Genomic DNA, 57,671 nt, shown 5'->3' with positions numbered 1-57,671 from the left:
GGATGATGCGCACCGTCGGGTCCACTTGCGAAGGATGCAGGAGGCCGCGCAGTACGCTGCCGAGGCCGAGCGTTTCGCCGCCGACGGCGAGTTCGGTGAGGAAGCAGGCGAGGCAGAGCAGGATCAGGCCGCCGAGAAGCAGGACACGCCGGCGCAGCACCCGCCGATAACCGGCTGTCAGTTCCACACTTGTGCTAGCCGCCATGCGCGGGCATCCGTATGCCTAGCAGCACCGGGCTTGGCGGGAGATCGGTGAATTGTGCGATGATCGACGCGTAATCCTGACCGGGATGCAAAGCGGCGAAAGCCTGCGGGTAGATGTATTTGGCCAGATATTCGAGGCCGATGATGTTGAAAACGCTGGAATAGAACGGGTGATACAGGGCGTAGACTTGGCCGTCGGTCGCCGCTTTCAGGGCGGTAAAGCCGGGGCGCTGCGTCAGCGCCCGCAATCGCACGCCGGCAGCGGTTTCATTGGTGTCATAGCCCATTGGCACCAGCGTATTGCTGGGCGCGCGCCCGGTCATCACCAGCACGTTCGGTTGCGCGGCCAGCACGGCTTCCATGGAGACCGGGCCGGCCGGCGTGCGCAGCAGGGCAGAGCCCAGATTGCGTGCCCCTGCCGCTTGCACCAGGAGTCCCCAGCCGAAATCGCCATGGGTGAAGCAGCAGCCGCCGGCATCGTTCTGTCCGGCCAGGACGTTCACGAACACCAGCGGGCGCGGTTGGGGTTGGGCGGCGATTATTTTGTCGAGAGCCGCCCAATGGTCGTCGTAGAAATCGACATAGGCCTTGGCCTCCGCCTCGCGGCCCAGCACCTGGCCCAGCAGGGTCACGCTCCGCGCGGCGTCGGGCACCGGGTGTTCGGAATCATCGACGAACAACACGGGAATGCCGAGCTGCGCCAGGGTGCGCATGACCCCCTGCTGTTCCAGAATCGGGCGGGCGCGCAGCTCAGCCACCAGCAATTGCGGCCGCGCGGCGATCAGTTCCTCAAGGTTTACGGAGCCGTTATCGTCGAACCCCATATCCGGGATTTTCGCAACCGCCGGCCAGTTTTTGACGAGCACGGACCATTGATTCGGCTCGAAGCGTTTGAGCAGATTATTCCATACCACCACCCGGGCGAAGGGCTGGCTGCGGTCCAAAAGAGCGAGGTCGAGGGCGATGCGCCCGTCCTGCAGCGCGATCCGCTGCGGCGGCGCGGCCAGCGTGACCTGGCGGCCGGCCATGTCGGTGACCGTGATCGCGGCGCGGGCCATGTGCGGCAGGACCAGCCCGCAAAACAGCAGCAAGGCGGGCCAGTAGGGGGGCAGGCGAAATCGCATTATCGACATCCAACAAATCGCGGCTGACGGCGGGCGGCAGCCTATAGCGCAAATGCGACGCATTCGCAATTTGGCAAGGGACAGGGCAAGTAAAAACGGCCTGTCACAATCGCTAAGGCCGATGGCGCTGCTCGCGGGCTTTGCTGTCACCTATCCGATGAATTGGTGGCTGGTAGGCAATCATCTGAAACATGGGGATGCTCACCGTGCGGCGGGAGCCGGCCGGGCCGGTCGCTTCCATGCCGCAGGGCATGGCATGGACCATGCGGCGATGTCGGTCGCGGGGGCGCCGCAGCCGCCGGTGGCGGTGATGGCCGCGCTTTCGTTTGTCGCGCTGGGCATGGGCATCGCCGTCGCGCTGGCCGCGAGCCCGGCCTAAAGACCCTCAATTCTCGGCGCTGGCCCGTGGGGGCATTTTCAACTCGAGCTCGTCATAGCGCTTCAGCTTGTATATGGCGATGGAGGCGAGCCAGCTGAGCAGAAAGATGCCGATGACGGAATAACCCAGATAGCCGAAATTGCCGTTCAGCATGTTGACGTCGTTCCAGAACCAGCCGCCGGACATGTTCAACTCCTGCGCGGCCAGGCCCAGCCCTTCGATCCCGCCGATGACCAGAGCGACGATGACGGACACCGAGGTGATCGTGAGGTTATAATAGAGTTTGCGCACCGGCTTCACGAAGGCCCAGCCATAGGCGCCGAGCATCGCGATGCCGTCGGTGGTGTCGATCAGCGACATGCCGGCGGCAAACAGCAAAGGGAATGTCATGATGGACCATAGCGGCATCCCTTTCGTCGCTTCCGTGGCGGCGATGGCAAGCAGGCTGACTTCGGTGACGGTGTCGAACCCGAGGCCGAACAGGAACCCGATGGGCAACATCTGCCAGCCTTTGTTGACGAGGTTGAACAGCGGCCGGAAGATGCGCGAGAAGAAGCCGCGCTTGTTGAGCAGCATGTCGAAATCCTCTTCGACATAGAGGCCCCCTTTGGCGACATGCTTGAAGGTCCGGTACACCGAGAGCGCGATCAGCAGATTCATGATGCCGATCACGAACAGAAAGCCCGTCGAGACCGCGGTGCCGACGATCCCGCTTTCATTATTGAAAGCGTTGAAGCTGTCGCCGTTCACGTTCGACTTTATGTAGTAAATCGCCGCCACGCCGATGATGAGGACCAGCGAGTGGCCGAGCGAGAAAAAGAAGCCGACGGTGACCGGGCGCTTGCCTTGCTGCATCAGCTTGCGCGTGACGTTGTCGATGGCCGCGATATGGTCGGCATCGACCGCATGGCGCAGGCCGTAACCCCAGGCCAGAAGCGCTGTGCCGATGAAAAGCGGGTTGCTGTGAAACGCCGCAAAAGCATAAATCCAGCCCCCGATATTGGCGGCAATCAGGAACACATACATTCCGATGATTTTGCCTTTAACCTGCGCCGAACTGTCGTCGAAAATATTTCTGAACGCCGCGAGCATGGCCATTCCCCACTCCCGGGCGCCCCGCCCGGCAGTTATTGTGAGCGCGACACCGGCAGGTCTCCTGGCTCGCGGGTCAACGCCTCTGGCCCTGTCTTCCCGTGCCCTCGCGGGCTCAGTGACCTGCCTCCCTCAAAACCGGAGTGCGGCAGCCGGGCCAGCGGCTCGCCGCTGACAGTTGCGGGGGCAGCCGCCGACTTGCCCCCGGACCGCTGGTCCAGCCGGGGCGCACGGCGTTCCCTTTTCACCCGCTCGCGCGGGACCGATGACGCGTGATCCTAACGTTGTGACGCCGCGCGTGGCAAGCAGCGGAAAGCAAGGCAAGACAGCGCTACTTTTTGTGAACAAAAAGTAGCAAAAAAACTTTGTTTACTTTGGGCCGTGCTGGTTTCACCGCCATCGGCCCAAAGTCAAAAAAAGTTTTTGCGCCGCTTTTTTCAAAAAGCGGCTGCTTTCTTTTTTCTCCCTCAGCGCCAGCCTAAGGCAGGGGCGACCTGTTTCAGGATCGCCTCGATCACATGCGCGCAATAGGCGACACCGAGCTGGTTGGGGACGGTGAGCAACAGCGTGTCGGCGGCCGCGATGGCCTCGTCTTGCCGCAGTTGCTCGATGAGGCGTGCCGGCTCGGCGGCGTAGCCGCGGCCGAAAATGGCCCGCGTCTTTTCGTCGATGAAGCCGACCTGGTCTTCTTCCTTGCCGCCATGGCCGAAATAAGCGCGGTCGTGGTCGTTTACCAGCGGGAAGATGCTGCGGCTGACCGAGATTCGCGGCGTGCGCGTGTGGCCATGTTCCTTCCAGGCGTCACGGAAGATTTGGATTTGCTTGGCCTGCTGAATGTGGAACGGCTCGCCGGTTTCGTCGTCCTTCAGCGTCGAGCTTTGCAGGTTCATCCCAAGCTTGGCCGCCCAGGCGGCGGTGGCGTTGGAGCCCGCACCCCACCAGATCCGCTCGCGCAGGCCTTCCGAATAAGGCTCCAGGCGCAGCAGGCCCGGCGGGTTGGGGAACATGGGGCGCGGGTTGGGTTGGGCGAAACCCTCGCCGCGCAGCACCTCGAGCAGGCGCTCGACATGGCGCCTTCCCATATCGGCGTCGCTTTGGCCCTCCGCCGGGCGGAAGCCGAAATGGCGCCAGCCGTCGATCACCTGCTCGGGCGAACCGCGGCTGAGGCCGAGCTGCAGGCGGCCGCCGGCGATCAGGTCGGCCGCGCCGGCATCCTCGGCCATGTAAAGCGGATTCTCGTAGCGCATGTCGATCACCGCCGTGCCGATTTCGATGCGGCTGGTCTTCGCGCCCACGGCGGCCAGGAGCGGGAAGGGGGAAGCAAGCTGGCGGGCGAAATGGTGGACGCGAAAATAGGCGCCGTCCGCCCCCAGCGCCTCGGCCGCGACGGCGAGATCGATGGATTGCAGGAGGGCATCGCCGGCCGAGCGGGTCTGCGACTGCGGTGAGGGCGTCCAGTGGCCGAACGAGAGGAAACCGATCTTTTTCACAGCGGCATCTTTGCAATGGTTCGGGCGCAGGTTAGCCAATTGCGCGGCCGGTGCTAGATGCGGCCTGCGCAGGCAGGAAAAGAAAAAGAAGGGTCTTCTTTTTGTGAACCAAAAGAAGCAAAAAACTTTGTTAACTGTGGGGCGTGCTGATTTCACCGCCGCCGGCCGGCCACTTTACTTAACTGCCCGTGCGTACCGTGAAAACTCTTCCATCGAGTCCGCGGGTTATGCTTCGATCATCCGCGGGAGATTGGCAGCACATCTAACGGGAGACGAAATTGCCGGGCGAAACGCCAGGGAGAATAGCGCTGCTGCGCCGGATCAGAGTACCGAAAAGCTTTTGGCGCATCGTCAGTTTCGTGGCGGCGGCCCTGGTCTTGTATCTCTTCGTCAGCCGGTGGAACCGTTGGCAAGGCGATGAACGCTGGCAGACCACAGACGATGCCTATCTGCAGGCCGATCTGACGCCGCTTTCCGCGCAAGTGCCGGGCTATGTGCAGGACGTGCCGGTGCAGGATTATGCCAGCGTCAAGGCCGGCCAAATGATCGTGCAGATCGACGATTCCGATTACCGCGCCCGGGTGGAGCAGGCCCAGGCCGATGTGGCGGCGGCGGAGGCGCAGATCGAGCAGGTGCAGGCGCAATTTCCGTTGCAGGAAGCCAATCTACGCGCCGCCCAGGCCAATGCCGATGCGACGGCGGCCCAGCTTTTGCAAAGCGGGCGGGACGTCGCCCGCGCGCGGCGGCTGCTCACCACCGGCTCGAGCTCGACCGAGGAGGTGGAGAAGGCCGAGACGGCGCGCCAGCAGCTCTCCGCCCAGCTCGCCGCCAACCGCGCCCAGGCGGATGTGGTAAGCCGACAGATCAACCTGCTGCATGCCCAGCTTGACGCCGTGAAGGCGGCGCTGCTGGCCAAGCAGGCGGCGCTGAAATTGGCGCGGATCAATCTTGGCTATACGCGCATCACCGCGCCGGAGGCTGGAATGATCGGGCTGCGGCAGGTTTTTGCCGGGCAGTTCATCGCCGCCGGCACGCAGGTGACGACGCTTTCCAGGCTCCCGCATGTCTATGTGCTGGCGAATTACAAGGAAACTCAGCTCACCCATGTGCGCATCGGGCAAAAAGCAACGGTGACGGTGGATAGTTTTCCGGGGGCGACGCTGCGCGGCCATGTGGTGGCGATCTCGCCGGCCTCCGGCGCGCAGCTCGCCTTACTGCCGCCGGACAACGCCACCGGCAACTTTACCAAGATCGTGCAGCGCATTTCGGTGAAAATCGACATCGACGATCCCGCCGGACTGGCTTCGTTGCTACGGGCGGGCATGTCGGTAGAGCCCAGCATCGACACAAGTTCGGGCCCGCATTCATGAGCGGCACGGCCAGCGTGGCCGCCCCGGCTGCGGCACCGGCGGCACAAGGCATTCCTTGGCTCGGCTTGGCGGGGGTGCTGCTCGGCACCTTCGTCTCCACCCTCACCGGGCGGCTTTCCTCTTTCGGCCTGGCGGATGTGCGCGGCGCCCTGCATGCCGGCTTCGATGAGGGGGCGTGGATCACCACCTCCTTTACTATGGCGCAGATGCTGGTGACCCCTTTCGCCGTTTGGGTTGGTGGGGTGTACGGACCACGGCAGATTCTCATCCTCTCCGCACTGGTCTTCGCCGCCGCCTCCTTCCTGTTGCCCTTCTCGCAAAATCTGGACACCTTCCTCGGGCTGCAATTCATCGCCGGCCTGTCCTCAGGCACGTTCATCCCGCTCACCCTCAGTTTCGTTCTGCGTTCGATGTCGCCCAGGCTCTGGGCCTATGGCGTGGCGGTCTATGCGTTGAATCTGGAATTGTCGCTGAACATCTCCGCCTCGCTGGAAGGGTTCTATGTCGATCACCTCACCTGGCACTGGATTTTCTGGCAGGATGTTCCGTTGGGCTTGGGCATGGCGGCATGTCTGCAATGGGGGGTAAAGCACCAGCCGCCGACCAATGATATTCACTGGGACCCGTTCGGGCTCATCGCCTGCGGGGCGGGCTTTGCGCTGTTGTACGCTGCGTTGGATCAGGGCAACCGGCTGGCCTGGCTGAATTCCGGGCTGATTTCCGGGTTGCTGCTGGCGGGGGGCATCATGCTTGTGGCCTTCGTGATTCATGAGGCGACGGCCCCGTATCCCTGGCTGGACCCGCGTATACCCTTCCGCTGGCCGATGCCGCTTTTGCTGCTGCTTATCTCCATTCTTCGCCTGACGATCCTGAGCACGGCTGCGCTGATCCCTTATTATCTCGGTGGTGTGCGCGGCTTCCGCGCCCTGGAGGTCGGCGACACGCTGATCTGGATCGCGATGCCGCAATTGATTACCTGCCTGATCGCGGCCTGGATGCTGCGCCGCTTCGACCCGCGTCTTGCCGGCGGGCTTGGCATGTGCCTGATCGGCGTGGCCTGCATGACAGTGGCCTGGACGCTCACGCCTGGCTGGGGATCTGACCAGTTCCTGGTTTCGCAGCTTTTGCAGGCGCTGGGGCAAAGCCTGGCGCTGTCCGGTGTGGTGTTCACCGCCGTGCTGAATTTGAAACCGCAGGATGCGCTCTCCTTCGGCGCCTCGTTGCAGATGGCGCGGCTGTTCGGCGGCGAGGTGGGGACCGCGCTGATCACCACGTGGAACCGGGTGCGCGAGCAGCGCGCCTCCAACCTGATCGGGCAGCATGTACAGAAGGGGGCGTTGGATGTGCAACGCCGGCTGGACGCCTATCACCATGTGCTCACGCCACGGGGGCATTCCGCGGCGGCGCCCGCCGTGTTGGGCGATGTGGTGCGGGTGATGGCCACCACCCAGTCCACCATCGATGGTTTCGTGCTCGTGGCGGCGGTGGCGGCGCTGGGGCTCACCATGTTCGTGCTGATCGTGCCGCCGCCGCCGCAAGGCCCGGCCTCGCCAAAACCTTTATTGCGGCGGAAGAACGGGTCGTGAGGCGGCGTGGGCTGTTGTTGCTGCCGGCGCTGCTGGCCGGGTGCGCGCTGGGGCCAGATTATCGCCCGCCTTCCGTACCGGCCAGCGCCGCGGGTGGTTTCGTTTCCACCGGTCCGGCGGTGGTCCAGGCGCCTCTGCCGGATGATTGGTGGGTGCTGTACCAGGACCCGGAGCTGAACCGGCTGGTCGCTCAGGCTTTCGCCGCCAACACCAACCTCAAGGAGGCGGAGGCCAATCTCGCCGCCGCGCGGGCGGTGTTGGAGAACGCCCGCAACGGGCTGTTCCCGCAGACCGACCTGGAGCTCTCCGGCACCTATGGGCGTGACCCCGTCACCGACGAAATCCTCGTCCTCACTGGCCACAAACCGCAGACGACCTGGATTTATGACGCCGTGCTGGATGCCTCCTACGAACTCGATCTGTTCGGCCATGTGCGGCGGACGATCGAGGAAGCGCGGGATAGCGCCGAGGCCCAGATGGCGGCGCGCGACGATCTGCGCGTGACCATCGCCGCCGAGACAGCGCGCGCCTATGGCGAGATCTGCACGTCTGGCGAGCGGATCATGGTGGCGCAGCGCTCCCTGGATCTGGCCACCCGGCAATATCAGATCGTGCAGCAGCGCTTTACCGCCGGAGCCGGCACGCAGTTCGACGTGACGCGCCAGGGAGTCGTGGTGGCGCAGCAGCAGGCGGTGCTTCCGCCGTTGGAGGGTCAGCGTCGGGCGGCCCTGTTCGAACTGGCCGATCTGCTGGGCGAAACGCCGGCGCAGGCGCCGCGGGAAGTGCTGTCCTGCCAGGCCGCGATGAAGCTCTCCGCACCGGTGCCGGTGGGCGACGGCGCTGCTTTGCTGGCGCGCCGGCCGGACATCCGCGAGGCGGATCGCAAATATGCCGCCGCTTTGGCGGGGGTGGGGGTGGCGACGGCGGATCTGTTTCCGCGCGTCACCATCAACGGGTTTTATGGCGGCGTTTCCAGCGAGCTTCGTCTGCTCAGCAGCAATAACGGTCTCGCCTGGGGGATAGGGCCGGCGATCAGCTGGAGTTTTCCGAATCTCTATGGCCAGTACACGCTATTGGCACAGGCCAAGGCGCAGAGCCGGGCGGCTTTGGCGGGCTATGATTCGGTCGTGCTCCGTGCGCTGACCGAGACCGAGCAGGCGCTCACCACCTATGAGTCCCAGCTAGACCAGCATGCGGCTTTGGCGCAGGCGGATGAGCAAGCGAAACTGGCTTTCGCGCAGGCGCAGGACCAGTTGGCGGCCGGCGCCATCAGCGCGCTCGACCTGTTGACGGCGGAACAGACGCTGATTTCCGCCGACGCGGCTTTGGCGGCCTCGGATGCGACTTTGGTGCAGGACCAGATCGGCCTGTTCAAGGCGCTCGGCGGCGGCTGGAAATAACGGAAGGTTAGGAAGGAAGCGCTGCTTTTTGGCCCGTGCCGGTTTCACCGCCAAGGCCCGACGTAACCGAAAGTTTTTGCGCCGCTTTTTTCAAAAAGCGGCTGCTTTCTTACACGCCGCTGACCGGTGCCAGGCTCGCGGCCGTTAGAGCGCGATGACTTTAAGTCGAACCATTCATGGTTCGACTTAAAGTCTGAATCGCCCTCTAACTTATTTATCTAGAGGCGGATTCAGATTTTAGAGCGGATCGCTGCGCGATTCGATCTAAAATCATCCGGCTCTAGCAGCTTGGCGATTTCGCCCGCGACCGCGCTGGCTTGTCCGGCCACTTGAGGCATGCCCATCAGTTCGCCGTATTGTTCGCGCGCCAGCGGGCCGGCGACGTAAAGGCGCGAATGGCTCTCGCCGTCCGTGCCGATCGTGCGGCCGAGCGGGTCGACCGCGATGCCGAGCCCCAACGGATCCGCCCGCAGCACGCCTTGCGTCGCCAGGCTCGCCAGCACGGGCATCTGGCTGGTGATCTTGCCATGGGCCGGGCCGGTGGTGACGATGATGGCATCGACAGCCAATTGCACAGGCTGCGCCGGGTTTGACCAGCGCGGGCGCAGCATGACGTTGATTTTCCCGTCGCGCGGCGCCGCCGCGCGCAACGAGGCGGCGAGGACCGTCAACGAACCATCCGCCAGGCGGTTCTGCACCACGCGCTCCGTCTGCGGTGCGACGCGGTAGCGGTGCGTATCCCAGAAAGCGCGCAAATGCCGCAGGAAGCGCCGCCGCTCGGCCGCATCGAAATTTCGCCAAAGGGTTTGTCCGTTGGCGCGGACATCGTCCATCACGGCTTGCCAAGGGACGCCCTGGGTGGCCGCTGCTGCCACCAGCTCCCGAATTTTGCGGGTTAGTTCCCGCGCCGTGGGCGGTGCAGGGTGGTCGGCAAACCAGGCGAAGGGTGTCGGTGTAAAAGCGTGGCCGCGTGAAAGCTGCCCGCGCCGGGAGACGGCGGTGATGTGGCCCTTATGGCGCTGGCGGGTCAGGGAGGCCACGACATCGGCCATGGTGAGGCCGGTCCCGACGATGAGAATGTCCTGCGCCGGGGCGATGGCGGCCAGGGCGTTCGGCACCCAGGGATTGGCGATGATGGAAGGATGCGGACAGAGCGAGGCGATGATTGGGGGCGGCGCCGGCGCGGGGTGGCTTGTCGCAATGACCAGAAAATCCGCAGCGAGCGCGCCGCCGCGGGCGAGCGCTATGCTGTAACCGGGACATCGGCGTGTGATCCAGATGGCGCTGTCCTGCACATGGGTGATCGTGACACCGGCCCGAGCGGCGCCGCGTTCCGCCACCAGCGCCGAGATATACCGCCCGAAAATTTCGCGCCTTGGATAGGCGTGCCCGTCCTGCCACACGGCTTCAGGGTCTTCCTCGAGCACGCCGTTCCGCCGGATCCAGCCATCGAAATCGGCCGGATTATCCGGGGAAATGGTCATCCGGGCGGCGGGAACGTTGATGCGGTGGGACGGATCGGTTGAGGAGTAGGCGACGCCGGCGCCGAGGACCGGACGCGGTTCCACCACAATGATGGCCACCGGCACCGGAGATTTTTCCGCGAGTTCCGCCGCGCAGAAAGCGCCGCTGAAACCGCCGCCGATCACCACGATCCGGGGGCGTCCATCGAAATCGTTCACCATCCTGTTCCTTCGCGCAAAATCCTGCGGCGGGAGATTGCATCGACCCGGTAGGTTCGCGCAAGACAAAATAACTTTAATTCTATCGGATTTATATTCTTAAATGATGGCCGGATGCCAACGCCGTATCTACCATCCGGCAAGGCAAAGGAAGGAAGCGGTATTTTGTGAGTTTTGGTCCGTGCGGTTTCAACGCCTCAGGCCCGGTTTTTGCGCAGACCCTCGACTTAAAAACCGGCTAGCCGGCGCGCCGTCCTATCGTCTAAGCCGATACTTCCTATCGTAAATAGATCGCCTTGATCCAAGGGTGCCTGCATGCGAGCATAACCAATTGTTTAGCCGTACAAAAGAGCGGCTCAAAACAGGATCGCATCTTCACGACTGGAGACTGAAACCATGAAGACACTCCCCGTCATCGCTGCCGCGGCGGCAGCTTTGCTAACGTCGGCGCTGGCCGCGCCGCAGGCGCTCGCCCAAAGCGCCGCGTCGAATCCGCTGACCGTCAAGGCCGGAACCTATCAAGTCGAGCCGTACCACACCCAGGTCGGTTTCTCCGTTCTGCATTTCGGCTTCAGCTATTATTCAGGCGTGTTTTCCAACGTCTCGGGTACGCTGCAGCTCGACCCGGCGCATCCGGCGAAATCGAAGCTCGATGTCACCATCCCGGTCGACTCCGTGCAGACCACGAGCACGGTGCTCGACGGCGAGCTGAAAGGGGCGCAGTGGTTCGACGCCGCCAAGTATCCGACCGCGACCTTCGTTTCCACCGAAGTGACGCGCACCGGGGCAAACACCGCGCGGGTCGAGGGCAAGCTGACGATCCGCGGCGTGACGGAACCGGAAACGCTGTCGGTCAAGTTCATCGGTGCGGGCGTCAATCCGCTGGATAAGGCCTATACGGTCGGGTTCGAAGCCGTCGGCACGATCAAGCGCAGCGCGTTCGGCGTCAGCCCTTATATTCCCGCGGTTAGCGATGCCGTGCGTCTGCACATCGCCGGGGCTTTCGAACTGCACAACTGAGCTGCGGGAGTAGAGCACAGCAGCCGCTTTTTGAAAAAAGCGGCGCAAAAACTTTTGTTTATGCTGGGCTATAGGCGTTGTCGCCGACACAGCCTATGGCCCAGCATAACAAAGTTTTTTTGCTACTTTTTGTTCACAAAGCGCTTTCCTCACTTTACACGGAGGCAGCCGGACGCTGGTTGTCCTGAACATAAGCGGCGTAGACCGCGTTCGCGACGAGGATATGCGCCCGCGTCAAGTTCGCGGCGCTTTCGCCATCTCCGGTGAAAATGCTGGCAAGTATGGCGGCGTGTTCGTCGTAAGATTGTTTGAGCCGCTGCTCGCTGCGATATTGCGCGCGGCGGAACGGGGCCAGCCGCATGCGCAGCCCCATCGCATGCTCACACAGGAACGTGTTATGCGTTGATTCGTAGAGTTTCGTGTGGAACTCACGGTTGATCGCGTCGTACCGGTCGATGTCTCCGGCGATGGCGGGGGCATGAGATAGATGATGCAGATGGCGCAGTTCGAAGCGCTCACGGGCCGTCATCCGGTAGGTCGCGAAACGTGCACACATCGCCTCGATCTCGGCGGCGACTTCAAACATCTCGCCGATCTTGTCCAGCGTCATCTCGACGACACGCGCGCCGCGCCGTGGCTCGATAATGACCAGGCCCGAGGATGCCAGTTCGCGCAGCGCCTCGCGTACCGGGGTGCGGGAGGCGCCGAAGCGATCCGCGAGCTCCTGCTCGTCGATCTCCGCGCCCGGCGCGAACCGGCCGGAGATGATCGCATCGGCGAGATTCATGCGAATTTGGCTGGCGATCGTTCCAGCCCCTTCACGCGTCGGTTCTTTGACGCCGTGTGTCATTCCGGTATGGGCTTCCCATGCTATGTTGGACATTCATCCTCCCCCTTTTTGACCGGCTTCGGACAAGTATGCTGAAACGCGCCGCCTGCGGCAGTACGTCAGGCTAAATTTGAGTATTTTATACCTTATCCGCCGATTTCTGTCTTATGTTATTCTGTTTCGCATATAAGTGACCTTTATAAATACAATATACGTTGAAATGCGTTTATTTGTATATTAGGCTGGGGACAACGAGGAAAAGATATGCTGTCCGACCATAATACAAAAGAGATCGATCTTGTGCCGCAGGCGCCGATTTTGCGGATGCGCAACGCCCGTGTCTGGTTGGAGCGCCTGTGGTCGTCCATCGCCGAGCGTGGTCGTGGTTTTGCGGCCATTCCCGCGCAGAGCATCGCCCCGCTTGAGCGGGCCCGGATGCTCGCAACGGCGCTGTTGTCGGAACGCGGCGAGGCGTCGGGGGCGGCGGTGGCGCGGGAGCTGTTGACGGTGGTCTCCACTCTGACGCCCGAGCAATGGGGCGAGTTTTACATGTTTCTCGCGGAGGGGTTTCAGCCGGACCAGGCGCGCCTGACGGAAGCCGCCAAGGCTTATATCGCCGCGCCCTCGCCGGAAACGGCGGCCGCATTGGCCGCGTGCGCGGAGCCGCCGCGCCAGGAATTGTTGCGCCGCATGAACATGGCGCCGGGCGGTACGATGGCGCTGGTCGCCATGCGCAAGACGCTGCCGGCCCATATGGCGGAACGGCCCGTGCTTAAATTGCTCGACGGCGATTTGAAGCATCTGTTTTCCTCCTGGTTCAACCGCGGTTTTCTTGAAATCCGCCGGATCGATTGGCAGACGCCGGCGGCGATCCTGGAAAAGCTGATCGCCTATGAAGCGGTGCACGAGATCCAGGGCTGGGACGATCTGCGCCGGCGGCTGGCGGCGGATCGCCGATGCTTTGCGTTTTTCCATCCCGCTCTGCCCGGCGAGCCTTTGATTTTTGTCGAGGTTGCTTTGGTGCGCGGGTTGTCAGGCTCGGTGCGCGCTTTGCTGGAGCGCGATAACGACGAGGCGGCGCAGTTGCGCCGCGCCAACGAGGCGGACACGGCGATCTTCTACTCGATTTCAAATTGCCAGGACGGACTCCGCGGCATCTCCTTCGGCAATTTCCTGATCAAGCAGGTGGTCGAGGAATTGCGCGCGGAACTGCCCGGCGTGACGCAATTTTCCACGCTCTCGCCGGTGCCCGGCTTCCGCCGCTGGCTGGAGGGCAAGGAGCTGCGGAGCTTCCCCCTCTCCGAGGCGGAAGCCAGCGCCTTGTTCACCGCGACGGGCATTCCCTACGAGCCGGAGAACGTCCTGGCCACCCTTCGTTCCGTGCTCAGCAATGAGTCCTGGACGAAGATGGCGGCGACCGCGCAGGCCATCCGCCCGATTCTGTTGCGCCTGTGCGCGGAATATTTGTGCGAGGGCGGCAAAGGAAAAAAACGTGCCGATCCGGTGGCGCGGTTCCATCTCGGCAATGGCGCCAAGCTGGAGCGGATCAATTGGATGGGCAATCCCGGCAAGCGGGGCTTGCAGGAATCCTACGGGATCATGGTCAATTATCTCTATGATCCGGCGACCATAGAGGCGAACCACGAAGCCTTCGTGAAGGATGGAACCGTCATCAGATCCTCGGCGATCGAGGCCCTGCTGGCGCCTGAACCGGTGGAATCGCCGAAACGGTCGCTGATCACGCGGCGCGGCGCTCGCAAATAATTTCTTGCAGGGCATCAACAACTTGCAGAGCCGGGCAAGGTCCGGCTTATTATTTTACAAATAAACAGGAAACGTATGATGAAGACAGTCACCGATGATGCGGGCGCGGGCGCGCTCCGGGCCCCCTTGCGGCCGGTGCGGACCAGGCTCAATGGCGCGCAGATCAAGGGCTTCTGGGGCGCCTGGTTCGGCTGGATGCTCGACGGCATGGACGGGGTCATTTATGCCCTGGTGCTGGCGCCGGCGCTGACCGAATTACTGCCGCGCTCCGGCATTGCCGCCACGCCGGCCTCGGTGGGATTCATCGGCTCCATTCTGTTCGGATTGTTCCTCGTCGGCTGGGGATGCTCCTTCATCTGGGGGCCGATTGCCGACCGTTTCGGCCGGAAAAACACGCTGGCGGCGACGATCCTCATTTACGCGGTGTTCACCGGCGCCGCCGCTCTGTCGCAGAATGTCTGGGAACTCGGTCTTTTCCGCCTGCTCGCGGGAATCGGCATCGGCGGGGAATGGGCCCTGGCCGGCACCTATGTCGCCGAAAGCTGGCCGGAAGACCGCCGCAAGATGGGCGCGGGCTATCTGCAGTCAGGCTATTATGCCGGCTTCTTCGCCGCCGCGGCGCTGAATTTCACGATCGGCGCGCATTTCGGCTGGCGCGCGATGTTCCTGTGCGGGTTGACGCCGGTTCTGGTCGCCATTTTCGTTCTCACCGGCGTGAAGGAAACCGCGAAGTGGGAAAAGAAACACGCCACGGCCGCGACGCATCCGCTCGCCGCGATCTTCAAGGGGCCTTATCGCCGGCAGACATTGGCGATGTCCGCGCTGCTCACGGTCGCCGTGGTGGGGCTGTGGGCCGGGGCCGTTTATGAGCCGACCGCATTGATCCAGCTCTCCCTCAAGGCTGGCATCGCGAAGAAGGAAGCGGTGCGCATCGCCTCCCTCGGCACGGCCATTCTCTCGATCGGCACGATCCTCGGCTGCCTCGCGCTGCCGGCAATGGCCGAACGCATGGGCCGCCGCAAAACGCTCGCGCTGTTTTTCGCGATCATGTTCGTGGCCATTATCGCCACGTTCGGCTGGGCATTTTATCTGCCGGCGCCGACGGCCCTGCCGGTGTTTCTCGTGCTGCTGTTTTTCCTCGGCATCGGCGGGGCGAATTTCGCCATGTTCAGCCTCTGGCTGCCGGAGCTTTTCCCCACCGAGATTCGCGCCACCGCCTTCGCGTTCTGCACCTCGATCGGCCGGTTCGTCGGCGCCGGCGTGAATTTCGCGCTCGCCGCCGCGGTCTCGCATGCCGGCACGCTGGGCATGCCGGTCGCCTTTACTGCCATCGCCTTTGCGCTTGGCCTTGCGATCATCCCCTTCGGCCGCGAGACCGTCGGGCAGGTCCTACCGGAGTAGTTTGAATGACGTCTGATCCATCCGCTCACATCGATGCCGCAAACGCGGGCCCCGCGAACACGGGGCCCCTGGCGGGCATCAAGGTCTTCGACCTCACGCGCGTGCTGGCGGGCCCCACTTGTGTGCAAATGCTGGCCGATCTTGGCGCCGAAATCATCAAGATCGAAAAGCCGGGCAGCGGGGACGATACGCGCGGTTTCGCCCCGCCGGTGATGCCCGGCACGAATGAAAGCGCCTATTTCATGGGCGCCAACCGGAACAAGCATTCGGTCACGCTCGATATCAGCCAGCCCGAGGGCCAGGAGATCGCACGCGGGCTGATCGCGCAATGCGACATATTGGTCGAGAATTTCAAGGTCGGCGCGCTGGCGAAATACGGCCTCGGCTATGAGCAACTGCATAAAGAATTCCCCGGCTTGGTCTATTGCTCGATCACCGGGTTTGGCCAGACCGGCCCCTACGCGGCGCGCCCGGGTTATGACAGCCTGGTGCAGGCGATGGGCGGCATCATGAGCCTGACGGGCGAGCCGGATGGGTTGCCGCAAAAGGTCGGCGTGCCCATCGCCGACCTTTTCGCCGGACTCTACGGGTGCATCGGCGTGCTCGCCGCCCTTCGTCACAAGGAGCGCACGGGCCAGGGGCAGCAGATCGATATCGGCATGCTCGACACCAGCGTGGCCTGGCTCGCCAACCAGGGCATGAATTTCCTCGCGACCGGGGAGAATCCGCCCCGGTTGGGCAACCAGCACCCCAATATCGTGCCCTACCAGGTGTTCGCGACCGCGGATGGTTTCATCGTTCTCTCGGTCGGGAACGACCCGACTTTCGCGCGCTTCTGCACGAATTTCGGTCTGGACGCTTTGCCGACCGATCCGCGCTTTGCCACCAACGCCGCGCGCGTCGCCAACCGCGAGCTCGTGGTGGCGGCGCTCACGCCCGTGATCAAAGCCCATCCCACCAACTGGTGGATCAGCCAGCTCGAAGCCCTGAAGATCGGCTGCGGCCCGATCAACACGTTGAAGGACGTGTTCGCCGATCCGCAGATCATCGCGCGGCAGGCGGTGGTCGAGATGCAGCATGATTCCGGCGTGCCGGTGAAAGTCTTCGCCAACCCGGTCCGCCTGTCCGAGACGCCGGTGTCCTACCGGATCGCCCCGCCGTCGCTGGGGCTGCACACGAACGAAGTCCTTCGGCGCTGGAGCGGGCTGGATGATGAAGCGCTGGCCCGTCTGCGCGAGAAGAATATCATCTGACGACCCGAATGAGACCGTTCGCTTCTGAGTGAATGGTCTCATTCAACCGCAACAAGCTTGCAGCTGGGGAGTTTCCGCCCATCGCGCAACGACGACCCCTCCTCTGGCTTCGCCGTGGCCTCGCCGCCGGAGGGGCGTTGCTGCTGGCCTGCATCGTCCTTTTCCTCCTGCTCAACCGCACCCTGCCGGCGGCCTCGGGCCGCTTCACCCTCCCGGGCCTCTCCGCGCCCGTTACCGTGATTTTCGACCGGCACGGCATCCCGTTCATCCGCGCCGCCTCCGACACCGACGCGGCTGAAGCGCTCGGCTATCTTCACGCCCGCGACCGGCTGTTTGAAATGGACCTCATGCGCCGCGCCGGGTCCGGCACACTTGCCGAAATCCTCGGCCCCGCGGCACTGGGGAATGATGAGGAAATGCGCCGCCTCGGGCTGCGCCAAAGCGCGCAGAACGACATCGCGGACCTCTCGCCCGCGGCGCGCGCCATGCTGCAATCCTACGCCGATGGCGTGAACGCCTACATCGCCGAGCGGGGCCGGCTGGCGGCCCCGGAGTTTCTGCTCCTGGGGCGCCCGGCGCCCTGGACCATCACCGACAGCCTGCTCTGGGGGAAAATCCTCGGTCTGTGGCTCTCCGGCAATTGGCGCCTCGAACTTGAGCGCCTGGCGCTCAGCCGCCGCCAGCCGCTTGATAAGATCATGGGTTTGTGGCCGTCTTCGGTGAACGAAGTGCCCGAAACGGCGGCGTTCGCCACCCCTCCATCCCCGGCGCTTGCCGCCGCCGCCCAAGCCTCCTTGAGCTGGGTTCGGCATTTCCCCGAACCCTTCACGCAGCCGGCTGAGGCCTCCAACGAATGGGCCGTCGCGGGCGATCGCACCGCGTCAGGGCATCCGCTGCTCGCCGGCGATCCGCATCTGGGCTTCGGCTTTCCAAGCCTCTGGTATCTTGCCCGCATCGACACGCCGTCCGGGACGCTCGCCGGCGCCACGGCGCCCGGCATTCCCTTCATGGTCATCGGTCATAACGACCACATCGCCTGGACCTTCACCACCACCGGCGCGGCCGTGCAGGATGTCTTCATCGAGCATCCCACGCCGGACGGGAAAGACTACGAAACGCCGACCGGCCCGCAACCTTTTGCGCGCCGTACCGAGATCATTAAAATCCTCGGCCGGCGCCCGCTGACCCTGACGGTGCTGCAGACGCGCCATGGGCCCGTCATCGGCGCGACCCGGGACGGCAAGAGCCTGCTCGCCGTCGCAATGGCCAATCTCGCCCCGCATGACACGGATGCCGACGGGCTGCTGGCTCTCGACCGCGCCGGCTCGGTCGCGGCCGTCGCGGCAGCGGCCGCGAAAATCACCAGCCCGGTGCAAAACCTCCTGGTCGCCGATGCGGCGCATATCGGTTTCTACACCACGGGCCGCGTGCCCCTCCGCAAGGCAGGCGACGGCACGTTTCCCGTCGACGGCGCCGATGGCGCGCATGACTGGACCAGCCTCGTCACCAGCGCCGCCTTGCCGCGCGCGTTCGATCCGCCTTCCGGCGAGCTGATCAACGCCAACAATCCCACCGTCGGCCCCGATTTCCCCGTGTTCATCGCGCGCGACAATTATGGCGACTGGCGCGCCCGCCGCATCAAATTCCTGCTTGCCGGCGGTACGCCGCAAACCCCGGCAAGCTTCGCGCGCATCCAGCTCGACACGACCAGCCTGTTCGCCCGGGCGATGCTGCCGCGCCTGCTGGCACTGGCCCTGCCGCCCGGCGACCCGGCAGCGCCTGCGTTCACCATGCTGCGGGGCTGGTCCGGTGACATGGGGGCGGACAGCCCGCAGCCGCTGATTTTCAGCGCCTGGACGCGCGCCTTCACCATCGAGATCCTGCGGCGCAACGGCCTGGACCCGGAAACCGCCCCGGTCGTCGATGATTTCCTCCCCTCCTTGCTCGGCCCGAATGCCTCGCCGGCGGCGGTGCGCCTGTGGTGCGCCGGCGATTGCGGCCCGGCGCTGCATGCCTCGCTCGAGACCGCGATGGCCGCGCTCTCGGGCGCCTATGGGCGCGACCCCTCGGCCTGGCGCTGGTCGCAGGCCCATCCCGCCCACTTCGCCCATGCGATCCTGGGGGCTTTGCCGGTCATCGGCCGCTTCGGCAAATTCTCGATCCCCGTCCCGGGCGATGCGATGACCATCGATGTCACCGGCGCCTATCTGGTCGATCCCAGCGAGACGCGTTTCACCGCCGTCAACGGCCCTGAGTTTCGCGCGGTTTTCGACCTGGCAAACCTGGATGCCAGCCTGTTCGTGATCGCGCCGGGGGAATCCGGCAATCTTTTCAGCAGGCACGCCGCGGATTTTCTCCACCGGTGGCGCGATGGCCAGAACACGACCCTGGGCGCCAATCCGGTTGCCGCCGGCGCGATTATGCTCGAGCCGCCCGCGGCGCGCCGCGACTGAGTCAGAACCCGCGGCGTTCCGCCTGTTCCGAGGGGAGCGCCTGTTCGGCGGTCTTCACCGTGATCAGCGGTTCCTCTGCCCGGATGATGAAATAGATTGCGGCCGCCACGACCCCTCCGATCAGGGGCGCGACGATGAACAGCCAGAGCTGGCTGATGGCCCCGCTGCCCGCGAAAAGCGCGGGGCCGATGCTGCGCGCCGGATTGACCGAGGTGTTGTCGACCGGAATCGAAACCAGGTGGATCAGCGTCAGGACCAGGCCGATCGCGATGCCGGCGAAGCCGACCGGTGCCTTGATGTCGGTGGAGCCCAGAACGGTCAGCACCAGGAAGGTGGTCATCACGATTTCCGCGAGGAACGCCGCGCCCAGCGTGAAATGATCCGGCGACCGCACGCCATAGCCGTTGCTGCCGAACCCGCCGATCACGGCGCTGAAATGCGGCTGCCCTTCGGCGATCAGATACAGGATGGCAGCGGCGGCGATCCCGCCGATGATCTGTGCGGCCCAATAACCGGGAACGCGCGTCCCCGGGAATTTGCCGGCGAGAAATAATCCAAGGGTGACCGCAGGATTGATGTGGCAACCGGAAATCGGCCCGATCGTGTAGACCATCGCGAGCAAGGACAGGCCGAAAGCGAACGCGACGCCGACAAACCCGATATGGCTTCCGGCCAGTACGGCGCTTCCGACACCGCCCAGGACCAGAACGAACGTACCCACCAGTTCCGCTATGTAAGGTTTCATAACCGCCTCCAAAATTCGATGTCCACCATGTCGCGTGTGCTGCCGTTATGGTGCCTGCCACGCATCAGCGTGGGCGCACGGTAAGATCATTGATCATTCGGTTTGCTGCGGATGCGTTGCTGTCGCTGGCTACTCCGACACAAGACGGGGATCCGCTGCGGGCCACTTCGATGCCGGCGAAGACTGCGCAAGACAAAACAGTGAAAAATTCCGGCGCACGAACATGCGTGCCGTATGTCGCGATAAGATGGACGTGCTCGCCGTGCTGAGGCGAGATTTGAGGGGTGTTGTTATGCATCAAAAATCACGCGTTGAGAACGTATTTTTGGCCGCCGCATCGGAATCCTCGCAGCGCGACGCCGGTATCGGCGAAAATCACATTATTTTTGCGGTTCTTTGCGCGCGGCATATCGGCGACACATTGTGGAGATCCGATGGCGCCGGTGGCGGGTTTCGACTGTCGCGCGGCGGTATCTGCCGCGCGCCGGCCGCATGACCTGCCGGAGCATCGGTTGGGTCCCATGCGGCAAACGGCGATGACCGCGATGATTTGAATATTGGCTTCACCGAAAGAGTTCCCTAATGTTCAGCGGTCTAAACGAGTTCCTTCAAAAGCGGAGGAAGAGTTTTGCGTCTTGTTCAGAAAATGAACGTCTTCTCTCTGCAATGGGAAAGACCGCCGGTCTGCGCATGATTCCTGAATGGCTTGGGCGGCGTGCCGATCACCGTCTTCAGCCCGCCGGCGCAGGAGCGCGCCGCCGTGTCGCAGCTTTTGCTTGGAATGGTCAGTTTTTGGCTGGCGTCGATCGCATCGGCGGCCGGGTGGGGCATGATCCGCGATGGTCATGCCCAGAGCCGGAGAATGGCTCGCTGATCACAATCGTTGGCGTTTGGCTTCGTCGCTTTAAGGCGGGCGAGGCCCAGATACCGGAGTATTCGTGATGCAAAATACCGCGCTTTCGCTTCTTTTATCGCGGCTGGATTTTGCCTGGATCACCTCCTTGCATATCCTGTATCCGCCGCTGACCATCGGGCTGTCCCTGCTGCTGTTCTATTCGGAATGGCGCTGGGTCCGCACCGATGACGAGCATTGGTACCGGCTGACCCGCTTCTTCGAGAAATTGTTCATCATCAATTTCGGCGCCGGTGTGGCGACCGGCATCACCATGGAGATGGCGTTCGGGATTCTTTATGGTCCGTTCTCGCAGGCGGCCGGCCCCTTCCTCGGGCAGATCCTCGGCTACGAGACCATCACGGCCTTCATGTACGAGGCCGGCTTTGTCGGGCTGATGGTGTTCGGCTGGGGCAAGATCGGCAAGAAGATGCATCTGTTCGCCACCGCGAACGTTGCGATTGCCTCCAGCCTTTCGGCCTGGTGGATTCTGGTGGCGAATTCGTGGATGCAGACGCCCGCCGGCGTGGTGTACAAGAACGGTTTTTTCCAGGTTGTCGACTGGGGGGCGGCCATCCTCAACCCGAATGCGATCTTCGGTGTCCCACATATGGAAGTGGCGGCGATCGAGCTGTCTCTGTGTTTCGCCGCCGCGGTCTCGGCCTGGCAATTGCTGAAGGGTCGCAATGTCGCGCTGTTTCAGCGCGCGCTGAAATATTCCGTGCTGGCGCTGATCGTCGTTGCGCCGCTGCAAATCTGGCTTGGCGATAGTCTCGGACAGGACGTGGCGAAGAACCAGCCGGCGGCGCTGGCGGCGCTGGAAGGCCATTACCACACGCTCAATCCGGACGGCTCGGTCAATACCGGCTGGCATGTCGTGGCCTGGCCGAACGCCAACAATGACGGCACCGCCTGGGCCCTTACCATTCCCCATGTGCTGAGTCTCCTTGAGACGCGTAGCTGGAACGGCAAGGTCCAGGGGCTGGATTCCTTCGCCCCGCAGGATCGGCCGCCGGTGCTGATCCCGTTCTATGCGTTCCGCATCATGGCCGGCGCCGGCGCGGCGATCTTCCTGTTGGCGCTGTGGGGACTCTGGCTCGTCCTGCGCGGAAAGATGGCGGTGGAGCACATCATCGGCCAGAAATGGTTCCTGCGCTTCACCATCTTGTGCGGCTTCCTGCCTTATATCGCGATCTGGACCGGCTGGTGGACGCGCGAGATCGGCCGCCAGCCCTGGGTGGTCTATGGCATGATGACCACCGCGCAGGGTGTCAGCCGCATGAGCGTCGCCGTGGCGGCTTTCTGGCTGGTTGGCTATATGATCTTCGAGCTCACGGTCTGGGGCGGCACCTGGTATTTTTTCGCCAAGGTGATGCGCCGGGGCCCCGACATGGACAGCCCCGTCGTGCAGGAAGGCCACCAGCCGCTCGGCCATGTGGAATCGCCGCTGCACAATCCGCTCGCCGATCGCTCCTTCGTCAAGTAGGTCTAACCGGCCGGCTGCGCAGTGGCTGGCCCCATGACAGGACATGCAATCATGGACAATCTAACCCAGATCCAGAGCATTGTTACCTTCGCATGGTGGATCGCGCTCTCTTTCAGCGTGGTGGTCTACGTTGTTTTGGATGGTGCCGATCTCGGTGCCGGCGTGTTCTCGCTGTTCGTGCGCAATGAGCATGAGCGCGGTGCGATCATGGCGGCGATGGCGGGCACGTGGGACGCTAACGAAACCTGGCTGATCGTCGCCGGCGGCGTGTTGTTCGCGACCTTTCCCTTCGTCTACGGCTCGGCCTTCAGCTATCTGCTGGTGCCGCTGGCCCTGGCGCTGTGGGGCATGATCACCCGCGCCGTGGCGCTGGAGTTCCGGCATCTGGCCGAACCGCGCTGGCAGCGTTTTTCCGATTATGCCTTCGGGGTCTCCAGCCTGACCGTCGCGTTCTTCGGCGGCATGGCACTCGGCGCGGTAATGAAAGGGTTCCCGCTGACGCATGAGGCCGGCACCGTGCCGACCTATGTGGGCGGCGCCTTGCGCTTCATCTCGCCCTTCAGCGTCTGGACCGGCATCGCCTCGGTGGTCGCGGTGACGCTCGGCGGCGTGCTGTTCATCCGCGCCCGCTTCCATCATGGCGAGCCGATCCGCCGTCAGGCGGCGCGATGGAGCAATGTGATCTTCTATCTGGCGCTGGCCACGGCGGTGATCACGGTCATTTACAGCATGGCGATCTTCCCCTGGGCGGCGCGTAAATGGCTGGGGCCGAATTTCTGGATCTGGGCGATCGTCCTGCTCGCGGTGATCGTCGCGGTGGGGAGGATGCGCATGGCCGCTAACCGCGACCGGGATCTGGCGGCGCTGATCTGGTTCATCGTGGCGCTGGGCATCATGGCGGTCTCCTTCATGGTGACGCTTTACCCGTGGCTCATTCCGGGAACCTGGACGATTTATGCGGGGGCCAGCCCGTCAGTGTCGCTGTTCACCTTCACCCTCGCCATGGGCGGCTTCTTCCCGGTGATGATCATGTACAACGCCTACCAGATCTGGGTGTTCCGCGAGCGCATCTCCGCTCTGGCGGGCTATCACTGAGACGCGGATGCCCAGGGGCTTGAAACCGGGCCACCCCCTCCTGGCGCGGCCGTTGGCATCGCGGGTCCCGGCGATGAGGGGGAGGGGCGAGTCGTGCGGATTTCTGGCGGTGAGCCGGCGGACCCCCGACCCGAAATGACGGCGTCCGGGGGGCAGGCCACTTGAGCGGCACAAGACGGACGTGGATTATCTGCACGATCGTTGGCACGCCACCCTTGGAAAATGCCCAATACGTCATATCCTCCTGGAGCATCGTTTTTATGCCGCCTTCGCCGTTATTTCGTCCTCTCGACACTGAAAGGAATAGTCCGTGACAACTGAAGCTAAGTGCCCGTTCTCAGGGAAGGCCTCCCAGCCGATGGCCGGGGAGGGGACCCAGAACCGCGATTGGTGGCCGAACCAGTTGCGTGTCGACCTGCTGAGCCAGCACTCGTCCAAATCCGACCCGCTGGGCCAGGCATTCAATTACCGCGAGGAATTCAAGACGCTCGACTACGAGGCGCTGAAGAATGACCTGCGCAAGCTGATGACCGATTCGCAGGATTGGTGGCCCGCCGATTTCGGCCATTATGGTCCGCAATTCATCCGCATGTCGTGGCATGCCGCCGGGACCTACCGTCTCGCCGACGGCCGGGGAGGCGCTGGTCGCGGCCAGCAGCGTTTTGCGCCGCTCAATAGCTGGCCGGACAACGTCAACATCGACAAATCCCGCCGCCTGCTGTGGCCGATCAAGCAGAAATACGGGCAGAAGATTTCCTGGGCGGACCTGCTGATCCTCACCGGTAACGTGGCGCTGGAGACCATGGGCTTCCGCACCTTCGGCTTTGCCGCCGGCCGCGAAGACACCTGGGAACCCGACGAGGACGTGAACTGGGGTTCCGAGACCACCTGGCTGGCCCACCGGACCCTCGATGCTCTTCCGAAGCCGCTCGGGGCCACGGAAATGGGCCTGATCTACGTGAATCCGGAGGGCCCGGACGCCAACGGCGACCCGCTTTCCGCCGCCGCCTTCATCCGTGAAACCTTCGCGCGCATGGCGATGAACGATGAGGAAACCGTGGCGCTGATCGCCGGCGGCCACACGTTCGGCAAGACCCACGGCGCCGCGCCCGAGTCTCACAAGGGGCCGGCCCCGGAAGGCGCAGATCTGGAAGCCCAGGGCCTCGGCTGGATCAGCAATTACGGCACCGGCAGCGGTGGCGACGCCATCGGCAGCGGCATCGAAGTCACCTGGACGCAGACGCCGGCGCAGTGGAGCAACTTCTTCTTCGAGAACCTGTTCAAGTATGAATGGGTGCAGACCCGCAGCCCGGCCGGCGCCATCCAGTGGGAAGCCAAGGACGCCGATTTCGTCATCCCCGATGCGCACGACCCGTCCAAGAAGCGCAAGCCGACCATGCTCACCACCGACCTGTCGCTGCGCGTCGACCCGATCTACGAGAAGATCTCACGCCGCTTCCTGGAGAACCCGCAGGCCTTCGCCGAGGCCTTCGCCCGCGCCTGGTTCAAGCTGACCCACCGCGATCTCGGCCCGCGCGCCCGCTACATGGGCCCGGAAGTGCCGAAGGAAGAGCTGATCTGGCAGGACGTGGTGCCCGCGGTCACTCATCCGTTGATCGACCAGGCGGACATCACCGCGCTCAAGGCCAAAATTCTGGCATCGGGCCTCACCGTGTCCGAACTGGTTGGCACCGCCTGGGCGTCGGCCTCCACCTTCCGCGGTGGCGACAAGCGCGGCGGTGCCAATGGTGCGCGCCTGCGCCTCGCGCCGCAGAAGGATTGGGAGGTCAACCAGCCTGACCGCCTGGCCAAGGTGCTGGAAGTCCTGACCGGCATCCAGCGCGCGTTCAACGAGGAAGCGCGCGGCGGCAAGAAGCTCTCGCTGGCCGACCTGATCGTTCTGGCGGGCAATGCGGGCGTCGAGCAGGCGGCGAAGGCAGCCGGCCACGACGTGACGGTGCCGTTCACGCCGGGCCGCGCGGACGCCTCGCAGGAGCAGACCGACGCGGCGTCTTTCGCGGGCCTCGAGCCGGCGGCGGACGGCTTCCGCAACTACGAGAAGGCCAACCTCGCGGTGCCCGCCGAGATGGCGCTGATCGACAAGGCGCAATTGCTGACCCTGACCGCGCCCGAGCTGACCGTGCTGGTCGGCGGTCTGCGCGCGATCAACATCAATTTCGACGGGTCCGCGCATGGCGTTCTCACCGAACGGCCGGGCGTGCTGACGAACGATTTCTTCGTCAACCTGCTGGACATGGGCACGCAATGGAAGGCGACTTCCGATGCCAAGACCTTGTTCCAGGGCTATGACCGCAAGACCAATACGGCCAAATGGACCGGGACGCGCGTCGATCTCGTGTTCGGCTCGAACGCGGTGCTGCGCGCGTTGGCCGAGGTCTATGCCAGCACCGACGCCACGGAGAAGTTCGTCAAGGACTTCGTCGCCGCCTGGACCAAGGTGACCAACCTCGACCGCTTCGATCTGCGCGGTTGAGGGCGAATCGGCGGTGAGAGCGCCGAATTCATGAAAAAAACGCTTGAGAGAAAAGCCCCGTAAGGGGCTTTTCTTGTATGCCCAGTTCTTACGGCGTCTTCCGCCAGCAAGGAGGCTGTTCATGGTCAAAGCTTCGGATCTTCTCGTCGCCGCCCTTGAGAACGAGGGCGTCGATCGCATTTTCGGCATTCCGGGGGAGGAAAATCTCGACGTCGTCGAATCCATCCGCCATTCCTCGATCCGCCTCATCATCACAAGGCATGAGCAGGCGGCCGCCTTCATGGCGGCGACCTATGGCAGGCTCACCGGCAAGCCGGGCGTCTGTATCGCCACGCTGGGGCCGGGCGCGCTGAATTTCTCGACCGGTGCGGCCTACGCGCTGCTCGGCGCCATGCCGATGATCATCATCACCGGCCAGAAGGGCATATTGTCGTCGCGGCAGGCGCAGTTCCAGATCGTCGATGTCGTGGCCTCGATGCGGCCGCTGACCAAGCTGTCGCGCCAGATCGTCTCGCCGGCGATGATCCCGACCTTGGTGCGGGATGCGTTCCGTGTGGCGCAGGAAGAGCGGCCCGGGCCGGTGCATCTGGAACTTCCCGAAGATATCGCCGCCGCCACCTGCGAGCCGGTGCCGCTGGTGCCGCCGCATCCTGTTGAGTTGCCCGTGGCGAATGCGGACGCGCTCGACCGGGCGGCCGAGATGATCCTGCAGGCCAAGAAGCCTTTGCTGATGCTCGGCGCCGCGGCATCGCGGCCGCGCTCGACATCGGACCTCGCGCAGTTCGTGCTGCGCACCCGCATCCCCTATTTCACCACGCAGATGGGCAAGGGCACCGTGCCCGGCGGCAGCGAACTTTATATGGGCACCGCCGCGCTCTCCGAGCGCGACTATGTCCATGAGGCGATCGAGCGCGCAGACCTCATCATCACCATCGGTCACGACACGGTCGAGAAGCCGCCTTTCATCATGGGCCGGAACGGGCCGAAAATCGTCCATGTCGGCTACCAGCCGGCGCATGTCGAGCAGGTCTATTTCCCGCAGGCCGAAATCATCGGCGATCTGGGGCCCTCGCTGCGGCTGCTGGCCGACCGCATCGAAGGCAAGATTCCGCATGCCCAGGCGCTGCTGCCGCTCCGCGAAGGCATCTTGAGCCGGATCGCCGCCCGCGCCACCGAGGACCGGCTGACGCCGCAGCGCCTGGTGCACGATGTCCGCGGCGTCATGCCGCCGGACGGCATCCTCGCTTTGGACAACGGCATGTACAAGATCTGGTTCGCACGGAACTATCGCACCCGGGTCGCTAACACGCTGTTGCTGGACAATGCGCTGGCGACGATGGGCGCCGGGCTGCCCTCGGCGATGATGGCGGCATTGCTCTACCCGCAGCGCCGCGTCATGGCCGTGTGCGGCGATGGCGGCTTCATGATGAACAGCCAGGAGCTGGAGACGGCGGTCCGGCTCAAGCTCAACCTCGTGGTGCTGATCATCGAGGACCATGCATTCGGCATGATCCGCTGGAAGCAGGCGGTCGATCATTTCGCTGATTACGGCATGACTTTCGGCAACCCCGATTTCGTGCGCTATGCCGAGGCCTATGGCGCGCAGGCAACGCGCGTGAACAATGCCGCCGAGCTCGCCCCAGCGTTGGAGGCGGCGTTCGCCGGCGGCGGCGTGCATCTCGTCATCGTCCCGATCGATTATTCGGAAAACAAACGGGTGCTGGTCGATGAGCTGGCGCAGCAGCTGCCGGTGACGAAGGAGGCCTGATCATGTCCCAGACCTATCAGGTGGTTCAGGCCTATGACCGGGCGCCGATCAAAGAGGTCCCGGCCGATGACGAAGCCGCGCTCGAGGCCAAGCTGGCGGCCGCCGCGCGGCTGATGAAGGACCGCGACGGCGCGCTGAAACCGTATCAGCGCAGCGCGATTCTGAGCCGCGCCGCCGTGCTGTTGAGTGAGCGGGTAGACGCGTTCGCGCGTCTTATCGCGCAGGAGGGCGGCAAGCCGCTGACGGATGCCAGGGTCGAGGCGATCCGCGCGGCCGACGGCTTGCGCAATGCTGCCGAGGAGATCCGCAATTTCGCCGGACGGGAGATCCCGATGGGGCTCACGCCGGCGAGCGACGGCCGTTTTGCGTTCACCACCAAAGAGCCGATCGGCGTGGTCGCCGCGATCTCGGCGTTCAACCATCCGCTCAATTTGATCATCCATCAGGTCGCGCCGGCCATCGCGGTCGGCTGCGCGGTGATCGTCAAGCCGGCGTCGCCGACGCCGCTTTCCTGCCTGGAACTGGTCGCCCTGCTGCGCGAGGCGGGCCTTCCGGAGCCATGGTGCCAGACCCTCATCACCGAGGACACGGCTCTGGCCGAGCGGCTCGCCACGGACCCGCGCGTCGCGTTCCTCAGCTTCATCGGCTCCGCCCGTGTCGGCTGGTATCTGCGCGGCAAGCTTCCCCCGGGCACGCGCTGCGCGCTTGAGCATGGCGGCGCGGCGCCGGTCATCATCGACCGCAGCGCCAGGCTCGACCGCATCATCGAGCCGATCGTCAAAGGCGGCTATTACCATGCCGGCCAGGTCTGCGTCTCGGTGCAGCGGATTTTCGCGCACAACGACATCAAGGCCGACTTCGTCGCGCGTCTGGCGGCGCGGGTGCAGGCGTTGCGGGTGGGAGACCCGCTGCTGGCCGAGACCGAGGTCGGTCCCCTGATTCTCCCCCGCGAGGCGGATCGCGTGAGCGGCTGGATCGATGAGGCGGTGCAGGGCAGCGCGCAATTGATCGGCGGCGGGCGCCATTCCGAGACCACGCTGGTGCCCGCGATTCTCGTGGACCCGGCGGCCGATGCCAAAGTGTCGCAATTGGAAATCTTTGGTCCCGTGACCTGCGTCTATGGCTTTGAGGATTTCGACGCGGCGATCGACATCGCCAATTCACTGCCCTTCGCCTTCCAGGCCAGCGTGTTCTCGACCGATATCGGCCCGGCCTTGCGGGCGGCGCGGCGGCTGGATGCGTCCGCGGTCATGGTCAACGACCACACCGCGTTCCGCACCGACTGGATGCCGTTCGCCGGGCGCCGCCAATCCGGCTATGGCGTCGGCGGCATCCGCCCGACGATGGATGAGATGTCTGAAGAGAAGATGCTGGTGTTCCGTCAGACCGAGTGAATGACGAAGGCTACTGGTTGGTGGCGCGCTGGCCCGTCAGCGCCGGGGCGTTTTGGGTAGCCCATGATCGCCATACAATTTGTCATTGTTTCGATCCTGAGCGTCTTCGCGTTTTCTGCGTTCAGTCAAGGGTTTACCGCCTTCGGCGGCGCTTCGCGCCCTTGACTGAACGCAGAAAACGCGCGGAAAATGCAATGATCGAAAGAATGATGATCCATCAATGCCAGGGCGAACAGGGCATTTTCAAGGTCTGGAGCCTTATGAAAAAGGCTGCCGCACACGCCGATCCGGGACAGCCTCTTACGAAAAGGACGGCGCGGGCGGGGCTGGCTCGTCGGGCAGCGGGATGAATTCGTCATGGTCGAGGTCGGGCAGCTTCATGCGCCCGGCCCGCCAGTCGGCGGCCGCCTGCGCCAGCCGTTCCTTCGAGGACGACACGAAGTTCCAGTACAGATAGCGTTCGCCCAACGGTTCGCCCCCCAGCACCATTACCTTCGAAGCTTCGGCCGCGCGCAGGCTCGAAGCGTCGCCGGACAGCACGAGCATCTTGCCGGCCTCGTAGCGCGCGCCGTCCAACTCGACCGCGCCGGCCGCGATATAGACCGCGCGCTCGGTGTGGCCGGTGGGAATTTCGGCAACGGCGCCCGGCTCCAGATCGAGATGGGCGTAAAACAGCGGCGAGAGGGTGCGGGCGCCGGCCGACAGGCCGTAAGCGGTACCGGCGATGAGCGTGCCATGGACCCCGGCGTCGCTCCATTGCGGCAGGTCCGCCCCTTCATGGTGGGAGAAGGACGGATTGGTTTCCTCCTCGGCTTGCGGGAGCGCGACCCAGGCCTGGATGCCGTGCAGGCGGTCGCCTTGCGCGCGCGCCTTCTCGAAGCGTTCGCTATGGGTGATGCCGGAGCCCGCCGTCATCCAGTTCACCTCATGCGGGCGGATCGGCGTTTGCGAGCCGACGCTGTCGCGATGCATGACCTCGCCGGAGAACAGATAGGTGACGGTGGACAGCCCGATATGGGGATGCGGCCGCACATCGACCGAAGCCGGGACGCCGGGGGCCATGTCGAGCGGCCCCATATGGTCGAAAAAGACGAAAGGGCCGACCATCCGCCGTTTCGCGAAGGGCAGCACCCGCCCGACTTCCAGGCCGCCGCCCAGGCTGCGCCGGCGCTGTTCGATCACCATTTCGATCATGTTCGCTCTCCTGTCGGTGCCGCCGTCGAGGTTTTCGGCCTTGATCTCTCCGGATGGTGCGCCGCGGGCGGCGGCGCGGTCAAGATATTACTGGCAGGCGGGACCCGTGCCGGCAGGTGCCACACCCTGTTGGCGCCGACCGGCAGCGGGGGGCTGAACGGCGGTCTCAGATCGGCTACGTGCAGCCATTGTTCCGATCCCGAGCGTCCGCGTCTTTTCCCTGTTTCGTCAAGGGTGCGAAGCCGGGTAAACCCCTTGACGGAACAGGGAAAAGACGCCGAAAATGCTATGACCGAAAAAATGCCGATCCCTCAAGGCGCTGTCCGTAATGGCGATGTCCGGGACAGTTTGGTTCGATCTTGCCCAGGAGCTGCGCAATGACAGCCTCCCTCGTGCTGGCGTTTATCGGGCCCGACAGGCCCGGCCTCGTGAAGACACTTTCCGAGACGATCACCGAAGCCGGCGGAAGCTGGCTGGAGAGCCGTCTGGCGCATCTCGCCGGGGAATTCGCGGGGATCGTGCTGGTCAGCGTGCCGGCGCAGAACGAAGCCGACCTTGTCGCTGCCTTGCGCAATCTCGAAGCCGCGGGGTTGAGGATCACGGTCGAGACCAGCCGCGCCGCGCCGGCGGCGACCGGATACGGGAGCTTTGAGCTGCATCTGATCGGCCATGACCGGCCGGGCATCGTGCGCGACGTTACCCAGGCCTTGAGCCAGCTCGGCGTCAATATCGAGGAATTCAGCAGCGCCATCGAAAGCGCGCCCTTCACCGGCGAGGTGATGTTCCGGGCGGCGGCGCGGCTTCACGTGCCCGATGGAATCTCCATCGAGGCGGTGCAGGCGGCCCTCGAACGGCTTGCAGACGAGATCATGGTCGACCTCACGGCCAGCGCCGGCGAAAGCGCCTGATCCGGGTCGCGGCGGCGCGACGATAAGGCCGGCGAGGGCCTTGGCATCGCGCCGCCTGTCTGCGGCTTAATTGGCGGCCGCGAGCTTGTCCTGCGTCTTGGTCAGGAAATCGCTGGCATCGTGCCGCTCATGCAGCTGGCTGGCGGGCTCGCCCATCACGCGGTTGACCATGCGGCCGCGCTGCACGGCGGGCCGCTCGAGCAGCATGTCCGCCCAGCGCTGCACATGCGCATATTCCTGGACGCTGAGGAATTCGGCGGAGTCGTTGTACAGCCAGCCCTTCACGAGGCCGCCATACCAGGGGAAGATCGCCATGTCGGCGATGGTGTAGTCGTTGCCGGCGATGTATTTGTTGTCGGCGAGGCGGCGGTTGAGCACGTCGAGCTGGCGCTTTACTTCCATGGCGAAGCGGTCGATGGCGTATTCGATTTTGGTCGGCGCGTAGGCGTAGAAATGGCCGAAGCCGCCGCCCAGATACGGCGCGCTGCCCATCTGCCAGAACAGCCAGGAGAGGCATTCGGCGCGCTGCGCCACATCTTTCGGGAGGAAGGCGGCGAATTTTTCCGCCAGGTGCATCAGGATCGCGCCGGATTCGAAGACCCGGATCGGCGTCGGCCCGCTGCGGTCCAGGAGCGCCGGAATCTTCGAATTCGGGTTCACCGCGACGAAGCCGCTGCCGAACTGCTCGCCCTCGCCGATCCTCACCAGCCAGGCGTCGTACTCGGCGCCGGTATGGCCGGCTGCCAGCAATTCCTCGAGCATGATCGTCACTTTCACGCCGTTAGGCGTCGCCAGTGAATAAAGCTGCAAGGGGTGGCGGCCGACCGGAAGCTCCTTCTCATGGGTCGCGCCGGAAACCGGGCGATTGATGTTCGCGAAGCGGCCGCCGTTCGTCTTGTTCCAAGTCCAGATTTTCGGCGGTGTGTAGTCCGATGGCTCGGTCATGGATGATTCTCCGGATAACGGGGAGCCCGAGGGCTCAAAGGGTGGATCGTTAGAACCATAGACGAGATCCGCCGCGTTTCGAAGACGCAGCACCGGCAGGTTCGGCCCGGCGTGCGGGCGCCATCGTCCAACGCCTTGTTAAGCCTGTGGTTTCCGCCGGATTATATCGCCGTCAGCCGGGCCGCGCGGGCGGCGTCATCCTTGCGGCGGCTTGGACGATAACAGGACCAAACCGTCGCTGAATACCCGTTCAACGAGGTCGCTCGGGAGTTGCGAGAGATCCTCGGTGCCATAGACACGCGTCACCAGGGAATACTGGCTTGACTGCATCGGGTCGGAAGCGATCAGCTTGGGATCGCTGATCGGAACGGCATCGCGAAACACGACGACGATGTTCGGACTCGTCGTGTCCACGAAGGCGAAAGCGTGAGTCCCGCATTCGCGCGGCATGCAATTATCGATGACCAACCAGTCATCGACTTCGCGGATGAGGGCGTCTCTGGAATATGTGTCGGCGAGAAGTTTCAGGTCGGTCGGACTCAGGATTTTGTCCAGAAGCTCACTGATCCAGGGGGTGTTGAAAAACCCGTTGACCCCGTCGATTTGATCGGTGGGATAGTGATTGACCCACGGGCTGTTATTGGTTTGCGCGATGGCGGGCGAGGCCAGAAGCGCAAGCGATAAGGTTGCGGATGCCAGATGGTTCAAATCGGATGCCTCCTGCCGAGAGCGGCGCATCGCGTCAGCGATTGACTCGCGTTTTTATCAGCTCGTTGCGGCTGATTTCCATAAGAGCGCGAAGAACGCCCGTGCCTTGGAAAGTGAGCCGGTCATGATCGTCGTGAACTGTCATTATTGTTACGAAAACGGCGAGGTTGGCGTCAATCCTGTTTGTTGCCCAAAGGCGCTTTTTCTTCTCCCCGCAATCCGGCCGTTCCACGAGGAGCCGAGCGCCCGCTGAAAGCGAGATAAGTGGCCCCGGCGAAGACGATCCCGGCCAGCCAGCTCAGATCCGCGCCGCCGAGGAGCCTGGTGGAAATCGGCCCCTGCAGGGCGGGAACCAGCCCGTTCTGCACCGACCAGCCGGCGACCAGGCCGACGAGAAACGCGCCGATCCCGTCGCGGTTGATGTCGCCGTAAATGCTCGTCTCGGGCGGGTGATAGAGCGCGGCAACATCGATCACGCCGCGGCGCTTGATGAAGAAATCGGCGAGCACGACGCCCGCCCAGGGGCTCATCCAAAGCAGCAGGCTGACCATCCAGTTGTCGAATGCCTTGGCAAAGGACGGCACGAAGACGAAGTAGATCGTGACCAGATACCCGATGACGCCGGCAATCATTGCCATCGTGGCGCGCGAGACGCGGACGCCCGCACTGAGTGCCGCCAGCGCGGCCGAATACACGTTGAGACTATTGGTCGCGATCGGGCCGTGCAGCACCAGCAGCAGCACCAGCAGGCTGGTGACGCCGCCGAATATGGCGCTGACCATGCGGGCCGGGTCGGTGCCCGGCGTCACGGTGGCGATGGTGGCGCCGAGGATCGCCAGCCACACGGTCGGCACGAACATCCCGATATAGCTGTACCAGAATACCGACGCCGCGGAGATGCTGCGCGGTACGAAACGGGAATAGTCGGCGGCCCAGGTTACCCAGGAGAGTCCCCAGCCCACCCCGATCGCCGTCATCAGCAATGTCAGCATGGCAAAATGCGGGCCGGGGGCCAGCGTGGTCGTCAGCCCCCAATCGACGGTTCCCGGCCGGGTCCAGGCCAGGATGCTCATCAGCGCCATGAGCGCGGCGATGACCGGCACGGAGTATGTCTCGAAGGTGCGGATCGCGTGGAAGCCGTAGACCCCGATCGAGACTTGCAGCGCCATCACCAGGGTGATGACGATGAGGTTGGTCAGCCAGCTATCGGCAATCCCGAACTGGCCGAGAAGGGCGACCGCGATTCGGACCGGGAAGTAGGTGCTCACGCCGACCCAGCCCAGGGCCGTGAGGAACATCAGTGCGCTCGGCAAATACGCGCCGCGCCGCCCGAACGCGGCGCGGCAGAGCACCATCTGGTTGACCCCGGTCTTGTGGCCGATCACGGTGAAGGCCGCGAAAATCGCGCAGCCGATCAGGTTGCCCCCGACGATGACGGCGATGGTCTCCCATAAGCCGAGCTTGAGGATGATGCCCAGCGCGCCGAGCGACCAGTTGAGGGGGGTGATATTGGCCCCGCTCCAGATCCACATCTGCTGCAGCCCGGTTGAATCTCGGCCGGCCTCGGGTATGGGGTCCACGCTCTGGACGTCGCCCCAACTTTTCTCTTGGAAGCGATATAAAAATCCTTCCATGTCTCAGATCTTTCGCCGTTTCTTTCGCCGCTCCGCGACATCGGACGCCGCCGCCGGAATCGAGATGCCCGAAATACGTCGAAATCGCGCGCCACGACGGAGGGTGCAGCCTGCATGTTATTTTATTTCGGCAACAAGATGCGGTGGTCGATGGCGGCGTTGTCGGGAATCATGCTCACGAGCCCGGGGACTTGTCGAGTCAATTCTTGACGCGATGCCGGGCGGGAAGCACGGCTGGCGGCATCGGCGCATTGTCCGGAGGATAATGCCCGAAAGCTCACATTCCCCGGATGACGCGGGGCATTGCCTTCCAGGAGACCGGAAAAGCTTCTAATATTTTTACTTGTCGCAATGGGGGTTGCCTATGTGACGGAATTTTCGCGCTATTTGTTCTCCGTATTGCGAGACGGAGACTTAACGCTCCACCGGGGCTCTGGCGACGGGCAGTCGCCAATCCTCCTGCTGGCCGCAGACAATGTCTCGTCCGAGGCGCTTAAGCGGCTACAACATGAATATGCGCTCAAGGCCGAACTCGACTCTTCCTGGGCGGCCCGGCCCGTCGCGTTGTGCCATTATAACGACCGTGTGACATTGGTGCTGGAGGACCCCGGCGGCGAGCCGCTCGATCGATTGCTCGACGGGCCGCTCGCGGTTGCGCAATTCCTGCACGTCGCGATTCCGTTCACGCGTGCGCTCCGGCGCATGCATGAGCGGGGTCTGATCCATAAAGACATCAGGCCGGCGAATGTCCTGGTGGATCTTGCCAGAGGCGGTGCCTGGCTTACCGGGTTTGGCATCGCTTCCCAGTTGCTCCGTGAGCATCGGAGCCCCGAGCCGCCCGAAATGATCGCCGGAACGCTCGCTTATATGGCGCCGGAACAAACCGGCCGGATGAATCGGTCGATCGATTCCCGGAGCGATCTTTATGCGTTAGGCATCACCTTTTACGAAATGCTCACGGGCATTTTGCCGTTCGAGGCGACGGATTCGATGGGGTGGGTGCATTGCCACATTGCCCGGCAGCCGGTCCCGCCCGACGAACGGGTTGCCGACATTCCCGGGATTCTTTCGGCGATGGTGATGAAACTGCTCGCGAAAACCGCCGAAGACCGGTATCAGACCGCCGCCGCCGTGGAAGCCGACCTCCGACGCTGCCGGACGGAATGGGAGGCGCAACGCCGTATCGCCGCGTTCCCGCTCGGCATGCGCTATATGTCGGAACGCCTCCTGATCCCGGAGAGGTTGTATGGCCGCGAGCGCGAGATCGACACTCTGCTCGCGGCCTTCGAGCGTGTCGCGGCCCAAGGCGCCACGGAACTCGTGCTGCTGTCCGGATATTCCGGTGTTGGAAAATCCTCGGTGGTGAACGAGCTGCACAAGGTGCTCGTGTCACGCTCCGGGCTGTTCGCCTTCGGCAAGTTCGATCAGCACAAGCGCGACATTCCGTATGCCACCTTGGCGCAAGCCTTCCAGAGTCTGGTCCGGTCGATCCTGGGACAGAGCGAGGCAGAGCTGGGGCGGTGGCGGAGCAGCCTGCAGGAGGCGTTGGGCGCGAACGGCGCGCTGATCGTCAATCTCGTCCCCGAGCTCGAGCTGATCATCGGGGCGCAACCTGCCTGCGCCTCCCTCTCGCCGCACGACATGCAGAAGCGATTCCAAACGGTGCTCCGGCGGTTCGTTGCCGCGTTCGCGCGGCCGGAGCATCCGTTGGTGTTGTTTCTTGACGATTTGCAGTGGCTGGACGCGGCGACGCTGGATGTCTTCGAACATCTTGTCGCCGATCCTGACATGCGGCATTTGCTGTTGATCGGTGCGTACCGCGACAACGAGGTGCGCCCGTTCGACCCGCTCATGCGCACCCTCGACGCGCTGCGAAACGCGAAAGCAAATGTTCAGGACGTTGTGCTTTCACCCTTGGGCCTGCACGACATCGAGCGCCTGCTGGCCGATTCGTTGCATTGCGCGCCCGAGCACGCGCAACCCTTGGCGCTGATGGTGTATGCGAAGACAGCGGGAAACCCGTTCTTTGCGATTCAATTTGTTGCGGCGCTGGCCGAAGAGGGACTCATCGTGTTCGACCCGGGCAAGGCGGCCTGGACCTGGGACCTGGCGCGCATCCAGGCCAAGGGCTTCACCGACAACGTCGTGGACCTCATGGTCTGCAAGCTGAACCGGCTGCCGGACCAGACCCGGGAGGTCCTGAAGCTGTTCGCCTGTCTGGGCAACACGGCCGAGCTTGCCGCTTTGGCGGCGATTCACGGCGGGACGGAAGAGGCCATCGATTCCCAGCTATGGCCGTCGGTCCGCGCAGGGCTCGTGTTTCGCCAGGACCGAGGCTATGCGTTCCTGCACGACCGTGTCCGGGAGGCGGCCTATTCACTGATCCCTCCCGACCAGCGTGCCGCCATTCATCTGCGCATCGGCCGCTGCCTTGTGGCGGCGATGGGCAATGAGAAGTCAGGCGAGCATATCTTCGACGTCGTCAACCAGTTCAACCATGGTGCCGCGCTCCTCTCCGACCCGGGCGAGATCGAGCAAGTGGCGGAGCTCAATCTGCGCGCCGGAAGGAAGGCCAAGGCGTCGACGGCCTATGTCTCGGCATGCCGTTATTTCAGCGCGGGTACAGCGCTGCTTGGCCCCGCGGGCTGGGCCACGCGCTACGATCTGGCCCTGCGCCTGAGCCTCGAGCGCGCCGAGTGCACGTTCCTCTCCAGTCAGTTTGATGAAGCCGAGGGGCTGATCGAGGAGCTGATTCACAAGGCGCAGTCGAAAATCGACAAGGCGGCGGCGTATCGGCTGAAGATCGAGCTATATGTCGTGAAGTCAAAGAATGCCGAGGCTGTCGACTGCGCGCTCGGATGCCTGAAACTGTTCGGCATCGACATGCCCGCTCACCCGAGCCGGCAGGAGGTCCATGCCGAGTACGAGACGATCTGGCGCAATCTCGGCGACCGGTCGATCGAAAGCCTGATCGATCTGCCGAGAACGACGTCGCCTGAAGCGCAGGCCGCCATGCGTGTGCTGGCAACCCTTGTGTCTCCGGCCTTCTGGACAGATTCCAACCTGTTCGATCTGCATGTCTGCAAGATGGTGAATCTGAGCCTTAGGCACGGAATGACCGACGCGTCCACGACCGGCTATGCCTGGCTCGGATGGGTGCTCTGTTATGCCTTCGAGCGTTTCGACGAAGGCTACCGGTTTGGCAAGCTCGCGCTCGACCTCGCGGAGACCAGGGGGTTCGTGGTGGACCGCGCGCGGGTCTGCTACGCGATGGGGCTGCTCGTCTCCTGGATCGAGCCGCTTCCCAGCTCGATCGATTTGTTCCGGATCGCGTTTCGCACCGGCGCCGAGGCGGGCGACCATTCCTTCGCCAATTTCAGCGCCGGCCAGGTGGTCATGCGCCTGATTCTGACCGGCACCGCGCTGGACGAAGCATGGCGCGAATCGGAAACATTCATGGAGTTTGCAAAACAAACCGGGTTCCGGGATGGCCGGGATCTGATCATCAGTCAGCAGCGCTTCCTGGCGGCCCTGCGGGGGCAGACGGCGCGCCTGTCGACATTCAGCGACGCGCGGTTCGACGAAACGGTGTTTGAGGCCGACCTCACGGCGGATCGCATGACGACGATGGTGTGCTGGTACTGGATTCTCAAGCTCGGCGTGCTGTTTTTGGCCGGCGAATACGACGCGGCTCAGGAAGCCGCCGAGCGGATCAGGCCCTTGTTATGGGCAACGCCCGGCGAGATCCAGCTCCTGGACTATCATTTTTATACGGCGCTCACCCTGGCCGCACGCGCCGGGACCGTTCCGCCGGCGCCGCGGGGCACGTGGCATGCGCGCCTCAGGGAACATCAGCAACAGCTTCGCGCGTGGGCGGTGAACTGCCCCGACACGTTCGAGAGCGCCGCAAACCTGGTCGAAGCCGAAATGGCCCGTTGCGAGGGCGCGCTGCTGACGGCGGAACGCCTTTATGAAGAATCCATTCGGATGGCGCACCAGCAGGGTTTCATCCAAACCGAAGGCATTGCCAATGAATGCGCCGCACGGTTCTATGCGGCGCGCGGCTTTGACACGATCGCCCGTGCGTATCTCCGGAACGCCCGGCATTGCTATCTCCTCTGGGGCGCCGAAGGGAAGGTCCGGCAGCTGGAGCAGCTTTATCCGCAGCTGCGAGAGAAGCCGATTCTGGAATCGCCGAACACCGCCCTTTTTGGCGGGCCGGTCGAACATCTGGAGATTGCGACCATTGTCAAAGCCTCCCAGGCGCTTTCCAGCGAGATCGTTCCGGACAGATTGGTCGAGAGCCTGATGCGGATCGCGGTCGAGCATGCGGGCGCCGAGCGGGGCATGCTGATCCTGTTCCGCAGAGATGAGCCGCGGATCGAGGCTGAGGCGACGACCGGGCGCGGCGGCCTCAAGGTCACGCTCCGGCAGGCGGCGGTGACGTGCGCCGAGCTTCCCGAATCGGTGTTTCATACCGTGAGCCGGACGCGACGCAGCGTGATCCTGGATGACGCGGCGGTGGGCGTCTTCGCGGCGGATGCTTACATCCGACAGACGTCGGCGCGGTCGGTGCTGTGTCTGCCCCTGGTCAAGCAGGCCAAACTGATCGGTGTGCTCTATCTTGAGAACAATCTGGCCTCGCACGTGTTTACGCCGGCGCGGATTTCGGTGCTGGAACTGCTGGCCTCGCAAGCCGCGATCTCGCTGGAGAACGCGGCTCTTTATGCCGATTTGCAGCAGGAAAACGCCGAGCGCAAACGGGTGGAAGAGGAGCTGCGGCGCAGCGAGGCCTTCCTGGTTGAGGGGCAGAAGATCAGCCACACCGGCAGTTGGGGATGGAACATCGCCACGGGAAAGCTGGTCTGGTCGGAGGAGCATTGCCGGATCTTTGGCATCGACCCCAGGGAAACGGAGCCGACATTCCCATGGTTCATGGACAGGATTCACCCGGAGGACAGATCCCTCGTTCAGCAAACCCTCGACACCGCCATTCACCAGCGCACGGGTTTTTCGTTAGAGTTTCGCATCGTTTTGCCTGATGGATCCGTCAAGCATCTCAACGGCGTGGGGCGGCCCGTGCCGATGGAGACGGACAGGATCGAAGATTACATCGGCACCAGCATGGATATTACCGAGCGCAAGCGCGGCGAGGAGGCGTTGCGTGTGGCGCAAGCGGATCTCACCCGCGTGGCGCGGTTGACGATGATGGGCGAGCTCACGGCGTCGATTGCCCACGAGATCAACCAGCCGCTGGGCGCCATTGTTGCCAGCAGCAATGCCTGCTCGCGCTGGCTCGCGAAAACCCCTCTGCCCATCGATAACGTGCGGCGCGCCATGGAACGCATCGCCGCGGAGGGCCATCGCGCCGGTGACATCGTCCGGAGCGTCCGCACCTTGACCCGGAAATCCGGGCCGGAGTTGGTGGAGCTGGACATCAACGATGCGATTCGCGACGTCTTTGCCTTGATCCGCAGCGAACTCCACCATCACGGCGTCGTGCTTGAGGCGGAATTGTCCAATGTTCTCGAGCCCGTCATGGGTGACCGGGTCCAGTTGCAGCAGGTCGTTCTGAATCTGCTCATCAACGGCATCGAGGCCATGAGCACAGCGACGCACGGGCTGCGGGTATTACGCGTCACCTCGCAGAGGGACGGCGTGGATTGCGTGCGGATTGCCGTGGAGGATTCCGGTCTGGGACTCGCACCGGAGATCAGGGACCGTGTCTTCGAGGCTTTCTTTACGACGAAGTCCGATGGCCTGGGGATGGGGCTGTCGATCTGCCGGTCGATCGTTAGCGCCCATGGCGGCCGCCTCTGGGCGGAGGCTCGCCAACCTTGCGGCGCCATCTTCCAATTCACGGTGCCGACGATTGTCCAGGCGGGCCGCCTGACCTAAGCAGCCGGCGCTCACTCTTCCGACACGGGGGCCGGCATGGGCTGGCCCTGTTTACGGCGGCGCTCATTGAAGCGCTGCAACACGACGTAGAAGGACGGCACGAAGACCACCGCGATGCAGGTGGAGGCGATCATGCCGCTGGCAACCGCGATGCCGATCGATTTGCGGGCATTGGCGCCGGCGCCCGAGGCGAAGACCAGGGGCATGACGCCGAGAATGAAGGCGAAGGAGGTCATGATGATCGGCCGGAAGCGGGTTTTTGCCGCCAGCACGGCCGCCTCGAGGATCGTTCTGCCGTGCATTTGCCGTTCCTCACGGGCGACTTCGACGACGAGAATGGCATTTTTCGCGGCAAGCGCGATCAGCAGAACCAGGCCGATCTGGGTGTAGAGATTATTGGCGAGGCCCAGCGCGGTGAGCGCGGCGACGGTGCCGAGGAGGGCGAGCGGCACGGCCAGCAGCACCGAGATCGGCGTGATCCAGCTCTCATATTGGCCGGCGAGCACCAGATAGACCAGCAGCAGCGACAGGCCGAAAATGAGCGTGCTGGCATTGCCGGCGAGTTTCTCCTGGAAGGCGGTCGCGGTCCACTCGAAGCCGAAGCCGGAGGGGAGAACATGGTTGGTGAGATCATCCATCACGGTCAGCGCCTGGCCGGAGCTGTAGCCGGGGGCCGCCGCGCCGGTGACGAACGCGCTCGGATAGGTGTTGTAGAGCGTGATGATCGGCGGGCCGCGGCTCGGCGTGATGTCCGCCAGCGTGCCGAGCGGCACCATCAGCCCGTCATTGTTGCGGACGGTGTAGTTGCGCACCTCCGCGGCGGTCATGCGGGCGGCGGCGTCGGCCTGAACATAGACCGGGAAAACCTGGCCGTATTTCGTGAAGAGATTGACATAGGACGAGCCGAGATAGGTTTGCAGCGTATCGTAGGCGGCGCCGATGGGAACGCCGAGCGCGCGCGCCTTGGTGCGGCTCACCGCCGCCAGAACCTGCGGCGCCTGTGAACGGTACGTGCTGAAGAGGTTGCGCAACCCGCTCTGCGCGTTTCCGTCCCTGTCGACCAGGTCGGTCACCTGCTGCAGCTTCGCATAGTCGAAACTGCCGTCCTGCAACTCCACCACCCCTTGAAAGCCGCCGGACTGGCCCAGGCCCTGGATCGGCGGCGGCGGGACCACCAGCACCTTGGCATCGAGGGTGCCGGCGGCGACTTTGGTGAGTTCCCGATACATCGGCAGCAGGCTTTCTTTCTTGCCGCGGACATCCCAGGGCTTGAGCATCACGTAGATCACGCCGGCATTGAAAAGTGTGGCGTTGTTATCGAGCAGCGACACGCCGCTGATGGCGATCTGGCTTTCGACACCGGGCAATTTCCCGATTTCGCCGCGCAGCCGGGCCAGCACCGCGTTGGTGCGGCCGATCGAGGCGGAATCCGGCAACTGCACGCTCATGACCATGTAGCCCTGGTCCTCAAGGGGGATGAAGGCGGTGGGAATCCGGCCGAGGCCGAAAATGGCCAGGCCGATCAGCACGAGGCCGATGACGGCCATCATCCCGCTATGGTGAACCATGTGCCCGATGAGCCGCACATAGGCGTCTTCCAGCGGGTAGTAGACCCGGTCGAAGGCGCGGAAGACGAGGTTCTTCGGAGCGTCGGGCACCGCCGGCCGTAGAAAGACGGCGCACTGCGTGGGTTTGAGCGTGAGCGCGTTGATCGCGCTGATCAGCGCCGTCGCGGCGATCACCAGGGCGAACTGCGCGTACATCTGGCCGGTAATGCCCGGCATGAAGCCGGCGGGGATGAACACCGACATCAACACCAAAGTGATGCCGAGGATCGGGCTGGTCAGCTCGCGCATCGCGTCGATGGAGGCCTGCTTGGCGCCGACTTTCTCGGATTCCATTTTGTGCGTCACGCCCTCGACCACCACGATGGCGTCATCGACGACGATGCCGATGGCCAGAACCAGCCCCAGCAAAGTGAGGATGTTGATGGAAAAACCGAGCACCGCCATGGCGGCGAAGGCGCCGATGATCGTCACCGGCACCGTGGTGGCCGGCACGATCGTGGCGCGGAAGCTTTGCAGGAACAGCATGATCACCACGAGCACCAGCAGGCCCGCTTCGAACAGGGTTTTGTAAACTTCGTGCACCGAGGCATTCACGAAAATCGTGGTGTCGAAGGGTATGTTGTAGGCGATGTCCGGGGGAAATTGCCTGGCCATTTTCGCGACCGTGCTGCGGACCTCGTTGGCGACGGTCAGCGCGTTGGCGCCCGGCAATTGATAGATGGCGATGGAGGCGCTGGGCTGGCCGTTATAGGTGGAGAGCATGTTGTAATCGACCGAACCGAGCTCGACACGCCCGACATCGCGGATGCGGACGATCTTGCTGGCGGTGACGCCGCCCGGCTGGCTGACCGCGCCGGAGGATTTGACGATGATGTCGGCGAATTCGTCGGGCGTGGAGAGCAGGCCGGGCACGTTGACGGTCAGCTGATAAGCCTGCGGCGAGGAGACCGGAGGGCCGCCGATCTGCCCGGCGGGCACGGCGACGTTCTGCTCGCGCAGCGCGTTGATGACATCCTCCGGCGTCAGCCCGAAGCCCTGCATTTTTTCAGGGTCGAGCCAGATGCGCATGGCGTATTCGCCGGTGCCGAAGACGTTCACGTTGCCCACGCCCGGCAGCCGCGCCAGCGCGTTCTGCATGTTGATGATGGCGTAATTGTTCAGGAACAGGCCGTCATAGGTTTTGTGCGGCGAGGTGAGGGTGATGAATTGCAGGATCGCCGTGGATTTCTGCTGCACCACGACGCCCTGGCGCTGCACCGAACTCGGCAGCTGGGCGAGCGCGGCGGCCACGCGGTTCTGCACCAGCACCTGGGCGAAGTTCAGATCCGTGCCGACCTTGAAAGTGACGATCAGCGTGTAATTGCCGGCGCTGGTGCTGGTGGACTGCATGTACAGCATGTTCGCGACACCGTTGACCTGCTGCTCGATCGGCAGAGCGACGGTGCTGACCAGGGTTTTGGCGTCGGCGCCCGGGTCGCTGGTGGTGACCTGGATGGTCGGCGGGACGATTTGCGGATATTCCGAAATCGGCAGCGTGTTGATGGCGACCAGCCCCAGCAGCACGAACAGGGCGGCGATGACATTGGCGAGAACCGGCCGCTCGATGAAGAATTGTGAGATCATGGCGCGGCCCTAACCGGGAACGCCGGCGGCGGGGGCGGAAAAATCCTGTTCGCCCGGCGCCACTTTCACGCCGGGGGCGGCGTTCTGCAGCCCGTCGATAATGACCTGGTCGGTGGCGGCAAGGCCGGTGACGGCGATCATGCCGTTTTCCGCGGTGCCGGTTTGCACGCGTTTCTGCGCGACGATGTCGTCGGCGCCGACGACATAGACATAAGGGCCGGCCTGGTCGCTGAGCACCGCTTCCTCCGGCAGCGCGAGCTTCTGCACCGGCTTGCCGAGCGGCACCCGCGCATGCACGAACAAGCCGGGCAGCAGAAGATTGTTGCCGTTGTCGAGCACCGCGCGGACTTCGAGGGTGCCGGTCGACGGGTTGAGGCTGGTGGCGACATAGTCGATCTTGCCCGGATGCGGGTAGCCGGCTTCCGATTGCAGCCCCACGAAGATCGGCGCGCCGTTAACATTGTCCGGGTTCCGGCCGAGGGCGACGAGAGCGGCGCGCAGCTTCAGGAGGTCGAGCTCGTTGACATTGAAATAGACGTAAATCGGGTCGAGCTGGTCGATGGTGGCCAATACCGTGGCGCTGGAATTGCCGACGAGATTGCCGACATCGACGAGATGGCGGCTGACCCTGCCGTCGAAGGGCGCGGAGACGCTGGTATAGCCGTAATTGATGCGGGCGATCTCGGCATTGGCGATGTTCTCGATCACCGCGGCCTTGTCGGAATCGCGCGTCGCGAGCCATTGCTCCACATTCGCCTGCGATGTGGCGTTTTGTTTGATCATTTGCAGCTGCCGGTCATATTGCGCCTGCGCGTAGAGCACCTGCGCCTTGGCCTGGGCGATGGCGGCCACGGCCTGTTGCAGCTTGGCGGCGTAAGGCTCGGGTTCAATCACGAACAGAAGCTGGCCTTTTTTCACGACGCTGCCGTCGGTGTAGTCGATGCGGTCGAGATAGCCGGCCACGCGGGCGACCAGCTGTACGGAATTCACCGCTGCGGTGCTGCCGGTGACATAAAGATAGCTCGTCATGGGCATCAGCACCGGCTTGCTGGTGGTCACGGGCGGCGGCGGCGGCGCATGGTAGCTGTTGTTGGGTTTGCAGCCTGTGAGCCAAGCGGTGAGCAGCAGGCCGCACAGCGGCGCAAGGCGTTTCGGAGCGGCGCTATGCCTCATGCGGGTCACCAATTCGGCACATAGGTTTGTCTGATCTGCTGAGCCCTGGATGCGGGCGCCGCATGGGCGGGCGGGGCGAGCAGGCCGCCCCAGTTGGTCCGGCGCGCCATGTCGGCCTTGATGCGGTCGGGCAGCACGTCATGGCCGTCGGCGATCTGCCAGCCGCCGCCGAGCCCGGTATAGAGGGCGACCAGTGCCTGCGGCACATTCCCCTGGGCGATGGCCAGGGAATTCTGCACCTGCAATTGCGCCTGCTCGGCGGTGAGCACCGTGGTGTAGTCGGCCGCGCCGTCGACATAGCGGATCATGGCGAGATTGGTCGCCTGCACCGCCGACTGGACCGCACCGGTGAGCGCCGCCACGGATTGCTGCGCCTGCACGTAATTGGTGATGGCGTCCTGCACCTGTTGCTGCGCCTGCAAAACGATGTTCTGGTAAGTCAGGATCGATTGCTCGAACGCGGCGTCTTGCGCGCGCACCTGGTTGGTGAGCTGACCGTAATTGAACAGCGGAATCTGCACCGAGGGGCCGAGCGTGATGGCGCGGCTGGACCAGTTGAACAAATCGCCCAGCGAGGCGCCGTTGGACGAGCTGGATTCCCAGCCGAACGTGCCGGAGAGCGAGAGTGCGGGAAAAAGCTGCGCCTTGGCGACGCCAATCAGCGCCGACTGGCTGGCGGCGGCCAGTTCTGCCTCTCTCACATCGGGCCGCTGCCGGAGCAAATCTTTCGGGATGCCGACGGCGACGCCGGCGGGGGCCTGGGGGATGGCGCCGCTCCCGGCCAGCAAGGGCGCGATTTTGTCTTGGGTGGTGCCGAGCAGGACCGCGAGCGCGTCCTCCTGAACGCCGAGCTGGGCGCGCAGCGTCGGCAAGGTCGCCTCCGTGGTGCCGAGCTGGGTTTGCGCCTGTTCCACGTCCAGCAGGCTGGTCTGCCCGGCGTGATATTGCGCGTTGGCGATGCGCAGGCTTTCCGTCTGCACCGTGATGTTGGTCCCGGCGACCTGGATTTGCGCCTGGAGCGTTCGGATGCTGACATAGCTTGTGGCGATGTCCGCGGTGAGGGTCACCAAAGCGGCGTCATACGCGTCGATCGAGCCCAGAAAGGCGGCGTCATTCGCCTGAATGGCGCGGCGGAACTTGCCCCAGAAATCCAGCTCCCAGGTCGCCGTGAAACCGAGCTCGGCGACGTTCAAATACGTGTCGGCGCCCTTGAAATTGGTGGGCGCGGCCTGGCTCTGGCGCTCATAGGTATAGGCGCCGAAGGCGCCTTGCTGCTGCGGGTAGAGCTCACCCACGGCAGCGGCGAGCTGGGCGCGGGCCTGCAGGACCCGCGCCCCGGCGACCTGTAGCGAGAGATTATTTTCATACCCTGCCTGAATCAGGTTGCTGAGCGTCGGGTCGCGGAAATTTTCCCACCACAGGGCCTCGTTCACCGGCCCGGTCTGGAGATTGGCGGCGTTTTGGTAATGGCCGGCGACATCGGTTTCGGGGCGCGTGAAGTTGGGGCCGACCATGCAGCCGGCCAGCGCCAGGGCCGGCAGCGCGCTAAATGCGACGAGGACGCGGCGACGCTGCCGGGGCATCAGGGGGCCGGCGCATGATCATCGCGGCGATGGTCGCCGGCGCAACTCCGGATTGCGTGACCGCCAAGCTGAGACATGGTCGCCATTTCTTTCGCAAGGGGTTCGAACGAAATGAATCGCTCTCGAATTCGTCAGAGCAACAAAAAAGATGGCCTAACTTTAGAGAGGCAGGAAAGATGTTGGTATTTCAGACCGAGCCGACGGTACGCATCTTCGATACGTGTATGTGTTTTTCATTGAAATTTGGTAGGCTCTTGGGAATTTATACACATCGAAACGTTTCAAAACAAGAGATTATTTGATGGCGGGTCTTTTGCGGCGGTGACGGATTTCCGTTCGATCATGGCGGCGGCACGCCGCCAGGTTATAACGTAACGTTAACAAAAATAGAAATTTTGGCGCGGCTTTTTTGCCACGGCCCGCAATGATGCCGCAGCCCGGCTGCGGCCCGGCATAACGAGCGCATCGTCGCTCGCGATGGCGTGGTGCCGAATGACGAGTTCAGTACCTCGCCGCCTTAGGCATTATCCAGGCCAAAAGAACCAGAAGGAGGAGGAAGGCGGCATGCCCGACACCCAGGCCGGCCTGACGAAGGCCGGAAACAGCTTTGCCAGCGACATCGCGGCGCGCCTCGACCGGCTGCCCTTCTCACGGACGATCCTGCGCCTGGTCATGCTGATCTCGGTCGGCGGGATCTTCGAGCTCTACGACCTGTTCATGACCGCCTATATCGCGCCGGGCCTGGTGAAGAGCGGCCTGTTCACCACCAATTCCGTCGGCCTGTTCGGCCTTTCGGGCGTCGGCTTCTTCGTCTTCTGTACGTTCGCGGGCATGTATGTCGGGTGCATCGGCTTCGGCTTCATCGCCGACCGTTTCGGCCGGCGGTCGATCTTCACCTTCTCCCTGGTCTGGTATTCCCTCGCCACCGCGATCATGGCCTTCCAGCCGACCGCCGCGGGGATCGATCTCTGGCGCTTCATCGCCGCGATCGGGGTCGGGCTCGAGCAGGTGGTGATCGACACGTTCCTGCCCGAGCTCGTGGCGCCGCAATTCCGCGGCAAGGCCTTTGCCATCTATCAGTTCATCGAATTTCTCATCGTCCCGGTCGTCGCCCTGCTCGGCTGGCTCCTGGTGCCCAACAAGCCGTTCGGTATCGATGGCTGGCGCTGGGTTGCCCTGATTGCCTCGGCGGGCGCCCTGGGGGCCTGGTGGCTGCGCCTCAAGCTGCCGGAAAGCCCCCGTTGGCTCGCTTTGCATGGCCGGCACGAACAGGCGGAGGCGATCGTGCGGCAAATCGAGGCCGGGGTGGCGCGCGATATCGGCACACGGCTCCCTGCGCCGCCGCCGGCCACCGAGGTGATCGGCGCGAGCCAGTTCAGCGAGTTGTTCAAGCCGCCTTACGGCAAGCGCACCCTGGTGCTCTCCATCTTCAACCTCATGCAGACGATCGCGTTTTACGGCTTCACCGCCTGGGTGCCGACGCTGCTGATCGCCAAAGGCGTGACCATCACCAGGAGCCTCGAATACTCGTTCATCATCGCCCTCGCCAACCCGGTGGGGCCGCTATTGGGTGTGCTCATCGCCGACAGGATGGAGCGGAAATGGCAGATCGTTTCGGCGGGTGTCTGCGTCGCCGTGTTCATGCTGCTTTTCGCCCTGCAAACGAATAATTCGATCGTCATTGTCCTGGGGATTCTCGTGACCCTCTCGGTGAACTGGATCTCCTTCGTCTTCCACGGCTTTCAGGCGGAACAATATCCCACCCGCATCCGCGCCCGCGCGGTCGGCTTCGTCTATTCCTGGAGCCGCGTGAGCGCCGCCTTCGCGGGCCTGCTGATCGGCTTCTTCCTACGCCAGGGCGGCACCATGGGGGTTGCCGTTTTCATCGGCATCGCCATGGCCGTGATGATCTTCACCGTGGGTGCCTTCGGTCCGCGTACGCTGAACCGCCGGCTGGAAGAGCTTTCGCCCTAGGCTCACGGTCACAATGCCCGGAAGCGCAGGACGCCTTCAAATGGTCGATCAGCAGGCGCGCGGCGCCGGGCAGCGTCGCCGGATCCGCGAAGCAGATGTTCAGGGTCCGCCGCGCCCACGGCTCGTCCAAGGGCACCGCGGCGATCTTCATGTTGAGCATGTAGCGCCGGGCGGTCATTTCCGGCACCACCCCGATGCCGAGCTTGGTCTCGGCCATGCGGCAGATCGCCTCGAAGCCGGAGACGCTGATCCGCGAGCGCAGCAGGTCTCCGGCGTCGGCAAAGAACCGGCTCATCAGACGCTCGATCGCCGTGTCCTTGTTCCGGGTGCGGATGATCTGATCGGAGGCCATGTCCGCGAGACGCAGGCAAGGCTGCGCCGCCAGCGGATGGTCCGCCGCCAGAACCACGACGAGGCGGTCGGTCCGGTAGGGAACGAGATGCAGGCCCGGGGCCGGCACTTCCGCGGCGACGATGCCGATATCCGCGGCGTTCTCCTCGACGGCCCTGATGATGGCGGGGCTGACATCCTCATGGAGATCGATATGGATCCGGTCGTGGCGGGCCAGGAACTCGGACAAATCTTCGGGCAAATATTGCACGATGCCCCAGACATTCGACCACACCCGCACCTGGCCTTTATGGCCGACGGTAAAATCCTTGAGGTCCGTCTCCATTTGGGACACTTCGCGCATGATGAGGCGCGCGTGCCGTATCAGTGCTTCCGCCGCCGGCGTCGGCTCCAGGCCATTCCGCAGCCGGTGGAACAGGGACGTGCCGATGGCCCCCTCCAGATCCGAGAGCCGCTTGCTCAATGCCGAGGGGGCGATGTGCGCCCGGTCGGAGGCCTTGGCGATGCTGAGTTCTTCATACACGGCGACGAAGAGTTTTAGGGTCAACAGGTCGGTGCGCATGTGTTCTTGGTTTCCCCACCGCCCCGGTTTTTCTTTGGGCTGGCATAGATATCGCCGCCCTCATTGAGGAGGGCGTTGATAGATCAGCATTTTTTCGATCATCGCATTTTCGGCGTATTTTCCCTGTTCCGTCAAGGGCGCGAAGCGCCGGCGAAGCCGGGTAAACCCCTTGACGGAACAGGGAAAATACGCGGACGCTCGGGATCGGAACAATGGCGGCTTGTATGCTGATCCAGGCCAATCGGGGCGAGGCCGGGGTTGCCCCCGGCGCCGCCTAGAACTCGCTCCCGGCCAGCTTCAGGCCCGGCTCCGGCCAATCGAGCGAAGCCAGCCGCCCGGTGCCGGACAGCGTGATGTAGGCGGTCGTCATCGCCGCGCCGCCAAAGCAGATATTCGTGGTCATGGGGTCGCCGGTCATCACCTGGCGCAGCACGTCGCCGGCCGGCGCGATGATGGTGATGCAGCCCGTCACCAGCGTGGTGACGCAGATATTTCCGCTGGCGGCAACGGCGAGGCTGTCGAAGCGCTGATAGCCCGGCAGGCCGCAGACCAGACGCCCGCCGTTCGGCGAGGGATAAGGCTGGCGCCGTACCTGGCCGGGACTCTCCAGGTCGAAAGCCCAGAGCCGCGCCGTCTCGGTCTCTGCCACGTAGACCGTGCTGCCGTCCGGCGAAAGCCCGATGCCGTTCGGCGTGATCATCGGATAGGCGATCTCGACGATCTTCGAGCCATCCAGCCGCGCATAATAGACGCCGCCATGGTCGCGGCCGCGCGGCCGGTTCTTACCCAGATCCGTGAAGTAGACCCCGCCATGGCCATCGAGCACGAGGTCGTTCGGCCCGCACAGCATGTTGCTGCCGCAACGGTCATAAAGCCGCTTCATGGCGCCGGTCTTTGGATCGATCCGCTCGATCCGGCCGTTCGTATAGTCCGGGGGGAGCCCCCGGCGCGTGTGATTGAAGCCGCCAAGGTCCTGGAACAGGAAACCGCCATTGTTACAGAGGTAGAACGCGCCGTCCGGGCCGGTCGCGAGGCCGTTCGGGCCGCCGCCCGGCGTCGCCACCACCTCCACGGCGCCGTCCGGCGTCACGCGGCTGATGGTCCCGCGCTGGATTTCGACGAAGGAGACGGACCCGTCGCCGTGCGCGACCGGGCCCTCCGGAAATTTCAGTCCGGTCGCCAAAATGTTCAGTTCGCCTGTCATCTTAATACCCGCCACCAGAGGCTGCTTTCCTGGCGGCCTCGCCCCGGCCGGCGCGGAAGGCCGAGACTGTTTGGGCGGCGCCCGCGGCCACGAAGCGCGCATCCGAGCCGGCGGTGACGAAATCGAAGCCGATCCCGACCATTTTCAAAGCGTGCTCGACGCTGGCGTTATGGATGCCGGCGCGAAGCCCGTGCGCCTTGGCGCGCGCGAGGATATGGGCGATTGTCTCGATCACGCGCGGATCGATGGGATCGAGCCGCGGTTCGGCCCCCAAGGCGAGCGCCAGATCCGTCGGCCCGATATAGATCGCATCGAGCCCGGGAACGGACATGATCTCGTCCAGATGCTCGAGCGCCTCCTTGGTTTCGATCATCGCAAAGCCGGTGACGAGATCATTCGCCTTGGCCGGATAATCCGCGCCATGCGCCAGAGTGGCGCGGATCGGCCCGAAGCTGCGCACGCCCAGCGGCGGATAGCGTAGTGCTGCGACGAAGCGCTGCGCCTCCGCCGCATTGTTGATCATCGGGCAGATCACGCCGAGCGCACCGGCGTCGAGGCTCTTCATGATGATTCCGAGGTCGAGCCAGGGCACGCGCACCACCGGCACGACCGGGCGCGTGCCGATGGCGGTCAGCATCGGCACGGCGGCGAGGTAATCCGTGATGCCGTGCTGCATGTCCACGGTGAGGCTGTCCCAGCCCTGATGGGCCATGGTCTCGGCCGTGAAGCTGTTGGGGATCGCGAGCCATCCGTTGAGCACCGGCCGCCCGGCCGCCCATATCGCCTGCAATGACATTCGGCGTCTTTCCTCCGTTGTTATTGGTTCGGTGTTATTGGTTCGACGATATGACGGCACGCAGCCCGCCATGTCGAGTCGCCTCCGCCACCGGTTCGGGGTTGAGTTCCTCGAGCGAGCGCGCCCGCGTGCGCGGCCCGAGGATGCCGATGGTGGCCATCACCACGACCATCGATGAGGCGATGAAGGCAGCGGCCGCCGTCGAGCCGCCCGCCGCCAGCAAATAGCCGATGATCAGGCCGGAGAAGGCGGCGGTGAGCCGGCTCCAGGACCACACGAACCCGATCGCGCCCACGCGTATGGCGGTGGGGTAGAGCTCCGCCTCGTAGGTGGGGAAGACCGAAGCCATGGCGGAGCCCGCCAGGGAGAAACAAAGGCCGAAGAACACCAGGCCCGCCGGGCTGGAGAGAGTGGCGAACACGGTCATCGCGACCAGCATGATGCCGGCGCAAATCGTGATCTGCCATTTGCGCTCGAAACGGTCCGCGATGCAGGCGGCCACCAGCGGGCCGAACGGGTAGCCGATGGCGATGATGAAGCCATATTCGAGGCTGTTCACGAAATGCACGCCGCGCGCGATGAGCAAAGACGGGATGAACGAGGCGAACCCGTAGAAACCGATGGATTGTGCCGCGTTGAAGATCGACAGCATGATCGTGCGGCGCAGATAGATGCCCTTGAAGATGCCGCGGCTCACATGCAAATCGTCATAGATGCCGCGCGGCGCGCTGACGGCTTGGGCGGCGCGAACGAAGCCGGCAGCGCCGGCCTGCATTTCGAGCGCGCGTACGATCGCCTCCGCCTCTGCTTGCCTGCCATGGGATGCCAGCCAGCGCGGGCTCTCCGGCAAAGTGCGCAGCATCAGCCAGAGGATGCAGGCGAGCGCCACGCTGATGAGGATCAGGCAGCGCCAGCCGGCCAGCCCAAAAACGTCGATCGGCACGAGGGCCCAGGAAATCACCGCCATGATCGGCACGGCAAGATACGCCACGGCCTGATAGATGGCGAACATCTGCCCGCGCCTGGCGGGCGGCACCATTTCCGAGAGATAGCCGTACAGCGTGATGAGTTGCACGCCGATGCCGATGCCGGCGATGAAGCGCCAGACATCCAGCATGAGCCCCGATGTCTGGAAGGCGAGGATCAGGGAGGCGATTCCGTACCAGGCGATGGACAGCAGAAAGATCGCTTTCCGCCCCTTGAGGTCCGAGAGCCGCACCACGAGGATGCCGCCGATCCAGAACCCGGCGAACGTCGCGAACACGAACGTGCCGGCGCCGGAGATTGCCATGAATTTGAGCTTGGAGATCACGCCGAGGGATTCGGGTGTGAAGAGCCCGGATTGCGTCATCTTGGGCGCGATGTAGCCGGTGAAGAAGATCTCGTAGGAATCGAGAAAGGCCCCGAGGGCGGCGACCAGGACGATGCGCCAGATGCCCCACGTGACCGGCAGGCGATCCATCCGCTCGTGGATCTCGAGGGAAGCCTGGTGTTCCATGGATTGTTCCTCCCGGGCTGTTCGCCCTTGTTCTGTCAGGCGGCCTTTTTCAGCGCGCCGACGATGGCGTCACCCATTTCTTCGGTGCCGATCTTTATCTTGCCGATCTCGTGGATGTCCGCCGTGCGGTAGCCGTCCGCCAGCACATGGCGCACCGCGCCTTCGATGCGATCCGCCTCGTGAGGGAGGGCGAGCGCGTGGCGCAGCATCATGGCGGTCGAGAGCACGGAGGCGATCGGGTTGGCAATGTCTTTGCCGGCGATGTCGGGCGCCGAGCCGTGCACCGGCTCGAACAGGCCGAGCGTGCCCGCGCTGAGCGACGCCGAGGGCAGCATGCCGATGGAGCCGGTGAGCATGGCGGAGGCATCGGAAAGAATGTCCCCGAACACGTTGCCGGTGACGATGACGTCGAACGATGCGGGGTTGCGGATCAGCGTCATCGAGGCGGCATCGATATAGAGATGGCTGAGCTCGACATCCGGATAATGTTTGCCTGTCTCGATCATCACTTCGCGCCAGAGCTGCATCGTCTCCAGCACATTGGCTTTGTCCACCGAGCAGAGCTTGCCCCGGCGCTGGCGCGCGGCCTGGAAGGCGATGTGGCCGATGCGCGAGATCTCATCCTCCGAATAGCGCATCGTGTTGATGCCGACGCGTTTGCCGTCTTCCCGGTGCACGCCGCGCGGCTCGCCGAAATAGAGATCGCCGGTGAGCTCGCGGATGATGAGCATGTCGACGTCCCGCACGATTTCAGGGCGCAGCGTCGAGGCGTTCAGCAGTTCCGGAAACATGACCGCGGGGCGGAAATTGGCGTAGAGGCCAAGGCTTTTGCGGAGCTTGAGAATGCCCGCACCCGGGCGCTTCGCGCGGTCCGCGTGGATGATGTGGGTGGGCGCGCCGACGGCGCCGAACAGGATCGCATCGGATTTTGCGGCGAGGGCGAGCGTCTCGTCAGGCAAGGGCACGCCGGCCGCATCCACGCCCGCCTGGCCGATCGGCGCTTCCGTCAACTCGAACGCGAGGCCCTCGCCCTCCAGCGCGCGGAGCACTTTGACCGATTGTGCGGTGACTTCGGGGCCGACGCCATCGCCTCCGAGAACGGCGATTTTCACGATCTTCTTGTTGTTGATTTCGGAGGTCATGCGTTGGTCCGTCCATAGCGGTTTTCAAAGGCAGCGATCTGGTCCCGCAGCGTGAGCGTGTAGCCGAGCTCGTCCACGCCATTCACAAGGCATTCCTTGCCGAACGGGTCGATGTCGAATTCATGCGTGGCGCCGTCAGGAAAAGTGACGATCTGCGCCGGCAGGTCGATGCTCACCGCCCCACCCGGCATCGCCTGGAACTGCGCCATCAGGGTCTCCACCGCCTCGCGCGGCAGCACCACCGGCAGCAGGCCGTTCTTGAAGCAATTGTTGCGGAAGATATCGCCGAAGCTGGGGGCGATCGCGGCCCTGAAACCGTAATCGTAAAGCGCCCAGACGGCCGCCTCGCGCGAGGAGCCGCAGCCGAAATTGCGTTCGCCGACGATGATCTTCGCGGTGCGGTAGGGCTCCTGGTTCAGCACGAATTCCGGCCTCTCTCCGCCCTCGGCAGTGAAGCGGAGATCGCGGAACAGCACTTCGCCCATCGTGCCATCGTCGCGGTCGCGGCTCAGGAAGCGGGAGGGAATGATCTGGTCTGTATCCAGATTGGGCCGGGCCAGCGGCATCGCGACCGCGGCCAGATGGGTGAACGGGGTCACGGCATCACCTCGAACCGGCGGACATCGGCAAGCCGGCCGGAGATGGCGGCCGCGGCGGCCATGGCCGGGCTCATCAGATGGGTGCGCACGCCGGGGCCCTGGCGGCCCACGAAATTGCGGTTGGAGGTGGAGGCGATGCGCTCGCCCGGCGCGCCGATCTCGCCGTTCGTGCCCAGGCACATGGAGCAGCCGGCCTGCGCCCGCCACTCGAAGCCGGCCGCACTGAACACTTTGTCGAGCCCTTCACGCTCGGCCTGCTGCTTGATGAGGCCGGAGCCGGGAACGACCCAGGCCGTCACGCCCTCCGCCACTTTCCGGCCGCGCGCGATGAGGGCGGCGGCGCGCAGATCCTCGATCCGGGAATTGGTGCAGGAGCCGATGAACACGCGGTCCACCTTCAGTTCGGCGAGGCGCGTGCCGGGGGTCAGGCCCATATAATCCAGTGTGCGGCGCATGCTCTCCCGCCGGTCGGCATCGGCTTGGCCGTCCGGGTCCGGCACCGCGGCGCCGATGGGCAGAGCATCTTCCGGGCTGGTTCCCCAGGTCACCATCGGCTCGATCGCGGCGCCGTCGAGGCTTATTTCGGCGTCGAACGCCGCGCCCTCGTCGCTCGGCAATGCGCGCCACATCTCCATGGCCGCGTCCCACGCGGCGTCCTTGGGGGCATAGGCGCGGCCATGGAGGTATTCGAAGGTCTTGTCGTCCGGGGCCACCATGCCGGCGCGGGCGCCCGCCTCGATGGACATGTTGCAGAGGGAGAGCCTTCCTTCCATGGAAAGCGCGCTGATCGCAGCACCCGCATATTCCAGCACATGGCCGGTGCCGCCCGCCGCGCCGATCGCGGCGATGATGGCGAGGATCACATCCTTCCCGGTCAGGCCGGTGCCGAGCTTGCCGTCAATCGTGATCCGCATGGTTTTCGGCTTGCGCTGCCACAGCGTCTGCGTGGCGAGCACATGCGTCACCTCGCTCGAGCCGATGCCGAAGGCGAGTGCGCCGAACGCGCCATGGGTCGAGGTGTGGCTGTCGCCGCAGACGATGAGATTGCCGGGCTGGATAATGCCCTCTTCGGGGCCGACCACATGGACGATGCCCTGGCGCGGATCGCCGAGCCCGAACAAAGTGATGCCGGTCTCGGCCGCGTTGGCGAGCAGCTTCTCCACCATGCCCCGCTTCTCGGGGTTGGGGATCGCATCGATCAGCTTTGTGCTGGACAGCACATAATGGTCGGGGGTGGCGAAGGTGCGGCTCGGTGCGTGCACCTTCAGGCCGCGTTTCTTCAGCCGTTTGAAAGCGGCGGCCGTGCCGTCATGGACGAGATGCGTATCGGCATAGAGCAGAGTCTGCCCATCCGGCCGCTCCAGTACACGGTGACGGTCCCAGATTTTCGCAAACATCGTGCTCGGGTCCGGGCGTAAAGCCTGGCTCCCCTGGCGGTCCGTCATGGCCTCGTTTCCTCCTCGTGCTTGAGCATCTTAGGTGGCCGATGCTGACGCTAGCAGGATCCGTGGCAGTGAGGACGCCCTATCTCGGAACCGCGCCATCGCGAAACGCGATGGATAGGGTGATTAATGGATGGGCTCTAGACCACGAATATGCCTGGTTCGGCCCGGCATTGATGGATCATCATTCTTTCGATCATTGGATTTTCCTCGCGTTTTCTGCGTTCAGTCAAGGGCGCGAAGCGCCGCCGAAGGCGGTAAACCCTTGACTGAACGCAGAAAACGCGAAGATGCTCAGGATCGAAGCAATGACGAACTGCATGACGGTCAGGGACTGTTCCCCAGCCTCACCCTGCAAAGGATCGCGGCGCCAACGCCCGGTTCACGCCTCCTGGCGCTTCAAGGCGGCGACCACTTCATCGCCCATCTCGATCGTGCCGAGCCTGGTGGTCCCGGCCTCGTTGATGTCCGCCGTGCGATAGCCGTCGGCGAGCACGGCGCGGACGGCGCGCTCGATCCGGTCCGCCGCCACAGGCTGGTCGAAACTGTAGCGGAGCATCATCGCCGCCGACAGAATCGCGGCCAGCGGGTTGGCGATGTTCTGCCCGGCGATATCGGGGGCCGAGCCATGCACCGGCTCGTAAAGCCCCGTGCGATCCTTGCCCAGCGATGCCGAAGGCAGCATGCCGATGGACCCGGTGAGCATGGCCGCTTCGTCGGAGAGGATATCGCCGAAGACATTGCCGGTGACGATCACGTCGAATTTTGTCGGGGTGCGCATCAACGCCATGGCGGCGGCGTCGACATAGAGATGCGTGAGCTCGACATCCGGATAGTCCCGGCCGATTTCGGTCACGACTTCGCGCCACAGATGCATGGTCTCCAGCACATTCGCCTTGTCGACCGAGCAGAGCTTGCCTTTGCGCTGGCGTGCCGTCTGGAATCCGACATGCGCGATGCGGGCGATTTCATCCTCGGTATAGTACATCGTGTTGGTGCCGGCCCGCCGCCCATCGGGCGTTTTGCCGATGCCGCGCGGCTCGCCGAAATAGAGATCGCCGTTCAGCTCGCGGAGGATGATGAGATCCAGCCCGCGCACTAGTTCCGGGCGCAGGCTGGAGGCGCCGATCAATTCGGGGAACAAAAAGGCCGGGCGGAAATTCGCGAACAGCCCGAGCTCGCGGCGCAACGTGAGCAGCGCCGTGCCCGGGCGCTTCGAACGGTCCGGCAGCTCATCCAACGGGCCGCCGACCGAGCCGAACAGAATCGCGTCGGCCTTGCGCGCCAGTTCTAGCGTCTCTGCCGGCAAAGCGATTCCGGTTTTCTCGATCGCCGCGGCCCCGACCAAAGCGTGATTCATCTCCATCGGCGCATGGTCGCCCAGCGCCTTCAACACTCTAACGGCCTGGCCGACGACTTCGGGCCCGATGCCGTCACCCGGCATGACTGCAATTTTCATGGGATTTTCCTCCGGATATTTAAGAGTTCTCGCGCCCGTAACGCTGCTCGAAGGCCTCGATGGGTCCGAGCTGTGAGAGCGTGTAGTCGATGTCATCGAGACCGTTCAGTAGGCAGTGCTTGGAATAAGGGTCGATGTCGAAATCGTGCACGCTGCCATCGGGGAGGCGGGCCTGCTGCGACGGCAGATCGATGTCGATGTCTCCAGCCTCGCGAAGGAGGCGTTCGAGCAGCGTCCCGATCACCGCGCCCGGAAGGCGGATGGGCAGAAGCCCGTTCTTGAGGCTGTTGGTGTAGAAGATGTCTCCGAAGCTCGGCGCGAGAACGGCGCGCACGCCATAATCCAGGAGGGCCCAAACCGCATGTTCGCGCGACGAGCCGCAGGCGAAGTTCCGTTCGCCCACGACGATCTTGCCGTTTCGATATGGCTCCCGATTGAGAATGAACCCGGGTTTCTCGGCGCCGTCTTCAGCGTAGCGAAGATCGCGGA

General features: G+C 64.0%; 43 protein-coding genes and 1 riboswitch (2 of these 44 cut by a window edge). Of the genes, 19 read left to right on the top strand and 24 right to left on the bottom strand.

The window, feature by feature from the left end:
- Together VNC39_RS14450 and VNC39_RS14445 are read right to left on the bottom strand one after the other, a co-directional pair.
- Nucleotides 1-205: the 5' portion of a FecCD family ABC transporter permease gene (locus VNC39_RS14450; RefSeq protein WP_325400352.1), read on the bottom strand. Its footprint begins 863 nt before the window's first position; 205 of the gene's 1,068 nt are visible here — the first part of the coding sequence; its start codon is at nt 203-205; the stop codon falls past the left edge of the window.
- Nucleotides 195-1,328, bottom strand: a complete 1,134-nt coding sequence (locus VNC39_RS14445; RefSeq protein WP_325400351.1) for an ABC transporter substrate-binding protein — start codon at nt 1,326-1,328, stop codon at nt 195-197. The genes VNC39_RS14450 and VNC39_RS14445 overlap by 11 nt, the downstream gene beginning before the upstream one ends.
- A 121-nt stretch (nt 1,329-1,449) precedes the next feature.
- On the opposite strand from VNC39_RS14445, the gene VNC39_RS14440 reads away from it, so the two are divergent.
- Entirely contained in the window at nt 1,450-1,707 is a 258-nt protein-coding gene (locus VNC39_RS14440) for a hypothetical protein (RefSeq protein ID WP_325400350.1), read from the top strand.
- 6 nt (nt 1,708-1,713) lie between these two features.
- Here VNC39_RS14440 and VNC39_RS14435 read toward each other — a convergent pair whose 3' ends face one another.
- The gene (locus VNC39_RS14435) at nt 1,714-2,805 is read right to left on the bottom strand and encodes a HoxN/HupN/NixA family nickel/cobalt transporter (protein ID WP_325400349.1); all 1,092 of its coding nucleotides are present in this window, start codon (nt 2,803-2,805) and stop codon (nt 1,714-1,716) included.
- Between the two features lie 31 nt (nt 2,806-2,836).
- Nucleotides 2,837-3,081: riboswitch (cobalamin riboswitch) on the bottom strand.
- Between the two features lie 185 nt (nt 3,082-3,266).
- Nucleotides 3,267-4,289 (bottom strand): LLM class flavin-dependent oxidoreductase, encoded by a 1,023-nt coding sequence (locus tag VNC39_RS14430; protein ID WP_325400348.1) that lies wholly within the window; start codon nt 4,287-4,289, stop codon nt 3,267-3,269.
- 278 nt (nt 4,290-4,567) lie between these two features.
- Here VNC39_RS14430 and VNC39_RS14425 point away from each other — a divergent pair, with 278 nt between their 5' ends.
- The 3 genes from VNC39_RS14425 to VNC39_RS14415 are packed head-to-tail and all read left to right on the top strand — an operon-like array spanning nt 4,568 to nt 8,645.
- Nucleotides 4,568-5,659, top strand: a complete 1,092-nt coding sequence (locus VNC39_RS14425) for an HlyD family secretion protein (RefSeq protein ID WP_325400347.1) — start codon at nt 4,568-4,570, stop codon at nt 5,657-5,659.
- The gene (locus VNC39_RS14420) at nt 5,656-7,245 is read left to right on the top strand and encodes an MFS transporter (protein WP_325400346.1); all 1,590 of its coding nucleotides are present in this window, start codon (nt 5,656-5,658) and stop codon (nt 7,243-7,245) included. Before VNC39_RS14425 ends, VNC39_RS14420 begins: the two co-directional genes overlap by 4 nt.
- Complete coding sequence (locus VNC39_RS14415) at nt 7,242-8,645, top strand: TolC family protein (protein WP_325400345.1); 1,404 nt, start codon at nt 7,242-7,244, stop codon at nt 8,643-8,645. The genes VNC39_RS14420 and VNC39_RS14415 overlap by 4 nt, the downstream gene beginning before the upstream one ends.
- A 230-nt stretch (nt 8,646-8,875) precedes the next feature.
- Here the strand turns inward: VNC39_RS14415 and VNC39_RS14410 are convergent, their stop codons facing one another.
- The gene (locus tag VNC39_RS14410; protein ID WP_325400344.1) at nt 8,876-10,327 is read right to left on the bottom strand and encodes an FAD/NAD(P)-binding protein; all 1,452 of its coding nucleotides are present in this window, start codon (nt 10,325-10,327) and stop codon (nt 8,876-8,878) included.
- Between the two features lie 396 nt (nt 10,328-10,723).
- Between VNC39_RS14410 and VNC39_RS14405 the strand changes: the two genes are divergently transcribed.
- Nucleotides 10,724-11,347, top strand: a complete 624-nt coding sequence (locus VNC39_RS14405) for a YceI family protein (protein WP_325400343.1) — start codon at nt 10,724-10,726, stop codon at nt 11,345-11,347.
- Between the two features lie 154 nt (nt 11,348-11,501).
- On the opposite strand, the gene VNC39_RS14400 is transcribed toward VNC39_RS14405, so the two are convergent.
- Nucleotides 11,502-12,230: a GntR family transcriptional regulator gene (locus VNC39_RS14400; RefSeq protein ID WP_325400342.1), complete on the bottom strand. Its 729-nt coding sequence runs from the start codon at nt 12,228-12,230 to the stop codon at nt 11,502-11,504.
- A 210-nt stretch (nt 12,231-12,440) separates the two neighbouring features.
- Here VNC39_RS14400 and VNC39_RS14395 point away from each other — a divergent pair, with 210 nt between their 5' ends.
- From VNC39_RS14395 to VNC39_RS14380, 4 genes are all read left to right on the top strand, one after another.
- Complete coding sequence (locus VNC39_RS14395) at nt 12,441-13,940, top strand: malonyl-CoA decarboxylase (protein WP_325400341.1); 1,500 nt, start codon at nt 12,441-12,443, stop codon at nt 13,938-13,940.
- A gap of 78 nt (nt 13,941-14,018) precedes the next feature.
- Nucleotides 14,019-15,341, top strand: a complete 1,323-nt coding sequence (locus VNC39_RS14390) for an MFS transporter (RefSeq protein ID WP_325400340.1) — start codon at nt 14,019-14,021, stop codon at nt 15,339-15,341.
- Nucleotides 15,342-15,346: 5 nt separating this feature from the next.
- Nucleotides 15,347-16,594: a CaiB/BaiF CoA transferase family protein gene (locus VNC39_RS14385; RefSeq protein ID WP_325400339.1), complete on the top strand. Its 1,248-nt coding sequence runs from the start codon at nt 15,347-15,349 to the stop codon at nt 16,592-16,594.
- A 32-nt stretch (nt 16,595-16,626) separates the two neighbouring features.
- Nucleotides 16,627-19,047, top strand: coding sequence for a penicillin acylase family protein (locus VNC39_RS14380; protein ID WP_325400338.1), 2,421 nt, complete (start codon nt 16,627-16,629; stop codon nt 19,045-19,047).
- A 1-nt stretch (nt 19,048) separates the two neighbouring features.
- Here VNC39_RS14380 and aqpZ read toward each other — a convergent pair whose 3' ends face one another.
- Nucleotides 19,049-19,792 (bottom strand): aquaporin Z, encoded by a 744-nt coding sequence (gene aqpZ, locus VNC39_RS14375; protein ID WP_325400337.1) that lies wholly within the window; start codon nt 19,790-19,792, stop codon nt 19,049-19,051.
- Between the two features lie 247 nt (nt 19,793-20,039).
- On the opposite strand from aqpZ, the gene VNC39_RS14370 reads away from it, so the two are divergent.
- Nucleotides 20,040-20,288: a hypothetical protein gene (locus VNC39_RS14370; RefSeq protein WP_325400336.1), complete on the top strand. Its 249-nt coding sequence runs from the start codon at nt 20,040-20,042 to the stop codon at nt 20,286-20,288.
- Nucleotides 20,289-20,431: 143 nt separating this feature from the next.
- Here the strand turns inward: VNC39_RS14370 and VNC39_RS14365 are convergent, their stop codons facing one another.
- Nucleotides 20,432-20,623, bottom strand: coding sequence for a hypothetical protein (locus tag VNC39_RS14365; protein WP_325400335.1), 192 nt, complete (start codon nt 20,621-20,623; stop codon nt 20,432-20,434).
- Nucleotides 20,624-20,733: 110 nt separating this feature from the next.
- Here VNC39_RS14365 and VNC39_RS14360 point away from each other — a divergent pair, with 110 nt between their 5' ends.
- The 5 genes from VNC39_RS14360 (at nt 20,734) to VNC39_RS14340 (ending at nt 28,921) form a co-directional block, all read left to right on the top strand.
- Entirely contained in the window at nt 20,734-22,170 is a 1,437-nt protein-coding gene (locus VNC39_RS14360) for a cytochrome ubiquinol oxidase subunit I (protein WP_325400357.1), read from the top strand.
- Nucleotides 22,171-22,221: 51 nt separating this feature from the next.
- Entirely contained in the window at nt 22,222-23,265 is a 1,044-nt protein-coding gene (locus VNC39_RS14355; RefSeq protein WP_325400334.1) for a cytochrome d ubiquinol oxidase subunit II, read from the top strand.
- 310 nt (nt 23,266-23,575) lie between these two features.
- Nucleotides 23,576-25,759 carry a catalase/peroxidase HPI gene (gene katG, locus VNC39_RS14350; RefSeq protein ID WP_325400333.1) on the top strand — a complete coding sequence of 728 codons (2,184 nt, stop codon included), beginning with the start codon at nt 23,576-23,578 and terminating at the stop codon, nt 25,757-25,759.
- A 121-nt stretch (nt 25,760-25,880) separates the two neighbouring features.
- The gene (locus tag VNC39_RS14345) at nt 25,881-27,527 is read left to right on the top strand and encodes an acetolactate synthase large subunit (protein WP_325400332.1); all 1,647 of its coding nucleotides are present in this window, start codon (nt 25,881-25,883) and stop codon (nt 27,525-27,527) included.
- A 2-nt stretch (nt 27,528-27,529) separates the two neighbouring features.
- Complete coding sequence (locus VNC39_RS14340; protein ID WP_325400331.1) at nt 27,530-28,921, top strand: aldehyde dehydrogenase family protein; 1,392 nt, start codon at nt 27,530-27,532, stop codon at nt 28,919-28,921.
- A 300-nt stretch (nt 28,922-29,221) separates the two neighbouring features.
- Here VNC39_RS14340 and VNC39_RS14335 read toward each other — a convergent pair whose 3' ends face one another.
- Nucleotides 29,222-30,115 carry a pirin family protein gene (locus tag VNC39_RS14335; protein ID WP_325400330.1) on the bottom strand — a complete coding sequence of 298 codons (894 nt, stop codon included), beginning with the start codon at nt 30,113-30,115 and terminating at the stop codon, nt 29,222-29,224.
- A 377-nt stretch (nt 30,116-30,492) separates the two neighbouring features.
- Here VNC39_RS14335 and VNC39_RS14330 point away from each other — a divergent pair, with 377 nt between their 5' ends.
- Nucleotides 30,493-31,023 carry a glycine cleavage system protein R gene (locus tag VNC39_RS14330; RefSeq protein WP_325400329.1) on the top strand — a complete coding sequence of 177 codons (531 nt, stop codon included), beginning with the start codon at nt 30,493-30,495 and terminating at the stop codon, nt 31,021-31,023.
- A 66-nt stretch (nt 31,024-31,089) separates the two neighbouring features.
- Here VNC39_RS14330 and yghU read toward each other — a convergent pair whose 3' ends face one another.
- From yghU to VNC39_RS14315, 3 genes are all read right to left on the bottom strand, one after another.
- The gene (yghU, locus tag VNC39_RS14325) at nt 31,090-31,968 is read right to left on the bottom strand and encodes a glutathione-dependent disulfide-bond oxidoreductase (RefSeq protein WP_325400328.1); all 879 of its coding nucleotides are present in this window, start codon (nt 31,966-31,968) and stop codon (nt 31,090-31,092) included.
- A 195-nt stretch (nt 31,969-32,163) separates the two neighbouring features.
- Nucleotides 32,164-32,676 carry a hypothetical protein gene (locus tag VNC39_RS14320; RefSeq protein ID WP_325400327.1) on the bottom strand — a complete coding sequence of 171 codons (513 nt, stop codon included), beginning with the start codon at nt 32,674-32,676 and terminating at the stop codon, nt 32,164-32,166.
- Between the two features lie 173 nt (nt 32,677-32,849).
- Complete coding sequence (locus tag VNC39_RS14315) at nt 32,850-34,256, bottom strand: cytosine permease (RefSeq protein WP_325400326.1); 1,407 nt, start codon at nt 34,254-34,256, stop codon at nt 32,850-32,852.
- 420 nt (nt 34,257-34,676) lie between these two features.
- Here VNC39_RS14315 and VNC39_RS14310 point away from each other — a divergent pair, with 420 nt between their 5' ends.
- A complete protein-coding gene (locus VNC39_RS14310; RefSeq protein ID WP_325400325.1) occupies nt 34,677-40,208 on the top strand; it encodes a trifunctional serine/threonine-protein kinase/ATP-binding protein/sensor histidine kinase in 5,532 nt (1,843 codons plus the stop codon).
- 11 nt (nt 40,209-40,219) lie between these two features.
- Here the strand turns inward: VNC39_RS14310 and VNC39_RS14305 are convergent, their stop codons facing one another.
- The 3 genes from VNC39_RS14305 to VNC39_RS14295 are packed head-to-tail and all read right to left on the bottom strand — an operon-like array spanning nt 40,220 to nt 46,155.
- Complete coding sequence (locus VNC39_RS14305; RefSeq protein ID WP_325400324.1) at nt 40,220-43,399, bottom strand: efflux RND transporter permease subunit; 3,180 nt, start codon at nt 43,397-43,399, stop codon at nt 40,220-40,222.
- A gap of 9 nt (nt 43,400-43,408) precedes the next feature.
- Nucleotides 43,409-44,572, bottom strand: a complete 1,164-nt coding sequence (locus VNC39_RS14300; protein ID WP_325400323.1) for an efflux RND transporter periplasmic adaptor subunit — start codon at nt 44,570-44,572, stop codon at nt 43,409-43,411.
- Nucleotides 44,573-44,577: 5 nt separating this feature from the next.
- Nucleotides 44,578-46,155 (bottom strand): efflux transporter outer membrane subunit, encoded by a 1,578-nt coding sequence (locus VNC39_RS14295; RefSeq protein WP_325400322.1) that lies wholly within the window; start codon nt 46,153-46,155, stop codon nt 44,578-44,580.
- Nucleotides 46,156-46,169: 14 nt separating this feature from the next.
- Here VNC39_RS14295 and VNC39_RS14290 point away from each other — a divergent pair, with 14 nt between their 5' ends.
- Nucleotides 46,170-46,457: a hypothetical protein gene (locus VNC39_RS14290; protein WP_325400321.1), complete on the top strand. Its 288-nt coding sequence runs from the start codon at nt 46,170-46,172 to the stop codon at nt 46,455-46,457.
- A gap of 262 nt (nt 46,458-46,719) precedes the next feature.
- On the top strand, nt 46,720-48,129 hold the full coding sequence (locus tag VNC39_RS14285; protein WP_325400320.1) for an MFS transporter: 1,410 nt from the start codon (nt 46,720-46,722) through the stop codon (nt 48,127-48,129).
- Here VNC39_RS14285 and VNC39_RS14280 read toward each other — a convergent pair.
- The 9 genes from VNC39_RS14280 to leuD (VNC39_RS14240) all read right to left on the bottom strand — a co-directional run.
- Nucleotides 48,068-49,042, bottom strand: a complete 975-nt coding sequence (locus tag VNC39_RS14280) for a LysR substrate-binding domain-containing protein (RefSeq protein WP_325400319.1) — start codon at nt 49,040-49,042, stop codon at nt 48,068-48,070. The two genes, VNC39_RS14285 and VNC39_RS14280, sit on opposite strands and share 62 nt — an antisense overlap.
- A gap of 274 nt (nt 49,043-49,316) precedes the next feature.
- Complete coding sequence (locus tag VNC39_RS14275; RefSeq protein WP_325400318.1) at nt 49,317-50,246, bottom strand: SMP-30/gluconolactonase/LRE family protein; 930 nt, start codon at nt 50,244-50,246, stop codon at nt 49,317-49,319.
- A 1-nt stretch (nt 50,247) separates the two neighbouring features.
- Nucleotides 50,248-51,042, bottom strand: coding sequence for an HpcH/HpaI aldolase family protein (locus VNC39_RS14270; RefSeq protein WP_325400317.1), 795 nt, complete (start codon nt 51,040-51,042; stop codon nt 50,248-50,250).
- Nucleotides 51,043-51,076: 34 nt separating this feature from the next.
- Nucleotides 51,077-52,540, bottom strand: coding sequence for an MFS transporter (locus VNC39_RS14265; protein WP_325400316.1), 1,464 nt, complete (start codon nt 52,538-52,540; stop codon nt 51,077-51,079).
- Nucleotides 52,541-52,575: 35 nt separating this feature from the next.
- Nucleotides 52,576-53,682, bottom strand: coding sequence for a 3-isopropylmalate dehydrogenase (gene leuB, locus VNC39_RS14260; protein WP_325400315.1), 1,107 nt, complete (start codon nt 53,680-53,682; stop codon nt 52,576-52,578).
- Nucleotides 53,679-54,281: a 3-isopropylmalate dehydratase small subunit gene (gene leuD, locus VNC39_RS14255; protein WP_325400314.1), complete on the bottom strand. Its 603-nt coding sequence runs from the start codon at nt 54,279-54,281 to the stop codon at nt 53,679-53,681. Before leuD (VNC39_RS14255) ends, leuB (VNC39_RS14260) begins: the two co-directional genes overlap by 4 nt.
- Nucleotides 54,278-55,726 carry a 3-isopropylmalate dehydratase large subunit gene (gene leuC, locus VNC39_RS14250; protein WP_325400313.1) on the bottom strand — a complete coding sequence of 483 codons (1,449 nt, stop codon included), beginning with the start codon at nt 55,724-55,726 and terminating at the stop codon, nt 54,278-54,280. Before leuC ends, leuD (VNC39_RS14255) begins: the two co-directional genes overlap by 4 nt.
- A 379-nt stretch (nt 55,727-56,105) precedes the next feature.
- A complete protein-coding gene (gene leuB / locus VNC39_RS14245; RefSeq protein WP_325400312.1) occupies nt 56,106-57,182 on the bottom strand; it encodes a 3-isopropylmalate dehydrogenase in 1,077 nt (358 codons plus the stop codon).
- Nucleotides 57,183-57,201: 19 nt separating this feature from the next.
- A protein-coding gene (leuD, locus tag VNC39_RS14240) for a 3-isopropylmalate dehydratase small subunit (RefSeq protein WP_325400311.1) crosses the window boundary here: on the bottom strand, nt 57,202-57,671 show its 3' portion. The gene runs 127 nt beyond the window's last position; the window shows 470 of its 597 coding nt (coding positions 128-597); the start codon falls outside the window, past its right edge; its stop codon occupies nt 57,202-57,204.

This window comes from Acidocella sp., from assembly GCF_035535915.1.
Taxonomy (GTDB): Bacteria; Pseudomonadota; Alphaproteobacteria; order Acetobacterales; family Acetobacteraceae; genus Acidocella.
Note: the sequence above shows the minus strand (reverse complement) of the source record. Positions and strands in the feature narration are given on the sequence as shown.

Excerpts from the sequence above, each read along its gene's own strand:
- VNC39_RS14445 (WP_325400351.1), bottom strand. The coding sequence starts at position 1,328 with ATGCGATTTCGCCTGCCCCCCTACTGGCCCGCCTTGCTGCTGTTTTGC.
- VNC39_RS14440 (WP_325400350.1), top strand. The coding sequence starts at position 1,450 with ATGGCGCTGCTCGCGGGCTTTGCTGTCACCTATCCGATGAATTGGTGG.
- VNC39_RS14435 (WP_325400349.1), bottom strand. The coding sequence starts at position 2,805 with ATGGCCATGCTCGCGGCGTTCAGAAATATTTTCGACGACAGTTCGGCG.
- VNC39_RS14420 (WP_325400346.1), top strand. The coding sequence starts at position 5,656 with ATGAGCGGCACGGCCAGCGTGGCCGCCCCGGCTGCGGCACCGGCGGCA.
- VNC39_RS14405 (WP_325400343.1), top strand. The coding sequence starts at position 10,724 with ATGAAGACACTCCCCGTCATCGCTGCCGCGGCGGCAGCTTTGCTAACG.
- VNC39_RS14400 (WP_325400342.1), bottom strand. The coding sequence starts at position 12,230 with ATGTCCAACATAGCATGGGAAGCCCATACCGGAATGACACACGGCGTC.
- VNC39_RS14395 (WP_325400341.1), top strand. The coding sequence starts at position 12,441 with ATGCTGTCCGACCATAATACAAAAGAGATCGATCTTGTGCCGCAGGCG.
- VNC39_RS14390 (WP_325400340.1), top strand. The coding sequence starts at position 14,019 with ATGAAGACAGTCACCGATGATGCGGGCGCGGGCGCGCTCCGGGCCCCC.
- VNC39_RS14385 (WP_325400339.1), top strand. The coding sequence starts at position 15,347 with ATGACGTCTGATCCATCCGCTCACATCGATGCCGCAAACGCGGGCCCC.
- VNC39_RS14380 (WP_325400338.1), top strand. The coding sequence starts at position 16,627 with ATGGTCTCATTCAACCGCAACAAGCTTGCAGCTGGGGAGTTTCCGCCC.
- aqpZ (WP_325400337.1), bottom strand. The coding sequence starts at position 19,792 with ATGAAACCTTACATAGCGGAACTGGTGGGTACGTTCGTTCTGGTCCTG.
- VNC39_RS14370 (WP_325400336.1), top strand. The coding sequence starts at position 20,040 with ATGGACGTGCTCGCCGTGCTGAGGCGAGATTTGAGGGGTGTTGTTATG.
- VNC39_RS14365 (WP_325400335.1), bottom strand. The coding sequence starts at position 20,623 with ATGCCCCACCCGGCCGCCGATGCGATCGACGCCAGCCAAAAACTGACC.
- VNC39_RS14360 (WP_325400357.1), top strand. The coding sequence starts at position 20,734 with ATGCAAAATACCGCGCTTTCGCTTCTTTTATCGCGGCTGGATTTTGCC.
- VNC39_RS14355 (WP_325400334.1), top strand. The coding sequence starts at position 22,222 with ATGGACAATCTAACCCAGATCCAGAGCATTGTTACCTTCGCATGGTGG.
- VNC39_RS14345 (WP_325400332.1), top strand. The coding sequence starts at position 25,881 with ATGGTCAAAGCTTCGGATCTTCTCGTCGCCGCCCTTGAGAACGAGGGC.
- VNC39_RS14340 (WP_325400331.1), top strand. The coding sequence starts at position 27,530 with ATGTCCCAGACCTATCAGGTGGTTCAGGCCTATGACCGGGCGCCGATC.
- VNC39_RS14335 (WP_325400330.1), bottom strand. The coding sequence starts at position 30,115 with ATGATCGAAATGGTGATCGAACAGCGCCGGCGCAGCCTGGGCGGCGGC.
- VNC39_RS14330 (WP_325400329.1), top strand. The coding sequence starts at position 30,493 with ATGACAGCCTCCCTCGTGCTGGCGTTTATCGGGCCCGACAGGCCCGGC.
- yghU (WP_325400328.1), bottom strand. The coding sequence starts at position 31,968 with ATGACCGAGCCATCGGACTACACACCGCCGAAAATCTGGACTTGGAAC.
- VNC39_RS14305 (WP_325400324.1), bottom strand. The coding sequence starts at position 43,399 with ATGATCTCACAATTCTTCATCGAGCGGCCGGTTCTCGCCAATGTCATC.
- VNC39_RS14300 (WP_325400323.1), bottom strand. The coding sequence starts at position 44,572 with ATGAGGCATAGCGCCGCTCCGAAACGCCTTGCGCCGCTGTGCGGCCTG.
- VNC39_RS14295 (WP_325400322.1), bottom strand. The coding sequence starts at position 46,155 with ATGCCCCGGCAGCGTCGCCGCGTCCTCGTCGCATTTAGCGCGCTGCCG.
- VNC39_RS14290 (WP_325400321.1), top strand. The coding sequence starts at position 46,170 with ATGATCATCGCGGCGATGGTCGCCGGCGCAACTCCGGATTGCGTGACC.
- VNC39_RS14285 (WP_325400320.1), top strand. The coding sequence starts at position 46,720 with ATGCCCGACACCCAGGCCGGCCTGACGAAGGCCGGAAACAGCTTTGCC.
- VNC39_RS14280 (WP_325400319.1), bottom strand. The coding sequence starts at position 49,042 with ATGCGCACCGACCTGTTGACCCTAAAACTCTTCGTCGCCGTGTATGAA.
- VNC39_RS14275 (WP_325400318.1), bottom strand. The coding sequence starts at position 50,246 with ATGACAGGCGAACTGAACATTTTGGCGACCGGACTGAAATTTCCGGAG.
- VNC39_RS14270 (WP_325400317.1), bottom strand. The coding sequence starts at position 51,042 with ATGTCATTGCAGGCGATATGGGCGGCCGGGCGGCCGGTGCTCAACGGA.
- VNC39_RS14265 (WP_325400316.1), bottom strand. The coding sequence starts at position 52,540 with ATGGAACACCAGGCTTCCCTCGAGATCCACGAGCGGATGGATCGCCTG.
- leuB (WP_325400315.1), bottom strand. The coding sequence starts at position 53,682 with ATGACCTCCGAAATCAACAACAAGAAGATCGTGAAAATCGCCGTTCTC.
- leuC (WP_325400313.1), bottom strand. The coding sequence starts at position 55,726 with ATGACGGACCGCCAGGGGAGCCAGGCTTTACGCCCGGACCCGAGCACG.
- leuB (WP_325400312.1), bottom strand. The coding sequence starts at position 57,182 with ATGAAAATTGCAGTCATGCCGGGTGACGGCATCGGGCCCGAAGTCGTC.